Origin of the sequence: Elioraea sp., assembly GCF_022842375.1 — a bacterium.
Taxonomy (GTDB): Bacteria; Pseudomonadota; Alphaproteobacteria; order Acetobacterales; family Acetobacteraceae; genus Elioraea_A.
In genome coordinates this window covers 1-53,112 of sequence record NZ_JALHPR010000027.1, presented here as the reverse complement: position 1 = coordinate 53,112, position 53,112 = coordinate 1, and the positions used below count along the sequence as shown (strand labels likewise).

The 53,112-nt window shown below is 70.4% G+C and carries 59 protein-coding genes (1 of these 59 only partly in view); 27 read left to right on the top strand and 32 right to left on the bottom strand.

What is annotated here, in order from left to right; genetic code table 11:
* Positions 1 to 318 carry the 3' end of a GTP cyclohydrolase I FolE gene (folE, locus tag Q0C38_RS18835; protein ID WP_291298668.1) on the top strand. 330 nt of this gene lie to the left of the window's left edge, so only the last 318 of its 648 coding nucleotides appear in the window; the start codon falls outside the window, past its left edge; it ends in the stop codon at positions 316 to 318.
* A gap of 20 nt (positions 319 to 338) precedes the next feature.
* Here the strand turns inward: folE and Q0C38_RS18830 are convergent, their stop codons facing one another.
* From Q0C38_RS18830 to Q0C38_RS18800, 7 genes are all read right to left on the bottom strand, one after another.
* Complete coding sequence (locus Q0C38_RS18830) at positions 339 to 554, bottom strand: hypothetical protein (protein WP_291298667.1); 216 nt, start codon at positions 552 to 554, stop codon at positions 339 to 341.
* A gap of 222 nt (positions 555 to 776) precedes the next feature.
* Entirely contained in the window at positions 777 to 1,166 is a 390-nt protein-coding gene (locus tag Q0C38_RS18825) for a RidA family protein (protein WP_291298666.1), read from the bottom strand.
* Between the two features lie 42 nt (positions 1,167 to 1,208).
* Positions 1,209 to 1,706 (bottom strand): hypothetical protein, encoded by a 498-nt coding sequence (locus tag Q0C38_RS18820; protein ID WP_291298665.1) that lies wholly within the window; start codon positions 1,704 to 1,706, stop codon positions 1,209 to 1,211.
* Positions 1,707 to 1,708: 2 nt separating this feature from the next.
* A complete protein-coding gene (locus Q0C38_RS18815; protein ID WP_291298664.1) occupies positions 1,709 to 2,206 on the bottom strand; it encodes a hypothetical protein in 498 nt (165 codons plus the stop codon).
* A gap of 105 nt (positions 2,207 to 2,311) precedes the next feature.
* The gene (locus Q0C38_RS18810; RefSeq protein WP_291298663.1) at positions 2,312 to 2,578 is read right to left on the bottom strand and encodes a DUF3253 domain-containing protein; all 267 of its coding nucleotides are present in this window, start codon (positions 2,576 to 2,578) and stop codon (positions 2,312 to 2,314) included.
* Positions 2,575 to 4,065: a cryptochrome/deoxyribodipyrimidine photo-lyase family protein gene (locus Q0C38_RS18805; protein ID WP_291298662.1), complete on the bottom strand. Its 1,491-nt coding sequence runs from the start codon at positions 4,063 to 4,065 to the stop codon at positions 2,575 to 2,577. Before Q0C38_RS18805 ends, Q0C38_RS18810 begins: the two co-directional genes overlap by 4 nt.
* On the bottom strand, positions 4,065 to 4,736 hold the full coding sequence (locus tag Q0C38_RS18800) for a hypothetical protein (protein WP_291298661.1): 672 nt from the start codon (positions 4,734 to 4,736) through the stop codon (positions 4,065 to 4,067). The genes Q0C38_RS18805 and Q0C38_RS18800 overlap by 1 nt, the downstream gene beginning before the upstream one ends.
* A gap of 66 nt (positions 4,737 to 4,802) precedes the next feature.
* Here Q0C38_RS18800 and Q0C38_RS18795 point away from each other — a divergent pair, with 66 nt between their 5' ends.
* Entirely contained in the window at positions 4,803 to 5,639 is an 837-nt protein-coding gene (locus tag Q0C38_RS18795; RefSeq protein WP_291298660.1) for an aldo/keto reductase, read from the top strand.
* A 48-nt stretch (positions 5,640 to 5,687) separates the two neighbouring features.
* Here Q0C38_RS18795 and Q0C38_RS18790 read toward each other — a convergent pair whose 3' ends face one another.
* The 5 genes from Q0C38_RS18790 to Q0C38_RS18770 form a co-directional block, all read right to left on the bottom strand.
* Positions 5,688 to 6,686, bottom strand: coding sequence for a hypothetical protein (locus Q0C38_RS18790; RefSeq protein WP_291298659.1), 999 nt, complete (start codon positions 6,684 to 6,686; stop codon positions 5,688 to 5,690).
* Between the two features lie 32 nt (positions 6,687 to 6,718).
* Complete coding sequence (locus tag Q0C38_RS18785; protein WP_291298658.1) at positions 6,719 to 7,621, bottom strand: hypothetical protein; 903 nt, start codon at positions 7,619 to 7,621, stop codon at positions 6,719 to 6,721.
* 204 nt (positions 7,622 to 7,825) lie between these two features.
* Positions 7,826 to 8,461, bottom strand: a complete 636-nt coding sequence (locus Q0C38_RS18780) for a redoxin domain-containing protein (protein ID WP_291298657.1) — start codon at positions 8,459 to 8,461, stop codon at positions 7,826 to 7,828.
* 24 nt (positions 8,462 to 8,485) lie between these two features.
* The gene (locus tag Q0C38_RS18775) at positions 8,486 to 10,603 is read right to left on the bottom strand and encodes a protein-disulfide reductase DsbD (protein WP_291298656.1); all 2,118 of its coding nucleotides are present in this window, start codon (positions 10,601 to 10,603) and stop codon (positions 8,486 to 8,488) included.
* Between the two features lie 49 nt (positions 10,604 to 10,652).
* The gene (locus Q0C38_RS18770; protein ID WP_291298655.1) at positions 10,653 to 11,963 is read right to left on the bottom strand and encodes an RsmB/NOP family class I SAM-dependent RNA methyltransferase; all 1,311 of its coding nucleotides are present in this window, start codon (positions 11,961 to 11,963) and stop codon (positions 10,653 to 10,655) included.
* Between the two features lie 48 nt (positions 11,964 to 12,011).
* On the opposite strand from Q0C38_RS18770, the gene Q0C38_RS18765 reads away from it, so the two are divergent.
* Positions 12,012 to 13,724, top strand: coding sequence for a glycosyltransferase family 39 protein (locus tag Q0C38_RS18765; protein ID WP_291298654.1), 1,713 nt, complete (start codon positions 12,012 to 12,014; stop codon positions 13,722 to 13,724).
* Here Q0C38_RS18765 and htpX read toward each other — a convergent pair.
* Entirely contained in the window at positions 13,721 to 14,641 is a 921-nt protein-coding gene (gene htpX / locus Q0C38_RS18760) for a zinc metalloprotease HtpX (protein WP_291298653.1), read from the bottom strand. The genes Q0C38_RS18765 and htpX overlap by 4 nt on opposite strands.
* On the opposite strand from htpX, the gene Q0C38_RS23340 reads away from it, so the two are divergent.
* Together Q0C38_RS23340 and Q0C38_RS18750 are read left to right on the top strand one after the other, a co-directional pair.
* A complete protein-coding gene (locus tag Q0C38_RS23340) occupies positions 14,640 to 14,903 on the top strand; it encodes a DUF1674 domain-containing protein (RefSeq protein WP_408870048.1) in 264 nt (87 codons plus the stop codon). The two genes, htpX and Q0C38_RS23340, sit on opposite strands and share 2 nt — an antisense overlap.
* 192 nt (positions 14,904 to 15,095) lie before the next feature.
* On the top strand, positions 15,096 to 15,581 hold the full coding sequence (locus tag Q0C38_RS18750; RefSeq protein WP_291298651.1) for a thermonuclease family protein: 486 nt from the start codon (positions 15,096 to 15,098) through the stop codon (positions 15,579 to 15,581).
* A gap of 149 nt (positions 15,582 to 15,730) precedes the next feature.
* On the opposite strand, the gene Q0C38_RS18745 is transcribed toward Q0C38_RS18750, so the two are convergent.
* On the bottom strand, positions 15,731 to 16,645 hold the full coding sequence (locus Q0C38_RS18745; RefSeq protein ID WP_291298650.1) for a LysR family transcriptional regulator: 915 nt from the start codon (positions 16,643 to 16,645) through the stop codon (positions 15,731 to 15,733).
* A 106-nt stretch (positions 16,646 to 16,751) separates the two neighbouring features.
* Here Q0C38_RS18745 and Q0C38_RS18740 point away from each other — a divergent pair, with 106 nt between their 5' ends.
* Positions 16,752 to 17,669, top strand: coding sequence for an MBL fold metallo-hydrolase (locus tag Q0C38_RS18740; RefSeq protein ID WP_291298649.1), 918 nt, complete (start codon positions 16,752 to 16,754; stop codon positions 17,667 to 17,669).
* Positions 17,666 to 18,322: an SDR family NAD(P)-dependent oxidoreductase gene (locus tag Q0C38_RS18735; protein ID WP_291298648.1), complete on the top strand. Its 657-nt coding sequence runs from the start codon at positions 17,666 to 17,668 to the stop codon at positions 18,320 to 18,322. The genes Q0C38_RS18740 and Q0C38_RS18735 overlap by 4 nt, the downstream gene beginning before the upstream one ends.
* Positions 18,323 to 18,325: 3 nt before the next feature.
* On the opposite strand, the gene Q0C38_RS18730 is transcribed toward Q0C38_RS18735, so the two are convergent.
* Positions 18,326 to 19,069: a ZIP family metal transporter gene (locus Q0C38_RS18730; protein ID WP_291298647.1), complete on the bottom strand. Its 744-nt coding sequence runs from the start codon at positions 19,067 to 19,069 to the stop codon at positions 18,326 to 18,328.
* 96 nt (positions 19,070 to 19,165) lie between these two features.
* Here Q0C38_RS18730 and Q0C38_RS18725 point away from each other — a divergent pair, with 96 nt between their 5' ends.
* Positions 19,166 to 19,873, top strand: a complete 708-nt coding sequence (locus Q0C38_RS18725; RefSeq protein WP_291298646.1) for an NAD-dependent deacylase — start codon at positions 19,166 to 19,168, stop codon at positions 19,871 to 19,873.
* The gene (locus tag Q0C38_RS18720; protein WP_291298645.1) at positions 19,863 to 20,447 is read left to right on the top strand and encodes a uracil-DNA glycosylase family protein; all 585 of its coding nucleotides are present in this window, start codon (positions 19,863 to 19,865) and stop codon (positions 20,445 to 20,447) included. The genes Q0C38_RS18725 and Q0C38_RS18720 overlap by 11 nt, the downstream gene beginning before the upstream one ends.
* On the opposite strand, the gene Q0C38_RS18715 is transcribed toward Q0C38_RS18720, so the two are convergent.
* A complete protein-coding gene (locus Q0C38_RS18715; protein ID WP_291298644.1) occupies positions 20,413 to 21,093 on the bottom strand; it encodes a heme-binding protein in 681 nt (226 codons plus the stop codon). The genes Q0C38_RS18720 and Q0C38_RS18715 overlap by 35 nt on opposite strands.
* 1 nt (position 21,094) lies before the next feature.
* On the bottom strand, positions 21,095 to 21,502 hold the full coding sequence (locus tag Q0C38_RS18710; protein ID WP_291298643.1) for a metallopeptidase family protein: 408 nt from the start codon (positions 21,500 to 21,502) through the stop codon (positions 21,095 to 21,097).
* A gap of 39 nt (positions 21,503 to 21,541) precedes the next feature.
* On the opposite strand from Q0C38_RS18710, the gene Q0C38_RS18705 reads away from it, so the two are divergent.
* The 4 genes from Q0C38_RS18705 (at position 21,542) to Q0C38_RS18690 (ending at position 23,428) form a co-directional block, all read left to right on the top strand.
* Positions 21,542 to 21,835, top strand: coding sequence for a 4a-hydroxytetrahydrobiopterin dehydratase (locus Q0C38_RS18705; protein WP_291298642.1), 294 nt, complete (start codon positions 21,542 to 21,544; stop codon positions 21,833 to 21,835).
* 104 nt (positions 21,836 to 21,939) lie between these two features.
* Positions 21,940 to 22,317 carry a hypothetical protein gene (locus tag Q0C38_RS18700; RefSeq protein ID WP_291298641.1) on the top strand — a complete coding sequence of 126 codons (378 nt, stop codon included), beginning with the start codon at positions 21,940 to 21,942 and terminating at the stop codon, positions 22,315 to 22,317.
* A gap of 94 nt (positions 22,318 to 22,411) precedes the next feature.
* Positions 22,412 to 23,062, top strand: a complete 651-nt coding sequence (locus Q0C38_RS18695; protein ID WP_291298640.1) for a hypothetical protein — start codon at positions 22,412 to 22,414, stop codon at positions 23,060 to 23,062.
* Between the two features lie 18 nt (positions 23,063 to 23,080).
* Positions 23,081 to 23,428 carry an I78 family peptidase inhibitor gene (locus Q0C38_RS18690; RefSeq protein ID WP_291298639.1) on the top strand — a complete coding sequence of 116 codons (348 nt, stop codon included), beginning with the start codon at positions 23,081 to 23,083 and terminating at the stop codon, positions 23,426 to 23,428.
* Here Q0C38_RS18690 and Q0C38_RS18685 read toward each other — a convergent pair.
* Positions 23,425 to 23,706 (bottom strand): hypothetical protein, encoded by a 282-nt coding sequence (locus Q0C38_RS18685; protein ID WP_291298638.1) that lies wholly within the window; start codon positions 23,704 to 23,706, stop codon positions 23,425 to 23,427. The genes Q0C38_RS18690 and Q0C38_RS18685 overlap by 4 nt on opposite strands.
* A 158-nt stretch (positions 23,707 to 23,864) precedes the next feature.
* Between Q0C38_RS18685 and Q0C38_RS18680 the strand changes: the two genes are divergently transcribed.
* Together Q0C38_RS18680 and Q0C38_RS18675 are read left to right on the top strand one after the other, a co-directional pair.
* Positions 23,865 to 25,661 carry a hypothetical protein gene (locus Q0C38_RS18680; RefSeq protein WP_291298637.1) on the top strand — a complete coding sequence of 599 codons (1,797 nt, stop codon included), beginning with the start codon at positions 23,865 to 23,867 and terminating at the stop codon, positions 25,659 to 25,661.
* Positions 25,662 to 25,788: 127 nt separating this feature from the next.
* Entirely contained in the window at positions 25,789 to 26,898 is a 1,110-nt protein-coding gene (locus tag Q0C38_RS18675; RefSeq protein WP_291298636.1) for a tetratricopeptide repeat protein, read from the top strand.
* 3 nt (positions 26,899 to 26,901) lie between these two features.
* Here the strand turns inward: Q0C38_RS18675 and acs are convergent, their stop codons facing one another.
* Entirely contained in the window at positions 26,902 to 28,857 is a 1,956-nt protein-coding gene (acs, locus tag Q0C38_RS18670; RefSeq protein ID WP_291298635.1) for an acetate--CoA ligase, read from the bottom strand.
* Positions 28,858 to 29,147: 290 nt separating this feature from the next.
* Here acs and Q0C38_RS18665 point away from each other — a divergent pair, with 290 nt between their 5' ends.
* Positions 29,148 to 31,712, top strand: coding sequence for a PEP-CTERM sorting domain-containing protein (locus Q0C38_RS18665; protein WP_291298634.1), 2,565 nt, complete (start codon positions 29,148 to 29,150; stop codon positions 31,710 to 31,712).
* A 14-nt stretch (positions 31,713 to 31,726) separates the two neighbouring features.
* Here Q0C38_RS18665 and Q0C38_RS18660 read toward each other — a convergent pair whose 3' ends face one another.
* From Q0C38_RS18660 to Q0C38_RS18645, 4 genes are all read right to left on the bottom strand, one after another.
* On the bottom strand, positions 31,727 to 32,017 hold the full coding sequence (locus Q0C38_RS18660) for a hypothetical protein (protein WP_291298633.1): 291 nt from the start codon (positions 32,015 to 32,017) through the stop codon (positions 31,727 to 31,729).
* A gap of 13 nt (positions 32,018 to 32,030) precedes the next feature.
* On the bottom strand, positions 32,031 to 32,387 hold the full coding sequence (locus Q0C38_RS18655) for a Rieske (2Fe-2S) protein (protein WP_291298632.1): 357 nt from the start codon (positions 32,385 to 32,387) through the stop codon (positions 32,031 to 32,033).
* On the bottom strand, positions 32,384 to 32,803 hold the full coding sequence (locus Q0C38_RS18650; protein WP_291298631.1) for an EVE domain-containing protein: 420 nt from the start codon (positions 32,801 to 32,803) through the stop codon (positions 32,384 to 32,386). Before Q0C38_RS18650 ends, Q0C38_RS18655 begins: the two co-directional genes overlap by 4 nt.
* Positions 32,804 to 32,979: 176 nt before the next feature.
* Positions 32,980 to 33,276 (bottom strand): YciI family protein, encoded by a 297-nt coding sequence (locus Q0C38_RS18645; RefSeq protein ID WP_291298630.1) that lies wholly within the window; start codon positions 33,274 to 33,276, stop codon positions 32,980 to 32,982.
* Between the two features lie 110 nt (positions 33,277 to 33,386).
* Here Q0C38_RS18645 and Q0C38_RS18640 point away from each other — a divergent pair, with 110 nt between their 5' ends.
* From Q0C38_RS18640 to ccmI, 7 genes are read left to right on the top strand one after another with little or no spacing between them, the layout of a single operon-like run.
* Positions 33,387 to 34,178, top strand: a complete 792-nt coding sequence (locus Q0C38_RS18640; protein ID WP_291298629.1) for a heme ABC transporter permease — start codon at positions 33,387 to 33,389, stop codon at positions 34,176 to 34,178.
* Entirely contained in the window at positions 34,175 to 34,363 is a 189-nt protein-coding gene (gene ccmD / locus Q0C38_RS18635; protein ID WP_291298628.1) for a heme exporter protein CcmD, read from the top strand. The genes Q0C38_RS18640 and ccmD overlap by 4 nt, the downstream gene beginning before the upstream one ends.
* Positions 34,360 to 34,893 carry a cytochrome c maturation protein CcmE gene (gene ccmE, locus Q0C38_RS18630; RefSeq protein ID WP_291298627.1) on the top strand — a complete coding sequence of 178 codons (534 nt, stop codon included), beginning with the start codon at positions 34,360 to 34,362 and terminating at the stop codon, positions 34,891 to 34,893. Before ccmD ends, ccmE begins: the two co-directional genes overlap by 4 nt.
* A gap of 1 nt (position 34,894) precedes the next feature.
* Positions 34,895 to 36,883: a heme lyase CcmF/NrfE family subunit gene (locus Q0C38_RS18625; protein ID WP_291298626.1), complete on the top strand. Its 1,989-nt coding sequence runs from the start codon at positions 34,895 to 34,897 to the stop codon at positions 36,881 to 36,883.
* Between the two features lie 24 nt (positions 36,884 to 36,907).
* Positions 36,908 to 37,462 (top strand): DsbE family thiol:disulfide interchange protein, encoded by a 555-nt coding sequence (locus Q0C38_RS18620; RefSeq protein WP_291298625.1) that lies wholly within the window; start codon positions 36,908 to 36,910, stop codon positions 37,460 to 37,462.
* Positions 37,462 to 37,938 (top strand): cytochrome c-type biogenesis protein, encoded by a 477-nt coding sequence (locus Q0C38_RS18615; RefSeq protein WP_291298624.1) that lies wholly within the window; start codon positions 37,462 to 37,464, stop codon positions 37,936 to 37,938. The genes Q0C38_RS18620 and Q0C38_RS18615 overlap by 1 nt, the downstream gene beginning before the upstream one ends.
* A complete protein-coding gene (gene ccmI / locus Q0C38_RS18610; RefSeq protein ID WP_291298623.1) occupies positions 37,938 to 39,056 on the top strand; it encodes a c-type cytochrome biogenesis protein CcmI in 1,119 nt (372 codons plus the stop codon). Before Q0C38_RS18615 ends, ccmI begins: the two co-directional genes overlap by 1 nt.
* 58 nt (positions 39,057 to 39,114) lie before the next feature.
* On the opposite strand, the gene Q0C38_RS18605 is transcribed toward ccmI, so the two are convergent.
* The 6 genes from Q0C38_RS18605 to Q0C38_RS18580 form a co-directional block, all read right to left on the bottom strand.
* The gene (locus Q0C38_RS18605; protein WP_291298622.1) at positions 39,115 to 40,080 is read right to left on the bottom strand and encodes a sterol desaturase family protein; all 966 of its coding nucleotides are present in this window, start codon (positions 40,078 to 40,080) and stop codon (positions 39,115 to 39,117) included.
* Positions 40,077 to 40,838, bottom strand: coding sequence for a polysaccharide deacetylase family protein (locus Q0C38_RS18600; protein WP_291298621.1), 762 nt, complete (start codon positions 40,836 to 40,838; stop codon positions 40,077 to 40,079). The genes Q0C38_RS18605 and Q0C38_RS18600 overlap by 4 nt, the downstream gene beginning before the upstream one ends.
* Positions 40,825 to 41,823, bottom strand: a complete 999-nt coding sequence (locus Q0C38_RS18595; RefSeq protein ID WP_291298620.1) for a YncE family protein — start codon at positions 41,821 to 41,823, stop codon at positions 40,825 to 40,827. Before Q0C38_RS18595 ends, Q0C38_RS18600 begins: the two co-directional genes overlap by 14 nt.
* Before the next feature lie 94 nt (positions 41,824 to 41,917).
* Positions 41,918 to 42,616: an ABC transporter ATP-binding protein gene (locus Q0C38_RS18590; protein ID WP_291298619.1), complete on the bottom strand. Its 699-nt coding sequence runs from the start codon at positions 42,614 to 42,616 to the stop codon at positions 41,918 to 41,920.
* Positions 42,609 to 43,742, bottom strand: a complete 1,134-nt coding sequence (locus Q0C38_RS18585; RefSeq protein ID WP_291298618.1) for an FtsX-like permease family protein — start codon at positions 43,740 to 43,742, stop codon at positions 42,609 to 42,611. Before Q0C38_RS18585 ends, Q0C38_RS18590 begins: the two co-directional genes overlap by 8 nt.
* The gene (locus Q0C38_RS18580; RefSeq protein WP_291298617.1) at positions 43,739 to 44,887 is read right to left on the bottom strand and encodes an efflux RND transporter periplasmic adaptor subunit; all 1,149 of its coding nucleotides are present in this window, start codon (positions 44,885 to 44,887) and stop codon (positions 43,739 to 43,741) included. The genes Q0C38_RS18585 and Q0C38_RS18580 overlap by 4 nt, the downstream gene beginning before the upstream one ends.
* A 167-nt stretch (positions 44,888 to 45,054) precedes the next feature.
* Here Q0C38_RS18580 and Q0C38_RS18575 point away from each other — a divergent pair, with 167 nt between their 5' ends.
* Entirely contained in the window at positions 45,055 to 45,636 is a 582-nt protein-coding gene (locus tag Q0C38_RS18575) for an NUDIX domain-containing protein (protein WP_291298616.1), read from the top strand.
* Here the strand turns inward: Q0C38_RS18575 and Q0C38_RS18570 are convergent.
* The 3 genes from Q0C38_RS18570 to Q0C38_RS18560 form a co-directional block, all read right to left on the bottom strand.
* Positions 45,600 to 46,427 carry an MBL fold metallo-hydrolase gene (locus Q0C38_RS18570; protein ID WP_291298615.1) on the bottom strand — a complete coding sequence of 276 codons (828 nt, stop codon included), beginning with the start codon at positions 46,425 to 46,427 and terminating at the stop codon, positions 45,600 to 45,602. The genes Q0C38_RS18575 and Q0C38_RS18570 overlap by 37 nt on opposite strands.
* Before the next feature lie 90 nt (positions 46,428 to 46,517).
* A complete protein-coding gene (locus tag Q0C38_RS18565; RefSeq protein ID WP_291298614.1) occupies positions 46,518 to 48,530 on the bottom strand; it encodes a TRAP transporter fused permease subunit in 2,013 nt (670 codons plus the stop codon).
* A gap of 70 nt (positions 48,531 to 48,600) precedes the next feature.
* A complete protein-coding gene (locus tag Q0C38_RS18560; protein ID WP_291298613.1) occupies positions 48,601 to 49,584 on the bottom strand; it encodes a TAXI family TRAP transporter solute-binding subunit in 984 nt (327 codons plus the stop codon).
* Between the two features lie 223 nt (positions 49,585 to 49,807).
* Here Q0C38_RS18560 and Q0C38_RS18555 point away from each other — a divergent pair, with 223 nt between their 5' ends.
* The 3 genes from Q0C38_RS18555 to Q0C38_RS18545 form a co-directional block, all read left to right on the top strand.
* Entirely contained in the window at positions 49,808 to 50,494 is a 687-nt protein-coding gene (locus tag Q0C38_RS18555; protein WP_291298612.1) for a CBS domain-containing protein, read from the top strand.
* A 4-nt stretch (positions 50,495 to 50,498) separates the two neighbouring features.
* On the top strand, positions 50,499 to 52,118 hold the full coding sequence (locus Q0C38_RS18550; RefSeq protein WP_291298611.1) for a GMC family oxidoreductase: 1,620 nt from the start codon (positions 50,499 to 50,501) through the stop codon (positions 52,116 to 52,118).
* A gap of 166 nt (positions 52,119 to 52,284) precedes the next feature.
* The coding region (locus tag Q0C38_RS18545; RefSeq protein ID WP_291298610.1) for a transglycosylase domain-containing protein at positions 52,285 to 53,112 on the top strand (828 nt) is incomplete at its 3' end.

Sequence of the window (53,112 nt, the reverse complement as noted above, 5' to 3'; positions counted from 1 at the left end):
CTGCCGCACAAGCGCGTCGTCGGCATCTCCAAGCTCGCCCGCGTCGTCGAGACCTACGCCAAGCGCCTCCAGATCCAGGAGAAGCTGACGGCGCAGATCGCCAACACGATCAACGAGGTGCTTCAGCCGAAGGGCGTCGCCGTGGTGATCGAGGCGGCACACCAGTGCATGACGACGCGCGGCATCCACAAGCCCGGCGTGTCGATGGTGACCTCGCGCATGCTCGGCGCATTCCGCGACGATGCGACGACGCGACGGGAATTCCTGACGATGATCAGCATGGGCGGCACCACCGCCAGGGCAGCCTCGGAAGCCTGATCCCGACGGGACCCTCGCCCTCAGCGAGTGGGGGCGCGCTGCGCGACGGCCGCAGCCGCCCTGCTTGCCTGCACGCCATCCTCGGCCCGACCTTGTGCCGTGGCGGCGGCATGGGACGCGGCGAGCAGTGCGATGAACGCATTCCCGTGTGTCGCGCGGTCATCCTCGAAGCTGTGCGTCGCGACCAGCGCGACGGCACCGACGAAGGCGAAGACGAAGGGGATGATCAGTCGCATCATGGCGTGCTTCACGGTCCGGTCAGGCGTTGTCGACAGCCAGCATGGTGAGCGTGTGTTTCCGCTTCGTGTCCGGGCTTCGCGGCGTTCCGGCATTGCTGCCATGCGCCCTTCGTCCCCGGCTCGGGTGCCGCTCACCGCGGCCTCCATCTCCACCACAAGATAGTCCTTCGCGACCCGCGCAGAAGTGACGCAGCGCATACGCCGGCCATACGCAAATGCCTATGCCACCGCGATCGCCTCGACCTCGATCGCGCAGCGCGCGTCGGCGAGGCCGGCGACCAGCACCTGCGTGCTCGCCGGCGGCGTGCCGGGGAACAGCGCATCGCGCCGCTCCTGCCAGGCCGCGCGCGCCGCACGCGTCGTGAGGTAGGTAGTGAGCTTCACCACGTTGCCCCAGCCGAGGCCGTGATGCGCCAGCGCCGCGGCGACATGCGCGATCACGAGGTCGGCCTGCGCGCCATAGTCGACGGGAACGGAGCCATCCGACGCGACCGGCAACTGGCCGCTGATCAGCACCCAGCGCGCCGGGCCGGCAACCTCCGCCGTCATCGAATAGCGTGCGGCAGGGGTGGGCATGCCGGGCGGGTTGGCGAAGGTGATGGTGGGCATCGGCAGCGCTCCTGAGGTTGCGCCGCCACTCTGCCAGCCCGATCAGTCGAGCCGCCAGCGTACCTCGCCGTGGAACATCCCCCAGGGAGTACGCGAGGCCGGGTCGGTGTGCATCGCGCGCGTCACCTGCCCCTCGCCGCGCACGCGGGCGTAGGGCCCGGTGCCGTCTGCGAAGGTGAGCGTCAGCCTGTGCCAGCCCCAGGTGTCGGCCCCACTCCTGATGTCGAGCCAGAGCCCCTCGCCGAAGCGGTCAGTGACGCGGCAGCTCGCTTCATCCGACAGCAGGAAGCCCTGGCCGAACTGCATGACGCCGACGCAGCGGATATCGAAGCCCGACAGCAGCGCTTCCTCCCCGCCGAGCGCGCCATCGCCATCGATGCCGCCGCGCAAGCGATAGCGGCCGGTGACCACCCCGTCAGCCCCAGGCTCGATGGCGATCCACTCGATGGCCATCGCGCCGCTGAACGGCATGGTGCCCAGGTCACGGCCGCTGGCCGGCAGCGCGGCAAGGGCTGCAACGAGGATGGCCAGCGCGCGCATGGCTACTCTCCCTCCGCGACCGAGGGGGCCAGCACCAGGCGCACCGCCATGCTGCCCTTGCCCGTCGGTCGTTCGCCGCTGAAATCCATCGCGCGAAGGGCACTGCCGGTCCCGCCATAGCCGGCGAACAGGCCGCGGCCGGCGCTGAGCTGGAAGCCAAGCTGCGTCTCGCCTGCCGTTCCCGCGGCGGAGACGACACGGGCGAAGAGCGCCGCGGCCTGCCCATTGGCGAAGCGGCACATCGCCTCCTCGCCGCCGAGGACACTTCCCGCACCCCAGGCGGCGCCGAGGCAGCTGAGCGTGAACGTGGGCAGCGAACGGTCATTGGGGAAGGCGTGGCCCTTGATCTCGTAGGTTGCGAACCAGAACCCGTCGCGATCCTCGATCCGGTTGCGCAACGCGTAGTCGAACTCCCCGGTCATGCGCACGACGGCAGGCTCCGCCGCCGTCGCATTTCCAATGCCGAGTGCTAAAAGGATCATCGCGGCGCCGCGGCGCATCGTTCGTCCCCCGTCCTAATACAGGGAAAGGCTACGGCCCGCTGTGCCTGCAAGCGTGTGACGGATGTCACACGCCACATGGTTGCTTTATTGGAACGTGATCACTCAGCCGCGCGGCAGGGCGAGGCGGATGACGCCGCGCACCGGGTCATCCACCGGCACGGGCTTGCCCTTCCGCAGGACCGCGATGCGCCCCTCGCGTGCGAGCGCCATCGCTGCCTCGCGGATCGGGTGCATGAGAAGCCGCCAGATTTTCTCGTCATTGCCCGCGAGCGCGCGCGCGACCTCGGAGGGGCAGATGCTCTTCTCCGCCCCACGCTCCGCACACAGGCGGAGGATGGTGTCGGCAAGCGTCGCGCGATCGGTACTCATTCCGTGAGCGGAAGCGTTGGCTGGGCCGGCCGCGTGTGCTGGCGGACCTGCTTCAGCCCGCTGCGGCGGCTGCCGTGCCGTTTCTGGATCGCATCGGCTGCCTGGTGATAGGCAGGGCCGCGGCGAACGCCCCAGAGGCGGCTGCGGGCCTCGCGCGCCAGCGCCTCATGGTCGCCGATCGGCGGTGGGTAGCCTGTGGCACCGCCATGCGCCCAGGGCGTGTGAACGCCAGCCCCCGTGATGGAGCGGAGCTCGGGAATCCAGCGGCGAACGAACACCCCGTCCGGGTCCTGGTCGAGCCCCTGCTTGATGGGGTTGTACATGCGGATCGTGTTCACCCCCGTCACGCCGGATTGCATCTGCACCTGGCTCCAGTGGATGCCAGGCTCGTAGTCGGTGAACAGCCGCGCGAGATGCAGGCCGACCCCGCGCCAGTCAAGCCCGAGATGCATCGCGGCCGCCGAGACGAGCATCGCGCGGGCGCGGAAGTTGAGCCAGCCCGTCTCGGTGAGGCAGCGCATGCAGGCATCGAGGAAGGGCCAGCCGGTGCGCCCGGCAGCCCAGGCCTCGAACGCCGCATCGCCAGGGCCGGCGCCCTCCAGCCCAGTATAGGCCGGGTGCAGCGCGCGCCGCTCGAGCGCGGCATCGGTCTCGATCTTCTGGATGAAGTGGCAATGCCAGGCAAGCCGTGTCAGGAAGCTGTCGATCCCCTCGCGTAACGGGCCCGTCGCGCCAGCACGTGCCGTGCGCGCGGCCTGCGCCGCCTCGCGCACCGAGATCGTTCCCCACGCGAGATGGGGTGAGAGGCGTGAGCATGCCTTCCACCCATCGAGGGGGGAGGACATCGCACGGCGATAGGGAAGCGCCCTCTGCGTGAGGAAGCTTCGGAGCAGCACGTCAGCCGCCGGCCTGCCGCCGCGCTGCCGGCCCGGACAATGATCGGGCGCGAGGCCGAGTGCGACGGGTGCCGGGATCGTTCCGGGATCGATCGCAAGAGCTGTCAGTGTCGCAGGCGGCGTTACCAGGGCAGCACGCGTGAACCGCTCCCACCGCGCGGCCCAGCCGTCACGGCTGGCGAGCGCACGGATCGCGCCGTTCTGCCGTGGCTCGTGCACGGCAATTCCCACCGCGCGAGCCCAGGCGCGCACGGCGCGGTCACGAGAGAAGTCACGCTCGCCCGTGCTCTCCTGGTGCGCGTGGATGGCAGCGACCGGGTGCGCATCGGCGATCGATCGCAGCACCTCCACCGCCTCGCCGACACGCACGACGAGAGGCTGGCCGCGTGCTGCAAGCGACGCCGAAAGATCGGCCGCACACTCGGCCTGGAACAGGAACTGCCGCGCCGAGGCCTCCGGTGCCGACCAGGCTGACGGCTCGACGATCCAGAGTGGCAGGACCGGCCCGGCGGCGGCGGCGTCCGCAAGCGCGGCGTGGTCGGATTGCCTGAGGTCGCGCTTGAACCAGACGATGGAGAGCGGCGCAGCCATCAGCGGCGAAGCATCCGCTCCAGCTGCTCAAGAAAGCTCGACGGCGAGGTCCCCTGCGGCTGGCGCGGCGGCTGGCCGGCGGCACGCTCGCGCAGCAGTGCCACGGCGCGGCCGGTCTCTGACAGGTCAAGCGCGAGCACGTCGTCCGGTGCCCCGCCCGTCACGGCGCGCGCCGGCGCCTTCAGCCGAACGAGCACACGCCGCGCCTCGACCAGTGCGGCGGCAGCGCGGCCGGCGTCCTCACTCCCCGGCAGGCATACGGCATCGCGCCCGTCGAGGACGCAGGAGAGCAGCATGGAGGGTTCGCCGTCGAAGCGGATCTCGGCGGCACCGCCGACGGCGAGCGCGCCGCGCTGTGGGTCCGACAGGGAGAGGCCGCGGGCGGTGACGGCCGGCAGCGCGGCGCCATCGCGCAGCACGACCTCGAGCGCGACGCCGATCGCCCCGGCGCGCTGCAGGTCGGGCATCTCAAGCCAGAGGCGGTGGCGCAGACCGCACTCGCCGCGGTCGGTCATCGGGTCCGCCTTGCAGGTGAGCACCCAGGTGCCGACCTGATCCTCGCTCACCGCGGGGGTGACCACCCTCGCCTGGCCGAAGGCGGGGCCAGGGGCGGCACCGGCCCCTGCGAGCATCACCGACACCAGGACCCCGAGCACAATGTTCACGCGCATGGCACTCCACCCTTCCCGCGAGGCGAGACTTACGCGCACCATATAGGCGATCGGACGGAGGATGGCATGCACAGGGTCAGCCTGCCTGATGGAACGGTGGTGCCTGCCCTTGGCCAGGGCACGTGGAAGATGGGCGAGGAACGGCAGGCCCGCCGCGCCGAGGCCGATGCGCTCCGGCTCGGCATCTCGCTCGGCCTCACCCTGATCGACACGGCCGAGATGTACGCCGAGGGCGGCGCCGAGGAGGTCGTGGCCGACGCGATCGACGGCCAGCGCGACACCGTGTTCCTCGTCTCGAAGGTCTACCCCCACAACGCCTCTCGCCGCGGGGTCGCTGCCGCCGCCGAACGCTCGCTCGGCCGTTTGCGCACCGACAGGATCGACCTCTACCTCCTGCACTGGCGCGGCGGCGTGCCGCTCGAGGAGACGGTGGCGGGGTTCGAGGACCTGGTCGATGCCGGCAAGATCCTCCGCTGGGGCGTGTCCAACCTCGACACCGAGGACATGGAGGAGCTCACAGGCTTCAAGGCCGGGCGCGGCTGCGCCACCAACCAGGTGCTCTACAACCCCGAGGCGCGGGGCATCGAGTTCGACCTGCTGCCCTGGTGTGCCGCGCGGAAGATGCCGGTGATGGCCTATTCGCCGATCGGCCAGGGCGGGCGGCTCCTGCGCAGCGCCGCCCTGCGAAGCGTGGCGGAGCGGCACGGGGCGGCGCCAGCCCAGGTCGCGATCGCCTGGGCGATGCGGCACCCTGGTCTGATCGCCATCCCCAAGGCCTCGACGCCCGCGCATGTGCGCGAGAACGCGGCGGCAGCGTCGCTCACCCTGACCGCGGAGGACCTCGCCGCGATCGACGCTGCCTTCCCGCCGCCCCAGCGGAAGCGGCCGCTGGCGATGATCTGAGCCGGGCTACGGCCAAAGCGCCAGGACCAGAGCGCTACGCGCACAGCGCTAGGGCCAGAGTCCCCTTTCCTCGAGCACCTTGAGCACCAGCGCGGAGCCGACCTGCTTCGACACGCTCTCAGGGTCATACACATGGTCGGCCACGAACCGGCCCTTGGTGTAGAGGTTCGAGAAGCTCCAGAGATACGGCGAGCGCACCCCCCTCGGGCGATAACCGAAGCCATTGAAGCTCTCGAGGGCGAGGAGCGTCTGAGGCAACGACCACGCGGTGATGCCCTTGAACTTCAACCGCACGGCATCGACGGCGCTGTCCTCCCAGCTTCCCGTGCCGTTCCAGCCCGGCGGGCGGCCGGGCGGCACGCGCGTCGTCGGGCCGGCGAGGCTGTCACCGTTGTGCAGGTGCTTGAAGAAGCTGTAGCCGCATTCGAGCCCGTGCATGATGCCGATCACCTGCCACGGCACGGTACCGCTCCGCGCGCTCACCACCTCGTAGCGCTTGCGGCCCCGGAGCATGCTGTCGGCTGCCTTCTCCACATCCGCCCGCTTTTCCGGGCGGATGCGGCACGCTGCCCAGCAGAGCGTGTAGTCCTCCGCCAACTGCGCGAGCGTGTTGCCCCTGGCGATGGGCGGCAGCCCGTCATCGCCAGGAACCGGCGGCGCCGCGGCTTGCGGTGGCGCAGCAGGGGCGGGCGCGGCGGGAGCAGGCGTTGCCTCGGGCAGTGCGGGGGCGGGCGCGGCTTCCGGCTCCACTGCCTCGAACTCCTCCACGGCAAATGCCTTGCTCGCCGCATCCGCTCGCTGCACCACCCTGTCGGCCGCGCCCTTGAACGCCTTCTGGATCAGCGGATCGAACGGGTTCACCCGCGCGGTGGCCAGCAGCGCCTCGAGCCGCATGCTCGCGGCACTGATCGCCTGCGCCGTCGCTTGCGCGTTCAGCACCGCGAGCGCGTCGAGCTGGTCCTCGATCGCCACGATCTGCTGGGCGAGCTCCTGACGGACCGCGGGGTCGGTAGCTGCCTTCCGCTGCGCGACGAGGGCCTCGCTCATCGCGTTCAGGGTCCTGCGTGCATCCTCTCCGCTCATGGTGCCCTCCCCGCCTTGAGGATCGCGATGGCGCCCGCGGCGGCGCGGGCCTGGATCAGGGCGCTGTCGGCAGACGCCGAGAGCGAGGCGAGTGCGGGCGGCGAGCCTGGGCTGCGCACCGCGGCAGCGAGCGCCGTCAGCGTGTCGGCGAGCTTGTCGAGCAGCACGACATAGTCGGCCACCAGCACCTGCGCCTCGGCCATCTGGACGAACGCACCACGCCGCGCGGCATCGTTGTCGGCAAGCGTCGTGCGCGCCGCACGCATCGGCTCGCGCGTCAAGGTTTCGTAGACGGTGGTGGATGCCGCCTGCATCACCTTGATCTGCTCGCGCACGATCGGCTCGCCTTCGAGCACGAGGCGGCGCAGCTCCTCGGCGTTCTGTGCCTGGCCCCACCGGTCGAGCAGGGGCCCGAGCTGCCTGGCGAGAGCGGCGAGCGGCAGGGCCGCGCCGCCCGTGGCCACCGTGATCAGCCCGGCGACGGAGGCCGAGAGCGTGTTGATCTGTCCCTTCGCCTCATCGACGTTCCTGCCCTCGGCCAGGATGACGAGAAGCTTGAAGTAGTCACCGACGAGCCCCATGCCGCGGCGCAGCGAGGCGGTGAGGACCGGATCGCCGACGGAGGAGAAATAGGCGGCGTTCGTCGGGTCGAACACCGTGGGCACCACGATATCGCCCTCGCGCGCCGCACCGGTGGCGACAAGCGTGCGCATGTAGGTCCGGCGTTCCGCCACCGAGAGGGTGGCGAGCATCGCATCGCTCCGTTCCGCGACCGCATCGTACGCGGCGTTGGCACGGCTCACCTGCTCCCGCGGGATGGAGGGGCCGCATGCCGCAAGTGCGAGCAGGAACCAGAGCGCGCAGCGGAGAGGCGACAGGGACTTTGGCAACGCGAACATCTCGGATCTCGGCCCTCTAGGGGCGGCCCGGTCTGACCGTCACGATCGCAGGATAGTCTCGCGATATCTGTTTTGCAAGTGCAATGTTTTGCAGGCGCGGAATGATCCGGCGGCAACAACGGCAAAGGGCGGCAGGGTTACCCCCGCCGCCCTTGCAGGCAAACAGCCTGAGCCCCTCGCGGGACCGGCCTCGGAGAGATCGTTTCAGGCGCCGTAGTACTTCACCACGCACCCATAGGGCTGCGTCACGGCCTGGGCAGGGGTGCGGCCCTCGGCAACGGCGATCATCGCATCACGGAGCCATGGCTCGGCACGCGCCACGTCCTCGACGCGCGAGGAGCGGACACTGTCGATCGCGCCCATGTAGCGAAGCATGCCCTGGCCATCGATGACGAACATGTGCGGCGTCACCGTCGCGTTGTAGGCGCGCGAGGCGACCGAGCGGGGGTCGAGCAGGACGGCCGTCGGGTTGGCTTTCCGGCTCTCCGTGAGTTCGCGGGCCTGGCCGCCGGTCACGAAGCCCTGCTCGCCCTCGGGCGAGGAGGCCATCGAGAGCCACACGATGCCGCGCTCCTTCGCAAGCGTCTGCAGCGCCTGCATGTTGCCGCTGTTGTAGTGCTTCCGCACGAACGGGCAGTCATGGTTCGTCCACTCCAGCACGACCGTCTTGCCGCGGAACTCGGAGAGGCGGCGGAGGGTGCCGTCCTGGTCAGGCAGGGCGAAGTCAGGGGCCGCCGCGCCGATGGCGGGGCCAGAACCAGAGGCGGCAAAGCCTGCGCGCGGCGCTGCGGCAAGCGCGAGGCAGGCGGCCAGCGTCGCGCGTCGTGTCAGAAGGCGCATGGTCGTCACTCCTCGGATGAAGGGTTAGGTGGACGATCCGCGTGTGGCGCCCGCGACGGGGCTGGTGGAGGCGCCGATCGCCTCGAGAACGATGCCCTCGGTCAGGATCTGCGGCAGCAGGGCCGGGGCGCCGCCGCCAGCCGGGTAATACAGGTAGAGTGGCACGCCATCGCGCTGGTGCTGCTGCAGGAGTGCGCTGATCGCCGCGTCGCCGCGCGTCCAGTCACCCACCAGCACCGCGACGTTGCGTGCGGCGAAGGCACGCTGCACAGCATCGGTCCCCAGCGCCACGCGCTCGTTCACCTTGCAGGTGATGCACCACGCCGCCGTCATGTTCACGAACACCGGCCGTCCTTCCGCCCTGAGTGCGGCGACGCGCTCGGGCGACCAGGGCTCTGCGTCGGGCAGCGAGGAGACGGATGCGACCGTCGTCGCGGGCCGCGGCACATCGACCCTGGGCAGAAGGGCGATAGCCGCGATCACGGCCGCAGCGGCGAGGCCCTGGCCGATGCGCCGGCCACGCCCGGCCACGCCCTGCGCCTGGCCGAGCGCCCAGAGGCCGAAGCCGAGCAGCACCGCGCCGCCCAGAACGAACAGCACCGCATCCGCCCCGCCCTGCTGCGCCAGCACCCAGACGAGCCAGACGCCAGCCGCATACATCGGGAAGGCAAGCCCCTGGCGCAGCCGCTGCATCCACGCGCCGGGGCGTGGCAGGTGGCGCGCCAGCCCGGGGGCGATGCCGAGCAGCGTGTAGGGCAGCGCCATGCCGACGCCGAGGGCGGCGAACACCGCAAGCGTGGCGGCGGCCGGCATCGCGAAGGCAGCGCCGATCGCCGCTGCCATGAACGGCGCGGTGCAGGGCGTGGCGACCAGCACGGCAAGCGTGCCGGTGAAGAACGCCCCGGCCTTGCCGCCCTGCGAGGCCGCCCCATGGCCGATCCCGATCGGACCGCCGACGGCGTAGACGCCCGAGAGGTTGAGGCCGACCGCGAGCATCAGCCACGCAAGCGCCGCGACGAACACGGGCGAGGTGAACTGGAACCCCCAGCCGACCGCAAGGCCTGCACCCTTAAGCGCGACGAGGCCGCCGCCGAGGGCCAGGAACGACAGCACGACGCCGGCCGTGTAGGCAGCGGCATGGCCGCGCACCTCGCCCTTCTCCGCCCCCGAGAGGCGGGCGATCGCCATCGCCTTCATCGCCAGGATCGGGAAGACGCAGGGCATCAGGTTCAGGATCAGCCCGCCCAGCACGGCGAACAGGATCGCCTGCCAAAGCGGCAGCGCAGGTGCTACCGGGACCGCCGGCATGCTCGGCACGGCCCCGGGGGCCGCAGCGACGAGGTAGGCGCTGCGCACGCCCGCCGCATCGGTGATCGCGACCAGCCCCTCGACCGAGGCGGGCACCGCTGCATGCCCGCGGGCCAGGGCAAGGGTGAGCACACCGCCGCGCACCGCCATCGCCTGCGGCGCGGCATGGTCGAGAACGCCCCAGTCGGCGGGGAAGAAGAAGGCCTCGCGCACGGCTCCGGGCACGAACGCATCGCCCGCGACCGCGATCGCCCCGCGCGCGCCATCGAAGCCCAGCGACACCTGGAACGGCGAGGGTCGCGGCAACGCAGCCTCGGCTGCCCGCATCATCTCCACCGTCGCCGCGGCAGGACGGGCGACGTCAGCGACCGGCAGGTCGAGGCGGAACACGCCTTCCTCGGGAATGCAGATCTTCTCGCAGACGAGCCAGGCGCCGCTGGCCTCGACCGTGAAGGTGTCGCCGGGGCGGAGCGTTGCCGGCGGCGTCACCGTCACGGGGAACAGGACCTCGTTCTCGTAGCCGAAATTCACCAGCGGGCCGTAGGGGATGCGGTCAGGCGTCGGGAAGGCGAGCGGGGAGGCCGCCGCACCCTCGGGCAGGGTGAACGACACCTCCGGCGGCTGGCCGGCGTCACCTGGGTTGGTCCAGTAGGTATGCCAGCCGGGGGCGAGGCGCTGGCGGAGTGCGATGCGGAAGGGCTGGCCCGGCGCCACGGCCTCGACACCGGAGACGACGGTCACGGTCGCGCGCGGCGATGTCACGGGTGCCGTCTCGACCGCCGCAGCGAGTGCGGGGGCGAGGAGCAGCGCGAGCAGGGTGAGCGACCGCAGCATCAAGGGGACAGTTAGCGCACGCGCCCTGGGGATCAACCTGACGATCGCGTCAAATCGTTGTCCGAACGAGCCGGCAGGCGAAAAACCCGTCCATCCCGCCGCGCTCGGGCCAGAAGGCAGGCGTGGTGCGCAGCGACCCATCTGCCGTCAGCGCCTGCGATAGGCCATCGAGCTCCGCCGCCGTGAAGGGCTCGCGCCGGAGCGCCACCCCAGAGGCCAGCGCGCGGGCGACCGCGCCTTCGCCTTCCGCCGCCTCGAGGCTGCATACGGCATAGATCAGCCGCCCCCCCGGCCGGAGCATGCGCGCGGCGGCGGCGAGCAGCGCATCCTGCGCCGGGGCGAGGGCGGCCACATCCTGCACGCGCTTGACGCGTGCGATGTCGGGGTGGCGGCGGATCGTTCCCGTCGCGGTGCAGGGGGCGTCGAGCAGCACGGCGTCGAACGGGGCTGGTGGTTCCCAGGCGGCGGCATCGGCGACGACGATCTCGGCGCTGAGCCCGAGTCGGGCGAGGTTCTCGCCGATGCGCCCAGCGCGGTCAGGCGCGCGCTCGACGGCCGTCACCTCCGCCCCCGCGGCGGCAAGCTGCGCGGTCTTGCCACCGGGGGCTGCGCAGAGATCAGCGACGCGCTCGCCCGGCCGCACCGCCAGCAGGCGCGCGGGAAGTGCGGCGGCAGCGTCCTGCACCCACCAGGCGCCCTCGGCGAAGCCGGGAAGGTCGGGCACCGGTGGGTGATCGGCCGCCAGGCGCAGCGTTCCGGTCGGCAGCAGCGAGGCGCCAAGGCGTGCGGACCAGCCGGCGCCATCGAGGCCTGGCTTGAGGGTTACGTCGAGCGGCGCCTCCGCCACGTGGGCGGCCGCGATCGCCCGCGCCCCGGCCGCACCATAGGCTGCGTGCCAGGACTGCCACAGCCAGTCGGGCGTATCGAGGCGAGGGCCATCGAGGCCGGCAAGCGCCGCCTGCCCGGCTTCCGCCACCCGCCGCAACACGGCATTGGCAAGCCCCGCGAAACTGTCGCCCTTCGGCAGGGTGCGCACGGCGGCCACCGTCTCGCCCACCGCCGCATGCGGCTGTGTTCCGAGGAACAGGATCTGCGCCGCCCCTGCCCTGAGCGCGTGGCGCACGGCATCGGGCGGAGCGCGACGGAGATAGGGTTCCAGCACGGCATCGAGGGTGCCGAGGCGCCGCAGCACGGTGGCGGCGATCAGGTGCGCGAAGCCACGGTCGCGGCCCGGCATCGCGGCCATCGCGCCGAGGGCTTCGTCGAGCGTCCGCCGCCGGCCGAGAACGGCCTCGAGCAGCAGGATGGCCTCGCGGCGCGCGCCGGCGCCGGGTGAGTTCTTGTCCACGGGGGTCTTCATGCGGCCATTCATGGCGCGGCGGGACGATCGCGGCTAGAAGGCCCGCGCATGGCCGCCACCCACCCCGCCCAGCACGACCTGCTCGCCCCAGACCTGCTTGACCGCATCCTCGGCACGCGACGGCCGACGCTGCTCGTGCTGCTGGTGTGCCTCGCCGCCTTCCTTCCGGGGTTCTTCTCGCTTCCCCCGTCCGACCGTGACGAGAGCCGCTTCGCCCAGGCGAGCAAGCAGATGCTCGAGACGGGCGATTTCGTCGCAATCCGCTTCGGCGACGTGGCACGGAACAAGAAGCCCGTCGGCATTCACTGGGCGCAGGCGGCATCGGTGACGGCGGCGACCTCCCTCGGCCTCGCCACGCCGACGACGATCTGGCCCTACCGCCTCCCGTCCCTCCTCGGCGGCATCGCGGCTGCGCTAGGCACGCTCTGGCTCGGAGCCGCCATCGTCGGGCAGCGTGCCGCGCTGCTGGCTGCTCTCGCCCTGCCGCTGGCCGTCGTCGTGGTGGTCGAGACGCACATCGCCAAGACCGATGCGGCACTGCTAGGCGTCATCGCGGTGATGATGGGGCTGTTCGCCCGCGCCTACCTCTCACCGGCGACGTTCACGCCAGCGTCTGCCGCCGGCTTCTGGATCGCGCTTGGCGTGGGCGGGCTGCTGAAGGGACCGGTTGCGCCGATGGTCGCGGGGCTGGCGGCGCTCGCGCTCTGGGTGGCCGACCGCCGCGCCGGCCGGCCGCGCGGCTGGGCCGGGGCGCTGCGCGCCGCCTGGGGGCTGCCACTCGCGCTCCTGATCGTCACGCCCTGGGCGGTGCTGATCTGGATCGCGACCGACGGCGCCTTCTTCACCGACGCCATCACCGGCGACCTCGGCGGCAAGGTGGCGGGGGCAGACGAAGCCCATGGCGGGCCGCCCGGCTATCACCTGCTGCTCGCCTCGCTCACGCTATTCCCCTTGGGCATCGTCGTGCTGCGGGCGATCCCTGGCACATGGGCCACCCGCACCGCGCCAGCGGTACGCGTGCTGCTCGCCTGGATCATCCCGACCTGGATCGTGTTCGAGTTGCTGCCGACAAAGCTGCCGCACTACGTCTCGGTCACCTTCCCAGCAGTGCTGATGCTGGCCTCCGCCTGGCTGCTCGACCCAGCCCGGCGCGAGCCGCCGCGCTGGCTTGCGCGCGCCTCGGCCGTGCTCTGGTTCGTCGCACTCGCGGTGCTCGCGGCACTCGCCATCGCCGTGCCGATCGCTGCGCGCAGCTTCACCTGGGGAAGCCCGATCGTGCTCGCCGCCGCCGCCGTGCTTGCCTGGGCGGGGTGGACGGCGCTCAGAAGCTGCGACCTCCGTCGCCTCGTCGCCGCCGGCCTGGTCCTCTCACCTGTGGTGACGGGTGCGCTGCTGCAAGGCGTTCTGCCGCGGGCGGAGGCGTTCTGGATCGCCCCGCGCGTGGCAGCGGCGCTGGAGGCGCATTGGCAGGGCAACCGCCCGCCAGCGTCGGAGCGGCCCTTCGCGACCGCAGGGTTTCACGAACCCTCGCTCGTGTTCCTCGCCGGCACCGACACGCGGCTGATTGCGAACGGCCAGGCGGCGGCGCAGCATCTGGCCGAGCGGCCACGCGGCCTCGTGCTGGTGCGTGAACGCTACCAGGCGGCATTCATGGCGGAAGCGGCGCGGCTCGGCGTCACGCCGCGGGCGGTCACGACCATCAGCGGCCTCAACTACAGCCGCGGGCAGAGGCTGACGCTGGTGCTCTACGCGAGGGATTAGGCCCCCGAACGGGGCACCGAGCCGCCGACGCGGCGTGCGGTGGCCGGCGGCGGGGCGGGAGGCGCCATCGTTCCCCACTCGAGTGCGAGCTTCTCCAGCGCCGCGACCCGGTTCTCCGTCGCCGGATGAGTGGAGAACAGGTTGTCCATCCGCGCGCCGGAGAGGGGGTTCACGATCCAGAGATGCGCAGTCGCCGGGTTGGCCTCGGCGTGGTGGTTCTCGATCCGCTTGGCGTAGTTCTGCAGCGACAGCAGCGCCGAGGCGAGGCCGCGCGGGTCACCGGCGATCTGCGCGCCGATCTTGTCGGCCTCGTACTCGCGCGAGCGGCTGATTGCCATCTGCACGATCATCGCGGCCATCGGCGCGATGATGAGCATCGCCAGCATCACGATCGGGTTCGGCCGGTTCTCGCCCGATCCGCCGCGGAAGAAGAAGCCGAACTGCGCGAGCATCGAGATCGCGCCCGCGATCGTCGCCGTCACGGTCATGATCAGCGTATCGCGGTTGCGGATATGGGCGAGCTCATGCGCCACCACGCCGGCCACCTCCTCCTCCGACAGCCGCGTCAGCAGGCCGGTGTTGACCGCCACCGCCGCGTTCTGCGGATTGCGGCCGGTGGCGAAGGCGTTCGGCTGGTCCTCCTCGATCACGTAGAGCTTGGGCATCGGGATGCCGGCGCGCTGCGACAGCGCCTCCGTCATCGCGAACAGCCTTGGCGCGTCCTGCGGCCCGATCTGCCGCGCGTTGTGCATCCGCAGCACGATCTTGTCGCTGTTCCAGTAGGCGAAGATGTTCATGCCGCCGGCGACGACCAGCGCGATGATCATCCCCTGCTCACCGCCGATCGCGAGGCCGGCGACGCCGAACAGCGCGGTGAGGCCGGCAAGCAGGATGGCTGTCTTGACGTAGCCCGACATGCGGCAGATCCCCCGAACCGATGACGCGATGGTCGTGTCCCGTTGCGGGTATATCAGGCCTGCGACCGCTTGGCACAAAGCCGGCACGCATCACATCTGCCCCATGAGCACCGACGAGAAGGCCACCCCGAAGCCAGCCCCAACCCTCCCGGCGGCCGACGCGCCGAGGCCGCCGCCAGCGAAGGAGGTCGGCGGCCCCAAGGGGCCGGAGCCTACCCGCTACGGCGATTGGGAGCAGAAGGGCCGCTGCACGGACTTCTGAACCTATTGATTTCGTAGAGTTTTTTGGCTGCGAACTTGGGGTGGTCGCGGAATGAGAACACGCTTGTGGATGCCCGTCCGATTCGCACACAGCATCTTGTGGTCGGGATGCCTGGCAGGAACGGTCCCGATTCGTTCGTGCGACTCGGGTCAGGTCATTCTTTGTTAAGCATTTGCACGCTAGCGTCCTCGCATGTCGTTCATCGTTCGTTCCTTCCGCTTCCGTAATCGTGCCGGGTTGGGCCTTTCCGGGCTGTTCGCAGCGCTGCTCTGGCTCGCCCCGGGCCACCTCCGCGCCGAGGAGGCCTCACCCGGCGCGCTTCTCGCAGGCCCTGTCCCCGCCACCCTCGTGCGGGTGATCGATGGCGACACGCTGGTGGTCCGCGCCCGGGTCTGGCTTGACCTTGAGGTGGTGACACGCGTCAGGCTCCGTGGCGTGAACGCGCCGGAACTCCGCTCACGCGACGAGGGCGAGCGCGAGCGCGCCCAGGCCGCCCGCGCCTTCATCGCCACCCTGGTCGACGGTGCGCCGCTTGTTCTCACGGCGATCGGGCAGGACAAGTATGGCGGTCGCGTCGTCGCCACCGTCACCGTCGCGGGCGAGGACCTCGCCGCCGCCCTGCTGTCCGAGGGCCACGGCCGACCGATGGGCCCCCGCGGACGCCGCGCGCCCGGCTGACCGCCCTTTCTGAACGGTGCGCGGCCGCGCTGCCGGCCCGAAACGATCCGCAACCGACGCATCATTCGAGCCTTGCTGTCGCACCGCAGCGCTGCGCCATTGCAGCAGCCCCGCACGCCCCCGCTGCGGCAGCCACACTGATGCGGCCGTCACCTTCCCGGGCGTGGCGGGGCAGCGGCGCGGCGAACGAGATCGCGCAGCCATAAGCCCGCCTTGTCGCGGCGCATTGCCGGCGACGACAGCATCAGCACCCGCCACTCCTCCACCGCGATCGGCAGCGGAAACTCCCCAACGCCTTGCCCCGCGAGCAGCGGTGCAAGCCGCGAGGGAACGGCGGCGACGAGGTCCGTCGCAGCGAGCAGAGCGGGCAGCGTCAGAAGGTGCGAGACGGAGAGGGCGACGCGCCGCTCACGCCCGCGTCTGGCCAGCACCTCGTCGATCTCGCCCCGCATGTCGCGCTGGAGGGTGAACAGCGCATGCGGGAAACCAAGCCAGGCATCGAGCGTGATCGGCGCGGCAAGCAGCGGGTGGCGCTGCCGCGCGATGCCGATGAACCGCTCGCGATAAAGGGTGGTGCTGACGAGGCGCGGCGCCGGGCGCTGGAATGTGCCGATCACGAGATCGGCCTCGCCACGATCCAGCAGCGTCGCCGCCTCGCGCTTGTCCGGCCCGACGATGCGGAGGTCGACGCCAGGCGCCTTGCGCCGGACGAGCGCGAGAATCGCGGGGCCGACGGCGAGGGTGACGCTGTCGGAGGCGGCGATCGTGAAGATGCGCGTCGCCGTGCGCGGATCGAAGGCGGCATCGCTGCCGAGCGTGGTGCGCAGCAATCCCAGCGCCTCGGCGATGCGGGGGCCCAACGCCTCTGCCCGCGGCGTCGGCTGCATCGCGGCCCCGACACGGACGAAGAGCTCATCGTCGAACAGCCGACGCAGGCGGGCGAGTGCGGCGCTCATCGCCGGCTGACCGATGCCCTGGCGCCGCGCCGCCGCCGTCACGCTGCGCTCGACGTAGACCGCCTCGAACGCGGCGAGCAGGTTGAGGTCAGGCAGGGTGTCAGGCATCGACTGTGTGCATGTTCTACATCGATTGCATCGATTGGTGTTCGCCGGACGGCGGGCAATGTGATGGTGGCGGCAGAGGGCCGTGCCATGCAAGGACAACCACACGATGACGATCTCGCGTCGCTCGCTCGCCGCAATCCCGTTCGCTGCCGCTGCCGTCTCGGCCTTCTCGTTCAGTGCACGTGCTCAAGGGCCGGCACCATCGGTGCGCCCGCTGCATACGCCAGGCGAGGGGGCGGTGAACACATGGCTGCTGATCGGCGGCGATGCGCTCACGATCGTCGATTGCCAGCGCACCGTGCCGGAAGCCGAGGCCCTGGTGACGGCCGTGCGCGGCCTCGGCCGCCGCGTCGAGGCGATCGTGCTGACGCATGAGCATCCGGATCATTCCGCTGGCCTGCAGGCCGTCTCGCGCGCCTTTCCAGGGGCACCCATCCTCGCCTCGGCGGCGACGGCGCGTGCGCTCGACGCCTCGAAGCCCGTGATGCTGCCGCTCATGCAGCGCATCTTCGGCGCCGCGGCGCCGACAGACTTTCCCGCGCCCACGCGCATCATCGCAGACGGCGAGAGCATCACGCTCGGCGGCCGCAGCTGGCGCATCGACGAGCATGGCGCAGGCGAGGCGCAGAGCATGACGGCGCTCTACGCCGCGGACGCGAACCTCCTGGTGGCGTCCGACATCGTCGGCAATCGCGTCACGCCCTACCTGCTTGACGGGCTGACAGGGCAATGGCTGACGCAGATCGAGCGCGTGCGGGCGCGCTACGGCCGCGGAACGATCGCGCTGCCGGGCCACGGCACGCCAGCCGCGCTCGCGCAGCTGGCCGCCGAGCAGGCGGACTATCTCTCCGCCTTCCGGGGCATGGTGCGCGACAGGCTGCGTGAGGGGGCGTGGACCGAGGCCGCACGCGCGCGAGTCGTCGCCGACGCAGAGGCTGCGTGGCCAGGCTGGCCCGTCGTCGTGCCCATCCCGACGCTGATTGCGCAGAACGCAGACGCGGTGGCACGGGAACTTGCGCGATGAGCGGCGTTGCGATCATCGCGGGCGCAGGCCCCGGCGTCGGGCTCGCCGTCGCCCGGCGCTTCGCGCGCGAAGGCTTCTCCCTCGGCCTGATCGCCCGGCGCGAGGGGCCGCTGCATGACGCGGCCGCTTCACTCGGCGTCCCCGTCACGGTCGTCGGCGCAGACCTCGCCGACCCCGATGCCGTGACGGCGGCGATCGCTGCGATCACCGCCGCGCAGGACCCAGCAACTGTGCTGGTCTACAACGCAGCCGGCGTCACCATGGGCCCGGCGATGGACATGGAACCGGCCGCCTTCGCCCGCGACCTCTCCGCCTCCGTCACCGGGGCCTTCGCCGCTTCGCGCAGCGTGTACCCCGCGATGCGCGCGGCAGGTCAAGGAACGATGCTATTCACCGGCGGCGGGCTCGCGCTGAACCCGCGCTACGGCGCGGGCGTCGCCTCGCTCACGGCGGGGAAGTCGGGGCTTCGCGGCCTTGTGCATGCGCTTGCCGAGGAGCTTCGGCCGGACGGCATCCATATCGCGACCGTGACGATCGCGGGAACGGTCGCCCCCGGCACCGCCTTCGATCCCGATACGATCGCGGAACGCTTCTGGGCAGTGCACCAGGAGCCGCAAGGAGAATGGACAGTCGAGACGGTGTTCACGGGCTGAGCGTCAGCCGCCAGGCAGCAGCGCGAACACCCCGAGCATCACGGCGACGGAGGCAGCGAGAACCGCGAGCACGCGCCAGAGCGGCGCGCCCGCGGTCGCTTCCGGCAGCATGTCGGCCAGCGCCATCCAGGCCATCGCGCCGGCGGCGAAGCCGAGCCCCGCGGGCAGGACCGGCTCGAACATGCGCACCGAGAGATAGGCCGGCACGGCCAGCAGCGGCTGCGGCAGGGAGGAGAACACGCTCCACCCCGCCGCGGCCCGCCACGACACGCCGCGCGGCACGAGAACGAGGCTGATGGCCAGCCCTTCGGGGATGTTGTGGATCGCCATCGCGATGGTGACGAACCAGCCGAGCGGCGCGCCGTCACCGAACGCGACGCCGACGCCGATCCCCTCGGCGGCGGAATGCAGCGTCATGATGCCGACGATCAGCAGCGCACGTTTCGCATCCGCACCGGAAAGCGCGCCGATGTCGAGATGCTCGAAGCGCGACAGGATCGCGTCGGAGAGGCGGATGAACAGCACGCCGCCCGTGCCGCCGAGCAAAGCCGCGAGCGGCCCGAGCCTGACACCTTCGAGCGCGAGCATGCCGGCCGCAGCGAGCATCAGCCCAGCGGCCGATGCATTGCCGAGGGCGATCCGCTGCGCGCTGATCCCACCCGGCCCGGCGAAGGCGAAGGGCACAGCGCCAAGCCCCGTGGCGAGCGCGGTCACGAATGCCGCGGCAAGGACGAGGGTGATTTCCATCACCGCCCAGACATCACGGCGTGGGGAAAAAGTCCAATTATATCAGATATTTGTGTCTGATACGCAGTCGCATCCCGACACTGCTATGATGAAGCGATGAGCGCCTTCCCCATCGTCATTCTCACCGGTGCTGGAATCAGCCGCGAGAGCGGGCTGGCCACCTTCCGCGACGCCGACGGCATCTGGGCCAGCGTGCGCATCGAGGATGTCGCCACACCCGAGGCCTTCGCGCGTGACCCCGCCCGCGTGCACGGGTTCTACAACGCCCGCCGCCGCGCCATCGCCGACCCTGCAATGGCGCCGAACGCGGCGCATCACGCTCTTGTGACGCTTGCGCGCGCCTGGCCAGCACCGGTGCTGGTGGTGACGCAGAACGTCGATGACCTGCACGACCGCGCGGGGCAGCCAGCGCTGATCCACATGCATGGTGAGCTCGCGAAGGTGCGCTGCACCGCCTGCGGCGCGGTGCATGCCTGGACCGATGATCTCTCGACCGACACGCCATGCCCTGCCTGCGGCGTGCGTGGCGGCATGCGGCCCCACATCGTCTGGTTCGGCGAGATGCCGATGGCGATGGACGACATCGGCGCTGCGCTGGACGCGTGCGGCCTGTTCGTCTCGATCGGCACGTCGGGCAATGTCTATCCCGCCGCGGGCTTCGTCGCCGAAGTGCGGGGCCGGGCGCGGACGGTCGAGCTCAACCTCGAACCGTCATCCGGAACGCGCCTGTTCGACGAGGCGATCCACGGACCCGCCACGGTCATCGTTCCCGCCTTCGTGCAGAGGCTGCTCGATGGCCTCTGATGCCTTCCTCGCGATGATCGCCGCGCTCAGGACCTGCCGCGCGTGCGATGACCTGCCGCTCGGGCCACGGCCGGTGTTCCAGCTCTCGCCCACCGCGCGGCTGCTGATCACCAGCCAGGCGCCGGGCACCAAGGCGCATCTCTCAGGCCTGCCGTTCGACGATCCGTCCGGCGAGCGGCTGCGCGACTGGCTCGGCCTCGACCGCGAGCGGTTCTATGACGGATCGCGCGTGGCGATCCTGCCCACCGGCCTCTGCTATCCCGGGCGCCAGCCGAAGGGGGGCGATGCACCACCGCGGCCACACTGCGCACCACTCTGGCACCCGCGCGTGCTGCCGCAGATGCCGGCGGTGAGGCTCAGGCTTCTCGTCGGCGGCTATGCGGTGCGCCTGGTGCTCGGGCGAGCCACGCGGCTCGAGGAGGCGGTGCGCAACCACGCGCGCCACCAGCCGCGGCACTTCCCGCTGCCGCACCCGTCCTGGCGGACACTGGTGTGGGAGAAGCGGAACCCCTGGTTCGCGGCGGAAGTGCTGCCCGCCCTCAAGCTGGCGGTGGCGCAAGCGCTGACGGAGTGACCGCCTCGCGCGGTGTGACGCGGACGACGACCTCGTTGCGGCGCAGGTTCGGGATCGTCCAGGGCGGGTCGTAGAACCACGCCTCGGGCTCGGACACAGGCGCCCAGGGGCCGGTGGCGAGCGCCGACATCAGGCGCGTCTTCTGCGCCGATACGGCATCGGGGCCGGTGGAGCCGCTGAAGCGCAGCACGGCGAAGGTCTCCTCCGGCACCATGACGATGCGTACCGACCCGTCACGCGGGCGCGGCAGCGTCTCGGCGGTGTATTCGGCCGGCATGAAGAAGCGGATGGTCCACGTGTCCGCCTCCTGGCGTGACTGGACCACCGGAACCGTCATCGCGATCTTCTCCGTCGGCGCCTGGGAAACCGGTGCCGTCATGGCGATCTTCGCGGCCGGTTCGTTGGCGCCGAAGATGTAGGAGGCCAGCGGGCGGAAGCCGTTGCTTCGCGCGGCCACCTCGTCGCCACCCACCGTCACCTCGGCGGCAAGGCGGGGGGCGTAGCGCCGCACCTCGGCCCCGTTGACGAGGCCGACCACGTCGTAGCGCGGCTCCTCCGTCCCGTCCCTCACGCCGACCACCGTGCAGGCGGAGGTGACGGCGGCGGCGGCAATCGCGGCAAGCCCGCCGAATGCGCGACGCAGCATCTCACTCCTCCCCCTCGAGTTTCGCGATCTCGTCATCGGAGAAGCCCACCTGGTGGGCGATCTCATGGATCAGCACGTTGCGCACCAGGGCGGGCAACGACACCTCCGTCTCGATCCACTCGGCCAGGATCGGCAGGCGATAGAGCAGGATGGCGGGCGGCACGGCGGAGGGGTGGCTCACGCTGCGCTCGGTCATCGGCACACCGCGCCACAGGCCGGTCAGGTCCCACGGGCTCTCGAGGCCAAGGTCGTCGAGCGTCTCGTCATCGGGCATGTCCTCGACGAGGATGTGAACACCGTCGAGGATGCCGGCGAGGTGGCGCGGCAGGCGCGCTGCCGCCCAGGCCAGCGCCTCGTCGGCCAGTGCAATGATCTCGCCCGTGCTGGGGGCCGTGGTGAATCGACGCATCCTCACCACATGGGCGGGGGAACGAGGGAGGACAAGCACATGGCGATCGCACGAGTGACCGAGGCTGAGCGCGCTGGCCTGGCGGCAGACCACCCGGCCTGGCGGATGGTCGAGGGAAGGGACGCGATCGCGCGCAGCTTCAGGTTCAAGGATTTCTCCGAGGCCTGGGGGTTCATGAGCCGCGTCGCGCTGCTGGCGGAAGCGCACGACCATCACCCCGAATGGTCGAATGTCTGGAACCGCGTGGAGATCGTCCTGACGACACATGACGCGGGCGGGCTTTCGGCGCGTGACCTCAGGCTTGCCGCGGCGATCGATGCGCTGATGACCTGACCATGATGGCTTGACGCGCATCCAGCCGTTCACGCTCGCGCAACCATCCTCCCGCATGCTCAGGCTGGCGCATCAGTCTGCGCAGCATTGGTCGAGGCGTTGACGTGAGCATCCAGGAGCATCGTCGGATCATTTTCGGCCTGCCCGCCCTGCGCGAGGCGATACAGAACCACATGCCGGACATTGCTCCTGCCATCGTCCCGCGAGGCGCTCAGGTGAAGAGCGTCGTGGTGTTCGCCGACCCCCTGCTCGCACGCATCCGGGTGATGCCGGAGGGAGCGAAGGACTTTACCGAGGCCGAGCTCAGCGCGCTGCATCTCGGAGCCGTGCTGATCCGCCGTTGCAGGGCAGTCGGCGTTCCGTTGCCGCGCCATGCCGGCAAGGCCCTCGAAGGCGACGCCAGCGGCGTCACCCTGCTCGTCAGGATCATTCACGAGGCGAAGGGGCATTCGCAGCTCTCGCCGCACCGTGTCGGCGCCTGAGGGCGAAGTCTCCGAAGCGTAAACCCTCGCTTAAGCCGAGCTTGCTCAGATGCATCGCCGGGCATGATCCGTGACCCGAGAGAGGCGTGCCATGATGTCACAAACCACCATCATCCTCGGCTTCCAGCCCGGCGGCCGCGCCGGCAACCAGGGGCGGGGGCGGTCCGGCGTCGCGCTGATGCTGGGCGACGGGGCGGTGGAGAGCGACGTGGTGCGCGGGGTCGACGAGGCCTTTGCCTGGTTCCGCGCACGCATCCCCGATGGCGCGGCGCCTGTTGGCGCCGGCATCGCCGCACCATTGTTCTGGGAAACCTCGGCGGGCGGGGCACGGCGGGCCGATACCTGGCTTCGTCGTGCGAGGCCCGAATTCGCCCGTGCCATCCGACCGCTCAACGCCGTGATGGGGGCGACGGTGATGCAGGGCATGGCGATGGCGCTCCGCCTCCGCGCCGCCTGGCCAGCCATCGGCCTGAACGAGACGCGCCCCGGGCCGCTGATGGCGACCTTCAGGGCCGATCCCGGCTTCGTCGGCTCAGCGCTCGCGGTGAGCGTCGCGCAATGGAGCGCGCTGAACGAGGGGGCGGAGGATCGCTCGGCCGCGCTGCTGTCGGCCTGGTGGACCGCCCGCTGCCTCGACGGCCCTGCGCCGCATGACCTGGCACTGCTGGCGCCCAAGGCGCTGATGCCGGCGGGGCAGGCGACGAGCTTCTGGCCGCTCGAACCCGCGCGCTGGCTGGCTGCGTGATGCTATAGTGCCGGGGCCATGATGTTGCCCCGGCCCGACGAGTGCTTCTGCCCGACGCCCACCCCGCTCCGCCCCGTGCGGTGGAACCGGCTTGCGGCCTCGCTCGTGGTGCTGCTCGCGATCATGCTTCTCATGATGTGGCTTGCACCCTCGGCGCGCGGCAGCGAGGCGGCCTGCGCCGCGGCGGCCGAAGCCGTGCTGCGCGACCATGGCGGGCGGGTGCTGCCGGAGGGATGGCGGGCGGACGGCGTGCGGACGGTCCGCGTGCTCGGCCCGCGCGATGCGGCCACGATGGACCATGACCCGGCCCGGCTGACAGTCCTGATCGATGACGCCCGCCGCGTGACGGGCGCGCGCTGCGGCTAGCGCCGCTTGAGCCTCAGCCGGGCTTCCGACCGCCCTGCCTTGTCTGGCGAGAAGCGCGCATGCGCGGTCTCGTTGGCGAGCGCCCGATCGGCCTGTGCCACGCCTTCCCGCCAGCGTGCGAAGGCTTCCTCATGATCGGTTTCCGGCTGTGCCTCGCCGCGCGCGACGGCGACGAACCGACGCTGCGCCGGCGTGGCAGGCGGTCGCGCGCCGGAGGCGAGCGCCTGGTAGAACGGCAGGTGGCGGCGGATCAGCGCCGCAAAGCGGGCCTCGTCCATGAGCGGGAGGATAACATGGGGCGAGCCGGGGGTGGCACAGTCGTCTGCATTCCTGGGGCGCGCATGGAGGCACCATTTGCAGCCCAAGAACCGTGGCAGCTATGGGGCGGCCTGGCGCTGCAATACGGTAGCGCATGACCGGCCCCTTGCCTTGCGTCGTGGATGAACCGTGGGCCGGCCTGGCCGCGCCTGACAGGCTGCGCGTGCTGCTTGCTCCCATCGATGGCGACGCGTCCGGTGACGTGCTGCGGCTGATCGCGCGTGCCCTCGAAGGGCAGGCGGGGTTCGACCTTCGCCAGGGCAGCACGCGCCTGCCGATGCGTACCGCGGTGATGACACCTGAGGCAGAGGCGCTCCTGACCGAGAGTGGCGCCGACCTCGTCATCTGGGGCCAACTCGCGGAGGGCGGCGCGGCGGTGATGCTCCGCTTTGCAGCCGGGCACGCGTCGTTCGACCTCACCGGCCACGCATGGCGGTTCGGACGCGAGGAGGCTCAGGCGGGCGACAGGGCGGAATTCGCTGCACAACTCCGGGCGCTGGCGGTGAGTATAGCGACCCCCGGACTGCTACGGCGCAACTCGCTCGCCGCGACCCTGCTGCCGCCCGTACTGCCCGTCCTTCGCGCCCTTGCCTCGGCTCCAGCGAGAGGTCGAGAGGTCGGGTCCATCACAGTGCTGCTTTGGATCACAGGGGTGACATTGACCGTTGCCGGGGATGCCATGCGCGACAAGGCACTGAATCAGGAGGCAGTGGACGTTCTCCGCCTCGCGATCGACGAGGTATCGCGAACCGGCGCGCCGGAGACCTGGGGCGCGCTGATGAATCATCTCGGCAACGCACTGCGCCGTCTCGCGCAAGCCGGCGATGCCACGGCGCTCAATGCCGCCATCGATGCCTATCGCCTGGCACTGTCGGTGCGCACGCGCGAGAGCGCGCCGCATGCCTGGGCGGCGACGCGCGCCAGCCTCGGGCGCGCGCTGGACCTGCTGGGGGAGAGCGGCGACGACCAGGCGTTGCGCGAGGCGGTGGATGCCTTCCGCGATGCGCTGGCCATCCGCACGCGCGACAGATCCGAGATCGACTGGGCGACCACGCAAATCGATCTGAGCAGAACGCTCCTGCTGCTCGCCGCAATGGGTGATGACCTGCTTTGGGATGATGCGCTCGAGACAGCACGCGCTGCGCGGAGCGTGCTTCCGCGCATGCGCGCGCCGCTGCTGTGGGCCATGGCCTCGTTGGCAGAGGGCAACGTTCTGTCGCTGATCGCGACCCCCGATGCGTATCGCGATGCGGTGGCTGCCTATCGCGGTGCACTGGAGGAACTCACCGCGGAGAGTGAGCCGCTGGAGTGGGCCGCGGCGCAGTACTCGCTCGCGCAGGCCCTGCGCGCCCTCGCCCGGCAGGGAGATGCCGACGCACTGGCGGATGCCGTGGCTGCCCATCGCTCCGCCCTTCTCGGATATACGCGTGAACACACACCCTCGGACTGGGCGCTGACACAAGAGCAGCTTGGCGACACCCTCGCCGAGCAGGGTCGGCGGGGAGAGGTCAACGCATTGCGGGCTGCCGCCGCTGCCTATCGCGAGGCCCTTGCGGTGTTAACGCGCGAGCAGTCGATCGATGAATGGCTGGCGCTGCAGGAAAAGCTTGGGGACGTTCTGCATCTGATCGGCACGCATGGAGACAGTGAAGCACTTGTGGGCGCGGCAACTGCGTATCGGGAGATGCTGCAGGCGTACGAACCCGATGGGCTCGGCTGGGCGATGATTCAGTACACGCTCGGAACCGTGCTTCTGACGCTTGGCCACCACGGCGACCTGGAGGCCCTTCGCAACGCCATCGACACGTTCGAGCGAGCGGTCTCTGTCTTCGTCCGTGATCCGGAGGAGGACGAGAGCGTCGCGCGGACCGAGCGCAAGCTCGCAGAGGCACGGCAGCTCATCCGTCGGCACTGACGAGGCCCGGGCATCATCCCGACAATCGCCACCGCACTACTGACGATGCGGCGCTCCTGGGCTTATCCTGGGAACGCAGTCGTCATCGTGATCGCAGCATTGGAGGGTGACCATGCGTCCTTCCGCATTGACCACGGACATTGCCCTCCGGCGCGTTGCCGAGCGTTATCGAACGGCGCTGGTAAGGACTGCCCGGATCGAGAACCCTGACGCATGGGCCGCCCTGCAGGATGATCTCGGCGCAGCGTTGACAATCCTCGGCGAGCGCGGCGACGACGTCGCCCTCCGTGAGGCCGTCGCCGCGTTTCGAGATGCACTGAAGGTCCGTACGCGCAAGCGTGACCCGTGCGAATGGGCCACGACACAAAACAACCTCGGTAATGCGCTCCTGACGCTAGGCCAGCGCGGCGACGATGCGGCAATCCGCGACGCCATCGCGGCGTACCGCAACGCGGCGATGGAGAACAACCGGAAGCGCAACCCGCTCGACTGGGCCAACACACAGAACAACATTGGCAACGCGCTCCTCACCCTCGCGAAACGCGGCGACGACGCGGCTCTGCATGATGCCATCACGGCATACCGCCGGGCGCTGAAAGAGCACACCCGCGGGCGCGCCGCGCGCGCCTGGGCGATGACGCAGACCAACCTCGGCAACGCCCTCCTGACCCTCGGCCAACGCGGCGACAACGCAGCCCTGCGAGATGCCATCACCGCCTATTGCGAGGCGGCGAAGGAGCTTACGCGCGAGCGTGCGCCGCTCGACTGGGCCGCAATTCAGAACAACCTCGGTGTCGCATACCAAGCGCTCGCCAAACGCGGCGACAACGCACCCCTCCTCGACGCCATCACGGCGTTTCGCGCCGCCCTTGAGGAGCGCACCCGCAGGCGGGCTCCGCTCTACTGGGCCGCAACACAGCACAACCTCGGCAACGCCCTCCGGGTGCTCGGCGAACGGGGTAACGTCGCGGCTCTTCACGACGCTGTCACCACCTATCGCGCTGCATTGGAGGAGCGCACCCGAGAGCGGACACCGCTTGGCTATGCCCAGACCCAGTGCGAGCTTGGCAACGCTCTCCAAGCGCTCGGCGAGCGAGGGCACGACGAGGCGCTCCCCGCTTCCATCGCCGCCTATACGAACGCGCTGGCCGCACTCCGGGCATGCGGCGTACCGGCCTACGTCGCGGAAGCCAAGCGCAGCCTTGCCCGTGCCCGAAGACTACTCCGCGGGCGCTGAGCCCTACCCCGCCCGGTTCGCCACCAGGTCCTGCACCACGGTCGGATCAGCGAGCGTTGACGTATCGCCCAGCGCGTCCGTCTCGTTCGCGGCGATCTTGCGCAGGATGCGACGCATGATCTTGCCAGACCGCGTCTTGGGCAGGCCGGGCGCCCACTGGATCACGTCGGGCGAGGCGATGGGCCCGATCTCCTTCCGCACCCAGGCAACGAGCTCCTTGCGCAGCTCCTCTGTCGGCTCGATGCCCGTCTTCAGCGTCACGTAGCAGTAGATGCCCTGGCCCTTCAGGTCATGCGGCATGCCCACCACGGCGGCCTCGGCCACTTTCGGGTTGGCGACCAGCGCGCTCTCGATCTCGGCCGTGCCCATGCGGTGGCCCGAGACGTTCAGCACATCATCGACGCGGCCGGTGATCCACCAATACCCATCCGCATCGCGGCGGGCGCCGTCACCGGTGAAGTACATGCCGGGATAGGTGGAGAAGTAGGTCTGGATGAACCGCTCATGGTCGCCGAACACGGTGCGCATCTGGCCGGGCCAGCTGTCGGTGATGCAAAGATTGCCCTCCGTCGCGCCCTCGAGCAGTGCGCCGTTGGCATCGACGAGCACGGGCTTCACGCCAGGCAGCGGCAGGGTGGCGGAGCCGGGCTTCTGGTCCACCGCGCCAGGCAACGGCGAGATGAGGATGCCGCCCGTCTCGGTCTGCCACCACGTGTCGACCACCGGGCAACGCTCATCACCCACCGTGCGGTAGTACCAGAGCCAGGCTTCGGGGTTGATCGGCTCGCCCACGCTGCCGAGGATGCGGAGGGAGGCGCGCGAGGCCTTCCGCACCGGCGCCTCGCCCTCGCGCATCAGCGCGCGGATCGCCGTGGGTGCGGTGTAGAAGATGTTCACCTGGTGCTTGTCCACCACCTCCCAGAAGCGCGAGACGGTGGGGTAGTTCGGCACGCCCTCGAACATCAGCGTGATCGCGCCGTTCGCGAGAGGTCCGTACACGATGTAGGTGTGGCCGGTGACCCAGCCGACATCGGCCGTGCACCAGTAGACCTCGCCCGGCTTGTAGTCGAACACGAGCTCATGGGTGAGCGAGGCCCACACCATGTAGCCGCCGGTGGTGTGCAGCACGCCCTTGGGCTTTCCGGTCGAGCCCGAGGTGTAGAGGATGAACAGCGGATCCTCGGCCCCCATCGGCGCCGGCTCATGCTTCGGCGAAGCTGCGGCGCAGACCTCGTGGTACCAATGGTCGCGGCCAGCCTGCATCGGCACGTCGCTGCCAGTCCGCTTGACGACGATGACGTCCTTGATCGTCGGGCAGTGCTTCAGCGCTGCATCGGCATTGGTCTTCAGCGCCACCTTGCGGCCGCCGCGCAACCCCTCGTCGGCGGTGATCAGCAGCGTCGAGGCGCAATCCTCGATCCGCCCGTGCAGGCTTTCGGGCGAGAACCCGCCGAACACGACGGAGTGGATCGCGCCCACCCGCGCGCAGGCGAGCATCGCCACGGCGGCCTCGGGGATCATCGGCAGGTAGATCGTGACCCGGTCGCCCTTCTTCACGCCGAGCGACGTCATGGCGTTGGCCAGCCGGCACACGCGCTCGTGCAGGTCACCGTAGGTGATGTGTGCGCTCTCGGCCGGGTTGTCGCCTTCCCAGATGATCGCGGTCTGGTTCGCGCGTGCGGGCAGGTGACGGTCGAGGCACTGGGCGGAGGCGTTCAGCACCCCATCCTCGTACCAGCGGATCGTGACGTCGCCGGTGAAGGAGACGTTCTTGATCTTCGTCGGCGGCGTCATCCAGGCGAGGCGCTTCGCCTCGTTCGCCCAGAACGCGTCCGGATCGGCGGCCTCGGCAGCGACCATGGCCTTGTAGCCAGCGGCATCGACATGCGCCCCAGCCGCGATCGCGGACTTGATGGGGATGAGCGTCTCGCCCTGCTTGGCGGTCGCTGTGTCTGGCATGGTCGTCCCTTCCCTCCTGGCCCTTTGCGGCGCGGCATCGATCAGCCGCAGGCTTTCCGCCGCACTCGGCGCCGTCCCGCGATTCTGCGGAACGATGGCCCCGCGTCCCTTCAAAGAGCAAGGGGTGCGTGCACGGCGCATGATGCCCGCCATCCACAACCGCGATACCGGCTCACACGCAAAGGTTGAAATGTTCCGAAGGCGGGACAAATTTCTTGACCGTGTTCACCATAATGACAAGGCTCGGACAGAGCCGGCGTGGACCGGTTCCATCCGTCGGGGGACGATCGATGATCGAGACGAATGTTGTGGCGCGCGCGGCATTCCGTGTTGTGCTGGTTGCCAGTACGGCATTGCTGCCGGTTCCGGCGCTGGCCGCCGCCGTCACCTGGAACAACACGGCCCTCGGCGACTGGTTTAACCCCGCGAACTGGCTCGGCGGCGTGCCGACGACAGCCGATGACGCCACCGTCAACAACGGCGGCACGGCGGCGGCGAGCGGCCTGGTCACGCCCTCGGCACGGTCGCTGTTCATCGGTTCGGGGAACGCGGCGGTGCAAACCGGCGCCGTGACCGTGACCGGGCTCGATCTCCAGATCGGCAATGTTTTCAACGCACTGCGCGTCGGCGCGGCGGGTTCAGGGGCCACCGCCACAGGCACGCTCAACGTCAGCGGCTCCGTGCTCGGCTTGTCGGCGGGGTCGGCGTTCAGTGCCTTCGTCGTCGGCTCCGCGGCCGGTGCTGGCGCTGTTGGGACCGGTACCATGGCCGTCAGCGGCGATGTCATCGCCGCGAACGGCGCTGTCGGCATCGCGTCCACGGCTGCCGCGGGCGGCAGCAGCGCCTCCGGCACGCTCACGGTCGGCGGCAACGTGACCGGGCTTGCCAATGTCGGCACGGTCTTCGGACAGCCTGGCGACGCCGCCTCGACGGCGGCCGGCAGCGTCACCATTGGCGGCAATGCAACAGTTGGGCAAAGCGGCTTCCTGGTCGTCGGCCAGGGTCTTCAAGCGGCATCGGCGGCCACCGGAACCGTCAGCATCGGCGGCACCCTGGCCACGACCAGCAGTGGTTCGTGGGCGATTGGCAACGGAGCTGCCGCAACCGGCACTGGAAGCGTCTCGGCAGGGGCGGTGGACACGACCGCACAGGCCCTCAGCGCGCTTTTCGTCGGCACTGCGGCCAACGGCGGCACTGGCACGGGGGTGCTCACCCTCGGCACCGGCACGCTCACGGTTGCCGGGAACGCCAGCATCGGCACGGCGCAGATCGACCTGGGCGGGACGGCGAATGGCACCGTCACGCTCGGCGGTAGCCTCGCTGCTACCGGCTCGAACCGGGTGCTGCGTGTGGGTGAGGCGGCAAGCAGCAGCCTGTTCGCGCCGGGCACGGGGTCAGCCACCGGCGCGCTCACGGCCGCGGGCGTGTCCGGCTTCCGCATCATCGATATCGGCCGCGGGGCCGCCAACCAGGGCCAGGATGTCATCGCCTCCGGCACGGCGACGATCGGGGCCGGCGGCATCGTGAACGCCGGTGATCCCGGCGGCGTCCTGCGCATCGGCACCGCGGAGGGCCTGCTGAACAATGGCGGTGCGGTCGCCCCCGGCCCTGTCGTCACGGGCACGGCCACGGTGGCCGGCAACGTGCGGGGCTACAATGTCGTCGAGATCGGCACCGCCGAACTGACAGGCAGTGCGCGCGGCAACCTCGCGGTGACGGGTGGGACCATCGACACTGGCCTGCTGACCGTCGGCACGGTGCTGCGGTCGAACGTGGTCATCCCCAACGGCGCGGTGGATGCAGAGGGCAGCCTCACCGTCACCAACGGTGCGATCTCGGCGGAGATCGTGCGCATCGGAATTGGCTCATTCTCCGGCCCTCTGGTCGCAACCGACCAGGCCGTCGGCACCGCGACGCTGAGCGGGTCGAGCCTGACGACGTCGTTTCTCGAGATCGGCGTGCTCGGCGGCCAGGGCAGCCTGCTGGTGAGCGGGGCCCCCGTTCCCCCCAATGGCCAGCCCGTCAACGGCATCACTGCCAACAGCGTCCTCGTCGGGTCGGATGGGCTGTCGGGCAACGGCAGCGGCGTGCTGACACTGCAGAACGCCGCCCTCACGGTCAGTGCCGCACCGGGGTTCGCCGGCTCGATGGCCGTCGGCCTCAATGGCGGCGACGGCACGGTGCTGGCGACGGCGAGCAGCATCGGCGTCGCGGGGGCGCTGTCGATCGGAACGTCGTCGTTCGACGCGACGTCCCGGGCGCGGATGGCGCTCGAGGCCAGCACGCTCACGGTCGGCGGCGGCCTCGGCATCGGCTCCTTCCAGCCCGGCAGCCGCGCCGAACTCGCGCTTGCCGACAGCACGGCCACGGTCGGGGGCAACATGCGCGTCGGGTTGAGCGCCAATGGCGGCCAGCTGTTCGGCGAGGCGCTGCTCTCGCTCGACCAGAGCCTGCTGGACATCGCCGGCAACCTCACGATGGATATCGGCGCCGAGACCTGGTTCGGCATCGGCGGCACGACGCGGGGCCTCGGCGGCTATGGCGCGATCGATGCGCTCTCGGCCGTGCTCGATGGGCTGATCACCGTCGATTTCGCCGGGCTCGCTGATTTCGACCTCGCGAGCTTCATGTTCGACCTGATCGTGACGGAGGAGGGGATCACCAGTGACTTTGACGCCGTCACCCTGCTCAACCTGCCCACCGGCTATCTCGCGAGCTTTGGCATCACCGGCGACGGCGACATCTGGCGGGTGACGCTGACGCAGGCGACGGCGGTGCCGGAGCCCGGTGCGATCGTCCTGCTGCTCGCCGGGCTGGCGGGGCTGACGCTGGTGATGCGCCGCCGCCAAACCTGATCAGCCCCACGTGATCAGTGCCGCGCGGCGAACCACCACACCGCGAGTGCTACCGGCACCCAGCCCAGCACCCAGGCATCGGCGAAGCGCAGGAGCGCCATCGCCGCCTCTGCCTGGGCGCGGAACTGGTCGGCGACCACGAGCACGAGATAGGCGAGCGCCGTGGCCGCCAGCGCTGCGGCGGGCCCGCGCATCGGCCGGCCCCGCGCGCGCTGCACGAGAACCGTGATGCCGAGCGCGAGCGCGATCCCGGCCATCAGCATCAGCGCCATGAAGCCTGTCGGAAGACCGTTGACGCTGCTCATGTCCTCGTCCCTGTCATGGTGCGTCGGGGTCGACCAGCACCACCCCATCCTCGATGCGGAACGGGATCGGCGCGATCGCCTCGCCGATGCAGGGACCCTTGATGCACATCCCGTCCTCGATGCGGAACACCGCGCCATGGGTGCCGCAGAGGATGTGCTCCCCCCTCGCGTCGAGGAACCTGTCGGGCGCCCAGTTCAGCGGCACGCCGATATGCGGGCAGGCATTCTCATAGACCACCACAGCCTCGCCGCGGCGGATCGCGAACAGTCCTGAGTAGGAGCCCGGCGAGGGCGGGAATTCCCGCGCACCGCCATCGGGGATGTCATCGAGCCGGCAGAGGGGGCGCCAGGCAGGTGGCTCGCCGCTCACGCCGCCTTCAGCCCTCCCATGCGGCAGATCGCCTTCCACTCAGCCGCCGAGACCGGCTGGACGGACAGCCGGCTCAGCCGCACGAGCGCGATCTCGGCGAGCGAGGCTTCCGCCTTGATGGCCGCCAGCGTCACGGGCTTGGGCATCGGGGCGACGGCCTTCATGTCGACCGACACCCAGGGCGAGCCTTCCTCGGCCGTCGGGTCTGGGAAGGCCTCGCGCACCACCTCGACGACGCCCACCACCTCCTTGCCGATGTTGGAGTGATAGAAGAACGCCCTGTCGCCGCGCTTCATGGCCAGGAGGTTCAACTTTGCGCTGTGGTTCCTGACGCCCGTCCATGGCGTCACGCCATCGGCGAGCTGCTGGTCCCAGGAATAGGCATCGGGTTCGGATTTCACGAGCCAGTAGGCCATCCGCGACGCTCCCCCATCCCTCTGAGCCCGTTCGAGAATTCGCTGCCGTGAGTCGGATGGCGATGCTCCCGAGAACCGGCGCGCAGCGGCCTTGAGGCCGTGAGAACCGGAAGCGCAGGAAGCAAAGCCAGACGGCCCCAAGATTCGTTCTGCGGCAGTAGAATTATCGGATGGGCTCAGCCGGCGATCTGCTGCCCGTCCTTGAACACGATCCGCATCGGGCGGACCACCACGCTCTCGAACAGCCCGGCCTTCGCATAGGGGTCGGCCATGATGAAGGCCTCCGCCGTGGCCCGGTCGGGCATGTCGATGACGTAGAGGCTGCCGCGCGGCTTGCCCTCGCCGTCGAGCACCGGGCCGACGACGATGAACTTCTCCTGGTTCGCCTTGAGATACTCGAGATGCGTCGGCCGCGTGGCCATGCGCAGGTCGATGCTGTCGGGCTTGTCCACGCATTGGATGGTGAAGTGCATTCCATCTCTCCTTCGGGGGGGCAGGGTTGACGTCTGTGTGGGTCGCTTGTGCCACGCGTCCGGTTTCCCTTCAAACCCCAGGGAAGTGCCCATATGCTGTGTCACGACAGATGGACGGGACGCCAGCACCCATACCCGGTCGGGGGAATGCCCTGCACCGCTTCGCCAATCCTGGCCGCTTCATGCGGTTCTCGGGCGCGGTGCTGCCGTGGCTGGCGCTTGCCGGCCTCTCGCTCTCCGTCATCGGGCTCGGCTGGGGCCTCGTCCTCGCGCCGCGCGACTGGCAGCAGGGCGACACGGTGCGCATCATGTTCATCCACGTGCCGGCGGCCTGGATGGCGATGGGCGGCTATGTCGGGCTTGCCATCGCCTCATTCGTGGGCCTCGTCTGGCGACACCCGCTGGCCGACATTTCCGCCCGCGGCATCGCGCCGATCGGCGCTGTGTTCACCGCCATCTGCCTGATCACCGGCAGCCTCTGGGGCAAGCCGATGTGGGGTACCTGGTGGGTGTGGGATGCGCGCCTCACCTCGGTGCTCGTGCTGTTCTTCCTCTATCTCGGGCACATCGCGCTTTCCAATGCCTTCGACGACATCGAGCGTGCGGCCAGGCCGGCCGCGATCCTCGCGCTGATCGGGGCGGTGAACGTGCCGATCATCAAGTTCAGCGTCGACTGGTGGAACACACTGCACCAGCCAGCCTCCGTCACGCGCATCGGCGCGCCGGGCATTCATGTCGACATCCTCCAGCCGCTGCTCGTCACCGCAATGGGCTTCCTGTTCGTGTTTGCCGCGCTGGCGTTGCTGCGAACGCGCGCCGGCATCCTCGAGCGGCGCGCACGCGCGCTGATGGCCGCCCGGGCGGCCGAGCCCGCCGCAGCCGCGGCGACGGTGACGGCATGATCGACAGCGGATTCTGGGCCATGGGCGGGCATGCCGCCTATGTCTGGCCCTCCTATGCCATCGGCGTCGGGCTCATCGTCGCCCTCGCCGTCGCCTCATGGCGCGGCTACATCGCGGCGCGCGACGACGTCGCCAGGCTGGAGGCGGAGAGCCCGCGTCGCCGCAGGGGACAACAGGGGTCATGACGCGCAAGCGACGGCGGCTGTGGATCGTGATGCTCTGCGCGCTGGGCCTCGGCACGGCGACGGCGCTGACGCTGACGGCGTTCGAGGACAACCTTGTCTTCTTCCACTCGCCATCCGATCTGGCAGCGAAACAGATCCCGCCCGGCCGCAACATCCGCATCGGCGGGCTGGTCGAGACAGGCTCGGTCGACCGTGCGACGACCGGCGACGGTCAACTGCAGATCGGGTTCCGGGTGAGCGATGGCGCGGCCTCGCTCCGCGTCACCTATACGGGCATCCTGCCCGACCTGTTCCGGGAGGGGCAGGGCGTTGTGGCCGAGGGCGCGCTGACGCCCGAAGGAACGTTCCGCGCGCGCCAGGTCCTGGCCCGCCATGACGAGACCTACATGCCGCCGGAGGTGGCCGATGCGCTGAAGCGCAGCGGGCACTGGCAGCCCGGAGAACCGCCGCCGCCGGCGCGCGACTGGAACACCCTGCGCCCGAACGCAGCCACCCCGGCCGGCGCCGGCACAGCACGGATGACGAACTGACATGATTCCAGAACTGGGCCATTTCGCGCTCGTCCTCGCGCTGCTGCTCGCGGCCGCACAGTCGATCCTGCCACTCGTCGGGGCCGCGCGCGGCGAGGTCCGCGGCGCGCTGCTGATGGCGACGGGCCCCACCACCGCGATCGGCCATGCGGTGTTCGTCGCCACCGCCTTCGGGTGCCTGATGTGGTCGTTCGCCGTGTCGGATTTCTCGGTTGAGAACGTCTACCAGAACAGCCACTCGCTGAAGCCCATGCTCTACAAGATCACCGGCACGTGGGGGAACCACGAGGGGTCGATGGTGCTGTGGCTGCTCATCCTCGCCCTCTGCTCGGCGGCGGTGGCAGCCTTCGGGCAGAACCTGCCGGCAACGCTGAAGGCGCGCGTCCTCGCCGTGCTCGGCATGGTCGCGACCGGGTTCCTCCTCTTCACGATCCTGACGTCGAACCCCTTCAACCGCGTCTGGCCGCTGCCGGAGAACGGGCAGGACCTGAACCCGCTGCTGCAGGACCCGGGCCTCGCCTTCCATCCGCCCTTCCTCTACCTCGGCTATGTCGGCACCGCGGTCGCGTTCGCGTTTGCCTGCGCTGCCCTGATCGAGGGGCGTGTCGATGCCGCCTGGGGCCGCTGGGTGCGGCCATGGACGCTGGCTGCCTGGTGCTCGCTCACCCTCGGCATCGGGCTCGGCTCGTGGTGGGCCTATTACGAGCTTGGCTGGGGCGGATTCTGGTTCTGGGACCCGGTCGAGAACGCCTCCCTCATGCCCTGGCTGCTTGCCACCGCGCTGCTGCACAGCGCCATCGTGGTGGAGAAGCGCGAGGCGCTGAAGGTGTGGACGATCCTGCTCGCCCTGCTCACCTTCTCGCTGTCGCTGCTCGGCACGTTCCTGGTGCGCAGCGGCGTGCTGAACTCGGTGCACGCCTTCGCCAACGACCCGGAGCGCGGCGTGTTCATCCTGATCCTGCTCGCGATCACCGTGGGCGGATCTCTGTTGCTGTTCGCCTGGCGCGCGCCCTCGCTCGAACCGAAGGGCATCTTCTCGCCGATCTCGCGCGAGGGTTCGCTCGTGCTGAACAACCTTCTGTTCGCCACCGCCTGCGCGGTGGTGTTCGTCGGCACGCTCTATCCGCTCTTCGCCGACCTGATGTTCGACGCCAAGATCACCGTCGGGCCGCCCTTCTACAACGCGACCGTGTTTCCGGTGTTCGTGCCGCTGCTGGTGGCGATGGCGGTGGGGCCGCTGCTGCCCTGGAAGCGAGCCGATCTCTGGGCGGCACTGGCGCGGCTTCGGCTTGCCGCGGCCATCGTCCTCGCCTTCGCCGTCCTCTATATCGCCATGGTCGATCGCAGGCTTCTGCCGGCCCTCGGCTTCGCACTGGCGCTGTGGGTCGTGCTCGCGGCGGGAACGGACCTGGCCGAGCGGATCCGCCTCGGCCGCATCCCATTGCGCGAGAGCCTCGCGCGGGCCCGTGGCCTGCCGCGCGGCGCCGTCGGCGGCATCATCGCGCACGCGGCCATCGGCATCTGCCTCGCCGGCATCGCTGGCAAGGGCATCGCACCCGAGCGCATCACGCTGATGCGCCCGGGCGAGATCACAACGGTCGGGCCGCACACGCTGCGCTTCGATGGACAGCGCGACATCATCGGCCCGAACTGGCGCGGCACCGCGGGCGTGCTCACCCTGCTGCGCGATGGCGAGCCCGTCGCCATCCTCGAGCCGCAGCGCCGCTTCTACCCCGTGCAGCGCATGGCGACGACCGAGGCCGCCATCCGCACCTCCGGCATCGCCGATCTCTACGCGGTGATCGGCGAAACCTCGGCCGAGGGCGCGACGGTGGTGCGGCTGCACTGGAACCCGCTCGCGCCGTGGATCTGGGTCGGCACCGTGCTGATGGCGGTGGGCGGCCTCGTCTCGCTCACCGATCGCCGCCTGCGCGTCGGCGCGCCGGCGCGGCGGCGCCGCGAGGCTGCCGTGCCGGCAGCGGCCGAGTAGGAAACGATGACACGGCGGCAGGTCATGTTCGCGCTGCCAGCGCTCGCGACACTCGGTGCCGCGGGCGGGTTCTACGCGATGCTCTCGGGCATGCGCAGCGGCAGCTTCGACCCGCGCGGCGTTCCCTCCGCACTCATCGGCCGGTCTGTGCCCGGCTTCGACCTTGCCGCCCTCCCGGGCTCGAACAAGCCGGGGCTTGCCAGCCGCGACATCATCGCGGCGGCGGCCCAGCGGCCGGTGCTGGTGAACTTCTTCGCCTCCTGGTGCGTGCCCTGCCTCGTCGAGCATCCGCACCTGATGCGCCTCGCCGCGGAAGGCGTGCCGGTGTTCGGCATCAACTACCACTCCGGCTCGCAGACCGACCCTGGCGCTGTCGCCTGGCTGCGTCGGCATGGCGACCCGTTCCTGCGCATCGGCATCGACCTCACCGGCCGCGTGGCGGTCGATTTCGGCGTCTACGGCGTTCCCGAGACCTACATCATCGATCGCCAGGGCGTCGTGCGGTGGCGCATGGCAGGCCCGATCACGCCCGAGATCCTCGACGAGCAGGTCCGCCCGCTGCTGCGGAGGCTCGCCTGATGCGCGCGCTCGTGCTCGCACTCGTGCTGCTCGCGACGCCGGCCGCCGTCTCGCCCGTCGTCGCGCCAGCCTGGGCCGTGATCGATCCGCGCGAGATGCTGCCCGACCCGGAGCAGGAACAGCGCGCGCGCACCATCGGCAAGGAGCTGCGCTGCCTCGTCTGCCAGAACCAGTCGATCGACGACAGCAACGCCGGTCTCGCGCAGGACCTTCGGCGGATCGTGCGCGAACGCGTCACGGCCGGTGACAGCAACGACCAGGTGATCGCCTTCGTGACCGACCGGTACGGCGACTATGTGCGCCTGACCCCGCCCTTCAACGCGGCGACCGCGGCACTCTGGGTCTCGCCCGTCCTCGTGCTCGCGTTGGGCGGGCTTGCGGTGTTCGGCTTCTATCGCCGGCGCCAGGTCATCGACGCACCCGCACCACTGACGGAGGAGGAGCGCGCGCGGCTCGCGCGGCTCTCGGCAGAATAATGCTCACCTGGATCATCCTCGGCGTCGCGACCTTCGCGGCGCTGCTCACCCTCCTCTGGCCGGCCCTGCGTGGCGTGCGCGCCTACGCGCCCCGTGCCGCGCATGACACGGCCCTCTACCGCGCGCAGCTCACCGAGCTCGAGCGCGAGCGGGCGGAAGGCCGCCTCTCGGAGCAGGAGCATCGCGAGGCGACGCTCGAGGTGCAGCGCCGGCTGCTCGCCGCTGCATCCGAGGTGGGGGAGGCAGCGGCGCCGACGCCGCGGGCTGACCGCTGGCTCCTGCTCGGGACCGCGATCGCGCTGCCGTCACTCGCTCTCATGCTCTATTTGCCACGCGGCATGCCCGACATGCCGGCCTTCCCCTTCGCCGTGGTGGAGGCAGAGCGCCAGGCCGAGAACGCGGCAGCCGAGGTGCTGATCGCGCGCGTGCGCGAGCGCATCAACACCTTCCCTGCCGGCAGCGACGAGGCACGCCAGGGCTGGGTGCTGCTCGCTGGCGTCGAGCGCCGGCGCGGCAACATCTCGGCTGCGATCGGCGCCTATCGCCAGGCGCTGACCATCCGGTTCGAGCCAGAACTCGCGGCCGATCTTGCCGAGGTCCTCTCCATCGCCGCCGATGGCAGCGTGACGGACGAGGCGCTCGCCCTCCTCCGCCGCGCCGCGGCCGCCGACCCCGGCGATCTCCGCATCCGCTACTACCTCTCCGCCGCCGCGCTGGAGCGCGGCAATGCGCAGCTGGCGCTGGACGGGTTCCGCGCGGTCAAGGCAGCGACGCCGCCCGACAGCCCCGTTCGCGCGATGGTGGCCGAACGCATCGCGGAGGCCGAGACGCGGCTGCGCGCCGCCGGTGCCGCCGGCCCCTCGCCCGAGCAGATGGCGGCAGCCTCCGAGCTTCCGGCCGAGCAGAGGCAGCTGATGATCAGCGCCATGGTCGATCGGCTCGCGGATCGTTTGCGCTCCGAACCGAATGACGCGGAAGGCTGGCTCCGCCTTGCGCATGCATATCGCATCCTGGGGCGGGGGATGGAGGCGCGCGGTGCGCTCGATCGCGCCGCCGCTCTCCTGCCTGACGATCCGCGGGTGGTGGCGGAGAAGATGGCGCAGGGCCGGGGCGGCTGACGAGAGGTCAGGCCCGAAGATAGGTCAGATCCGAGGAAAGGTCAGATCCGAGGAAAGGTCAGGCCCGCCCCGTCAACACGCGTGCGAAGCGCTTGGCACCTTCCACCTGCGTGCCCCACCACGACCCCGTCGCAAGACGCTCGCTGCCGGAGCGGTCACCCGTCGGCGGATAGACGCCGCTATAGCGGGCCGTGCCGAACAGGATGTCCCACACCGGCAGCAGCACGGCGAAGTTGCAGCCATGCGCGCGCACGCCGATGCCTTCGTCATGGTCGAGCGCATGATGCACGCGGTGGAAATGCGGGCTGACGACAAGCCGCCCGCCAAGGCTGCCGAAATCGAGCCGCACATTGGCGTGGCTGAGGCTTTCGGCCACGCGCATCACCAGCAGCAGCAGCGGGAACTGCCCAGGCGGAACGCCGATCAGCACCGCGACGCCGGCGAACCAGAACCCGCCGATCAGGTCGTCGATCAGGTGGTTGCGATCATCGGTCCAGAACGTCATCTGCCGCTGCGCGTGATGCACCGAATGCAGCGCCCACCACCAGCCGAAGCGGTGCTGGAACCGGTGCCGCCAGTACTCGGCGAAATCGATGATCACCACGTAGAGCGCGAAGGTCAGCAGCGGCCAGTCACGCAGCGCGGGGATCGCCGTCTCGAGCGTCGGCGGGATGACGCCGGCATCGGCGAGCAGCGCCGCCCACGCGATCTCGAGCGGCTGGAGGGCGACGAACGCGAACAGCGGCACGAGGCCGAGGCGGTTCAGCAGCGTGTAGGCGACATCGGTGCCGACGGTGCTCGGCTCATCCGCCCCACGCCGCTCGACCGGCAATGCCGCCTCGAGCGGGCGACAGATGATGTAGGCGACGAGAACGGTGACGGCGCCGAGCAGCGCGAAGTCGAGCCACTCGAACGCGTCCTCCTCCCAGTGCATCCAGCCTGCGCCGTAGAGCAGGGGCAGCAGCAGCGTCTCGAACAGCCAGACCTTCACCGAGAGATACGCATCACCGATCCAGTCGATCATCGGCGCGCTTCCGCGACGAGGCGCGGCGGCGGGGCGGTGAGTGTCGCGAAGCAGAAGCCGCGCGCCTTGAGCCCGACCACGAGCTCCTCGAACACATCGGCGTATTTCTGCTCGCGCGAGCGGATGCCCCAGTGCATCACCAGCACCTCGCCATCGCGGATGGCGGCGAGCGAGCGCGAGAGCAGCGTGGCGTTCGGGTGCTTGTCGGACGGCAGCTCGTCACCGAGGAAGCCGTTGCCGGTCCAGCCGACATGGGCGAAGCCGCAGGCTTGCGCGAAGCGAAGCGCGTTCGGCGTCGTGCGCCCGCCAGGCGCGCGCCAGACCGGGTCGAGGCCGCGGCCGGTCATGGCCTTCAGCCGATCCTCCGGCGCGCGGAGCTCCGCGCACATCGCGGCACGGTCGAGCAGCACGCCCTCGCGCGCGCCCCAGGGAATGAACCGCACCTGCTCCCCCACATCGCCGCGGAAGTACCAGTGCCGCAGCGTGTGAGAGCCGAAGGCGTGCCCCTCGGCCACGCGGGCGCGCCAGAACGGGGCCCAGGCGTCGCCGAGCGAGGTGTCGCCGCGATACGTCCTCTCATCGGCGATGAACAGCGTCGCCTTCACGCCGTGGCGCGCCATCACGGCGGCGATGTCCTCCGCGCGGTCCATCCAGCCCGTGTCGACGGTGAGGTAGACGGTCTTGCCGCATTGGGCGGCGGCCGCGGGCGAGGCGAGGGCGGCGAGCGCGGCCGCGCCGAAGCCCCTACGCGAGAGCATGGAACAGGATGCCGTGCGGGCTTCGCCCCACGGGGATGTTTGCCGTGAGCGCACCCGTCTCGATGTCGATCACGCCGACGCGGTTGGCCACGCGCTGGGTGAACCAGATCTGCCGGCCGTCGGCGGAGAAATCGAGGCAGTCGGGTGCGCCTGGCGCGCGCAGGGTGCGCACTGCCGCGAGCGAGGGGGCGTCGAGGGCGGTGATCGTGTTCGCCACGCGGTTCGAGACGTAGTGGAACAGCCCGTCCGGCGAGGGGAAGACGTTGTGCGCACCCGCACCCGTGCGCACCGTGCGCAGGATGCGGCCATCTTCCGGCGCCTGCACCGTCACGTTGTCCTCGCCCATGTTGGCGACGAGAAGGCCGTGGCGCGCATCGAACACGATGCCGGCCGGTGTCTTGCCCGTCCGCGCCTTCCACAGCAGCCGGCCCGTCGCCGCCTCGACCGCCGCGAGGCTGTTGTTGCCCTGAAGCGTGAAGAACGCGACGCGGCTGTCCGGCGTCCAGGCGATGTGGCTGGGCATGTCCGGCACCGCCAGGCGATGGCGGAGCTCGAAGCTGGCCGCATCGTAGATGTCGATCTGGTCCCGCCTCAGGGACGCGACGGCGAGCATCGTGCGGTCGGGGCTGTAGAGCAGATGGTAGGGGTTGGAGATGCGAAGCCGGCGCGTCACCGCGCCGGTGGCGGGTTCGAGGAACTGGAACTCGTTGCCGGCACTGTCGCCGAGCACGATCTCGCGCCGGTCGGGCGTGTACACGAGGTGGTGCGGCTCACGCAGCGTCGGCACCTTCGCACGCTCGGCACCGGTGACGGCGTCGAGCACGCTCACCGTCGCGTCGCGGCTGTTCAGCACGTAGACGAGGCCCCTGCTTTCCGAGAGGGGTCTGGCGGAGAGCGGAACGGCTGGGGCTTGTGCGCCGGCGGGCAGGGCCGCGAGCGCCGCAGAGCCACCCAGGAACGACCGCCGTGGAAACGACTGAACCATGTTCAACTCCCTCGCGACGCCACCTGCTGTAGCACCAAGCGGCCCCGCCGTGGAACGGGCAGGTTGTGCCCGGCCGCGATGACAGGGATGTGCGTCACGCGACGGCGTCGATCCGGCCGTCCCTCAACGTCACCATCCGGTCGAACCGGTCGAAGATCTTCTCGTCGTGGGTCACGACGAGGACCGCCGCCTCGCGCTCCGCCGCGACACGGCGCAGCAGGTCGAGCACCGAGCGGGCGCGTTCGCTGTCCAGCGCCGCTGTCGGCTCGTCGGCGAGGATGATCGGCGGGTCGTTGGCGAGCGCGCGGGCGATCGCCACGCGCTGCGCCTCGCCGCCGGAGAGCCGCGCCGGCATCGCGCCGGCCCGCTTCTCGACGCCGAGGAAGGCGAGCAGCGCCTTCGCCCGCGCCCGCGCCGCCCCGAGCTCCTTGCCGGCGAGCGTCATGGCGAGCGCGACATTGTCCGTCGCATCGAGGAAGGGGAGCAGGTTGTGGAACTGGAAGATGAACCCGATCCGGGTTCGGCGAAGGGCGCGGAGATCGGGGTCGGTATAGTGCCCCCCCTCCCAGACCGGCCCGTCGCCGAGGGCGAGGATGCCGGCATCGGGCGCGGTGATGCAGGCGACGACGTTGAGCAGCGTCGACTTGCCGCTGCCCGAGGGGCCGCGCAGGCCGACCACCTCGCCGGCAGCGACGCTGAGCGAGACGCCATCGAGCGCGCGGACCGCCTGCTCGCCCTCGCCGAAGCGCTTGGTGATCCCGGACAACCCGATCAGCGTGCGCCGCTCAGCCACCGAGGGCTGCCTGCGCGTCGATCCTGAGTGCGGCGCGGATCGAGACCGCGCTGCCGAGGATGCAGATGACGGCCACCACCCCCGCCATGACCGCGATCTCCTCTGGGCCGAGGGCGACGGTGCGGGGAAACCGGTCACGCACAGCGAGCAGGAGCGACAACCCTGCGACGAAGCCGACGGAGCCGAGGAGAAGGGCCTGTTGCAGCACGAGCCCGACGATCGTGCGGTCAGGCGCGCCGATCAGCTTGAGGGTCGCGATCTCACGCAGCTTGTCCATCGTCATCGTGTAGATGATCAGCGCGATGATCACGGCGGTGACGAACAGCAGCACCACCGTGAACATGCCGAGCTGCACCCGTGCCCGCGCGACGACGGAGCGCAGCAGAAGGCTCGACTGCTCGGCGTCGGTCAGCGCTGCGAGGTGCTTCCAGCGCCGCACGGCCTCGGCCACCGCATCCGCGTCGGCTGCCCGGTGGAGGCGGGCGACGATGGCGTTGACCGTGTCGGTGTTGCCAGCGCCCGCGCCGGCGGCGGCGGACCGCCGCGATGCCGGTGGCGAGAGCTTGAACTGGAGCTCCTGGCTGTCGCGCAGGTGAAGGAACACCAGGGGGTCGCCGCCAGAGGCGACGAGCCCGCGCGTGAGCCCGACGACGCGGTAGCGGTCACCGCCCATCGTCACGGTCGCGCCAAGGGGCAGGCCAGCGCGCGCATCGGCGACGATCTCGAACCGCGCGCCGCCGAGGCCGCGCCCCGCGGCGATGGCGGACGGCCCGCCAGGCCGGCCCGGCTCGTAGCCGAGCAGCTGGGCGCGGATGATGCGCCCGGGTGCTGCCATCTCGGCCGTGCGCAGCGTGACCGCGCCTGCAGCCGCAACCCCCGGCACGCGCGCGACGATCTCGCGCACATCGCCGGGAACACGGCTTGCCTCGGCGAAGGGGCCACGCGTGCCGGCCTCGACCACCCAGAGATCGGCGCCAAGGCTGCGCGTCAGCGTCAGCGCCTCCGCCACGACGCCCTGGTAGATGCCGACCATCGCGAGTGCGACCGAGAGCAGCAGGCCAACGCCGACGCAGGTGATGAGGAAGCGCCCGAGCCTGTGGCGGATGTCGCGGAGCGCCAGGTTCATGGCGGGACCGCCACGGCCCGCCGCCCCGGCGCGAAGCCGGGGCCGACCGAAACGGCGACAGCCACGCCTGCGGGAAGGGCCGGGTCGATCGCAAGCCGCGCATCGAGCGTACGCGCGACGAAACCCACCTGTCGCCGCGCAAGCCTGCCGCCCTCAACGACCCAGATGCTTCCCGCCGCACCATCGAACCCCTCGACGGCGGCCTCCGGAACCAGCAGTGCCTCGGCAAGCCGCGCGGTCTCGATCTCGGCCTCGATCTGCTCGCCGAGGAACACCTGGTCGGGGCATTGGCGGCAGCGGAGATAGACGCGGCGTTCCTCCGTCACCCGGTCACTCTCGAGGCCGATCCGCACGACCTCGGCCGCAAGGCTCACGCCTGGCTGGCTGCGTTGGCGCACGACGGCCGGCTGGCCCAGCCTGATCGCCCCGGCGCGCCCCTCATCGACATGGACGAGGCCCCAGATCGTTTCGGGCGCGACCAGCGTGAACACTGCCTCGCCCGGGTTCAGCGGCGCGCCGGCCTCGCGGTGGCGGGCGACGACGGTGCCGGCGAAGGGCGCGGTCAGCACGTGCCTGGCGAGCGTGGTCTGCTCGGCCAGCAGCGAGGCCCGCGCATCGGCGATCGCCGCGCGCGCAACGGCTGCGTCGGCGCGGTTGACCGCAAGATCCGCGATCGCGGTCGCGACCTCCGTCTCGGCCTGCTCGGCGGCCTCGGCGCTGCCGGAGCCGCGGCTGGCGAGCTCGCGCCGCCGCCGCGCCGATGACTGCTTCTGCGCCAGCAGGGCTTCAGCGCGCTCGCGCGCTGCCTCGGCGCGTTGCGCGACCGCCTCGGCGCTCATCACCGCTGCCTCGGCGCGGGCCACGCGCGCGGCCTGCGTCGCGTCGGCGAGCTCTGCCAGCACCGCCCCCTCGGAGACGCTGTCGCCATGATCCGCATGGACGCCGCGCAGCGTGCCGGCAATGTCGAAGCCGATGCGCGAGAGCAGCTGCGCCTCGATCGTGCCGAGGCCGAACACGCGCACCGGCACGTCACGCGCAACGGCGGCGACGGGCACCTGCAACGGTCGCAGGCGCTGCCAGGCGACGCCGCCCGCAGCGGCTGCAACGAAGAGCACAACCGCGACCAGTTTCGAGGACATCCGCATGGCAGCACCCTAGCCCACGGTCCTCCCGCCGGCGTTGCGCTGCATCAAGTTCAGAGGGCGGGCGGGCGGGCACGTCACGACCGGCCCGCACTTGCGGCGCGATGGAAGAGGCTTACCCTTGCCTCATGCCGGACAGTCACGCAGCCCCCGCCACAAGCCCACGCCCCGTGAAGCCGGCCGATGCAGCGAGCCTCGTGATCCTGCGCGAGGGGGATGATGGGCCAGCGGTGCTGATGGGCCAGCGCTCGGCGAGGCACCGGTTCATGCCGCGCGCCCTGGTGTTCCCTGGCGGCAGGATCGACCGCGAGGACAGGATGGCCCCGGCCCCCTCCTGCCCCGGCCTCCCGCCCGCCTTCGCCGCCGCCGCGCTGCGCGAGACGGTGGAGGAAACCGGCCTCGTCCCCGCGCGCGACGTGCCGCTCGCCTATCTCTGCCGGCTCGTCACGCCCGCGCACCTGCCGATCCGCTTCGATGCGCGCTTCCTCGTGGCGGGGGCCGAGGCGTTCTCCGGCACGCTGGGCGGGTCGGGAGAGCTCGAGTTCCTGCGCTGGGTTGCGCTCACCGAAGCCGTCACACTCGAGCTGTCGCAGCCGACGCGGGTGGTGATGGAGGAACTCTCGTCCTGGCTCTCGCTCGGGCCGGGCGGGCGAGACACGCACGTCCCCGGCACCTGGCGGCACCGCGGCGGTGCGCTTCGCCGTTTCCCCGCCGGTCAGTTCACCGCGCGGAAGGCCTCCTCCGGGCCCTGAAGACGCTCCGCCACCCCATCGGCTTCGAGTTTGAGGAGATGGGCGAGGACAGAGCGCGCGGCCGCTCGCACCAGTGGCTCGGCAAGGCCTGGGTACAGGGTCGGCACGATTGCGGCGGCCGACGCATTGCCGGCGCGCAGCGCAGCGAGGATTGCTGCCTCGCGGGCGAGCCTGTGGGCGAGCAGCGCCTCGGTGTGGCCGCGCGGGTCGTTGATCGCCGGGCCATGACCCGGCAGGTAGACGGTCTCGCTTCGGCCAAGCAGGCGGCGGAGGGAGGCGATGTAGGCACCCATGTCGCCATCGGGCGGCGAGACCATGGAGGTCGACCAGCCCATCACATGGTCACCGGAGAACAACACGCCCTCGCCGTCCAGCGCGAAGCAGAGATGGTCCGACGCGTGGCCTGGCGTGTGGATGGCGGTGAGCGTCCAGCCGGGGCCAGCGATCGCCTCGCCGTCCGCCAATGACTGGTCGGGCAGGAAGGGCGGGTGGCCGGCTCCGACCGAGACGGTGCGCGCAGCCTCCGGCCTGCCGAAGCCGTACACCGCCGCGCCAACGGCAGCGGCAAAGCCGGCAGCACCCGCCGAATGATCATGGTGGCCGTGGGTGACAAGGACATGCGTCACCACCTCGCCGGCCAGGGCCGCGAGCAGGGCACGGCGATGCGCGGGATCGTCAGGCCCCGGGTCGATCACCGCGACGTGGCGCTCGCCGACGATCCAGGTCGAGGTGCCGTGGCAGGTCATCGGCCCCGGGTTGCGCGCGACGATGCGGCGCACGAGCCGGTGCATTCCGATTGCGGAACCATAATCGGGCACGGGTTCTGTCAGCAACGGCGGCGATGCCATGCCCCGCACCATAGCGCGCGGACGCGGCAGCGCCTATCGCGCGGGGCGTAATCGCTGGAAGGTGAGCAGGACGGCGCCGAGCACGATGCCCGCCCAGTGCGGCGCTGGAATTGACACGCCGCTGGCCCATTCCAGCAGCCCGTCGACCGCGGCGGGGAACACCAGCAGCGTACCGGCGAGCGCGAGCGCCCAGCGCTCCCACCCCGCCATGCGGCGGAAGCCCATGCCCTGCGCGGCGGCGGCGAGAAGCCCAAGGCCGAGCGTCGCGAGCGTGGTGATCCACGCGACATCACCCCAGGTCATGCCTGGCGCGCGCTGGAGCAGCAGCCCGACGCCGAGCGGATCAGTCACGAACATGAAGGGCAGCACGAAGGCGGGCAGCGTGTACTTCCACGCCATCAGCGTGGTGCGATAGGGCCCGGCGCCGGTGATCGCTGCGGCGGCGAAGGGCGAGAGTGCGGTCGGCGGCGACACCTCTGACAGCACGGCGTAGTAGAAGATGAACATGTGCGCGGCGAAATCGGGAACGCCGAGCTTGATCAGCGCCGGTGCGGCGATGACGGCCGAGATGATGTAGGAGGCGGTGACGGGAACGGCGAGGCCGATCACCCACACGATCAGCCCGGTATAGACCGCCGTCAGCGCCAGCGATCCGCCAGCGTAACGGATCGCGATCTCGGAGAACTTGAGCCCGAGCCCGGTGAGCGTGACGACGCCGACGATGATGCCGGCGCAGGCGCAGGTGGCGGCGACGTTCAGCACCTGCACCGCACCGCCCTCGAGGGCGGTGATCGCCTTCCGCGGCGTCATCGCGCATTCGCGGCGAAGCCAGGAGAGCGCCGCCGCGACGGCGGTCGCGTACACGACAGAGAGCGTCGCCGAATAGCCGACCAGCAGGAACGCGACGATGGAGACGAGCGAGGTGAGGTGGAACCAGTACTTGCGGAACAGCTCGCCCGCGCTCTCGGCGAAGCCCTCCTTCCCGGTCTCCTTCACGCCGAGGGCGCGCTGGTCGAGCTCCACCATGAAAAGCAGGCCGGCGTAGTAGAGCACGGTCGGGATGATCGCCATCTCGATGACCTGGAGATACGAGATCTTCAGGAACTCGGCGATCAGGAACGCGGCAGCCCCCAGCACCGGCGGTGAAATGATCGCGCCCAGCCCGCCCGCCGCGAGCAGCCCGCCGGCATCGTGCGGCGAATAGCCGACGCGCTTCATCATCGGCCAGGCGACGGAACCCAGCGTCACGGTCGTCGCGACCCCAGAGCCGGAGGGCCCGCCGAGGAGGAACGACGACAGCACCACGGTGCGACCGGCGGAGGAGGCCTTGCCGCCCATCAGCGCGAAGGAGAAATCGACGAAGAACTTCCCCGCCCCCGTCACCTGCAGCACCGCGCCGAAGATGGTGAACAGGATGATCAGCGAGGAGGAGACATCGACGGCGGTGCCGAAGATGCCCTCCAGCGTGATCGTCAGGTGCGGGATCAGCCGCTCGCTGTCATAGCCCTGGTGGGTCCAGGGGGCGGGCAGGTGGTTGCCGAAGAAGGCGTAGAGCAGGAAGGCGATGGAGATGCCGGGCATGATCGACCCGGTGGTGCGCCGCGCCGCCTCGAGCACGAGCACGAGCAGGCCCCAGCCGACGACGAGGTCCATCGGCTCGGGGAAGATCGCCCGATCGGTCAGCTCGTCGCCGCCGGTGATGATGTAGTGCATCACGAAGAGCGCGGCCGCGATCAGCGCGACATCCCACGGCATCAGCCGGTTGCGGAAGCGTCTGGCGGCGGGGAACAGCAGGAACGTCAGAACCAGCACGAAGCCGACATGGATGTAGCGCATGTACATCGTCGGCACGATGTCGACCGCGGCATAGAGGTGGAACGAACTCATCGCCAGCGCGAGGAGGGTGCCCACGATCGCGAGCGGGCCGCGGAAGCGGTTCTGCGCGCCCTCCTCCTGCTCGATCAGCGCCTCGACCTCGGCGGCCGTGCGATCGTCGAGTTCCGCCGCCTCTGGCGGCAGGTGGTGCTGTTCGTTGACGGTGCTCATGACGGTACTGGGCTGAGGCGATGGGGGCGGGGGCAGCGAAGCCCCCGCCCGTCACGTCCTTCCCGATCGCTCAGGCGAGCGAGGCGCCGCGGGCCTTCCAGAAGGTCTCGGCCGCGGGATGCCAGGGGATGCCGGCCGCAGCCGATTTCTGGTTCTCGATCCTGAAGTTCCGCGCCTCGGCGTGCACGAGGTGAAGATCGGGCAGGTTGTCCCAGATCGCGGCGAGAAGCTGGCCAACGAGCCCATCAGGCATGTCGGCGCGCACGGCGATCACGTTGGCCACCGACATCTGCTTGTTCGGCGCGGTCTGTCCCGGATAGGTGCCGGCCGCGATCTCCTCGGCGAAGTAGACCGGGCCGTGCTTCGCAACGATCGCCGGCACGAACTCGGCATGGTCGACGAGAACGAGGCGCTGGCCCGGCGAGGCGCCGAGGTCGGTGATCGCCGAGGTCGGCACGCCCGAGACGAAGAAGTAGGCGTCGAGCTTGCCGTCCTTGATGGCGTTCGTGCTCTCGGCCGGCGACAGGCGCTCGCGGGCGCGGAAATCCTTCTCGCGGTCGATGCCCGCCGCCTCGATCAGGCGGAAGGCCATCACCTCGGTGGCACTTCCCGGTGCGCCGGTCGACACGCGCTTGCCCTTGAGGTCCGCCATCTTGGTGATGCCGGTCGATGCCACCGTCACCACCTGCATGCGGTTCGTGTACATCACGAGGATGGCGCGCGCGGGCACCGGCCTGCCGGTGAAGCGCTCCTTGCCGGCCACGGCATCGACCGCGGCATCGACCTGCGTGAGGACCATGCCGACGCGGTTCGCACCGAGCAGCTGGAGGTTGGCGACCGAGCCGCCCGTCACCTCCACCGTGGCACTCATGCCCGGGATGGTCCGACTGAAGATCGACGCCATGCCACCGCCGAGCGGGTAGTAGACGCCGCCCGTCGTGCCGGTGGCGATGGCCAGTTGCTGCGCCTGGCCGAGGGCCGGGCCGGCGACCGAGGCGAGCCCGAGGCCAGCAGTGCCGGCCAGCACGGCGCGGCGGTTCAGTGATGTCGTCATTTTCTTGTCTCCTCCCCGGGCCTGACCGGTTCCAGATGCCCGAAAGGCCCTTCCGTCGACCATACGCAGCACGGGCGCGCGACGCAAACCGCGCGCATTCCATCCGGCCGTTGACGCACATCAAGGCAGCCGCAGGACATCTGCGCTGATATGCCCCCATGACAGACCGGATGGCGGATGTATGCTTCCGCCGCACACACAACGAGACCAGGAGGGGGATGCCATGAAGGCACGTGACCTGATGACGCCGGACGTGGTGACGGTGGCGCCGAACACACCCGTGATGGGCGTGGCCCGGCTGCTGGCCGAGCGCCACATCAGCGCGGTGCCGGTGACCGATGCCGACCGCAAGGTGCTCGGCCTCGTCTCGGAGAGCGACCTGCTGCGCCAGGTGGCCGGCCGAGAGGACGAGACGCCCGGCTTCTTCAAGAGCCTGTTCGCCGACCCGAGCCGGATGGCAGAGCAGTATGTGAAGTCGCACGGCCGCACGGCCAAGGACATCATGACCACGCACATGATCACGGTGACGGAGGACACCCCCGTCGGCGAGATCGCGGAGATGCTGGAGAAGGTGAATATCCGCCGCGTCGTGGTGCTGCGTGACGGCAGGCTCGCCGGCATCGTCAGCCGCGCCGATCTCCTGCGCGCGCTGGTCTCGCCGCCGACCACCGCACCGTCGGATACGTCGGACGAGGGCATCTATCGCACGGTCGTGAACGAGATGAAGAAGCAGTCCTGGGCCTCGACCTTCTACACCACGGTGGTGGTGAAGGACGGCGTGGTCGAGTTCTACGGCTATTGCGGCTCCGACGACTATCGCCGCGCGCTCCGCGTGCTGGCCGAGGGCGTGGCCGGCGTGAAGGGTGTCGAGGACCATCTCGTCGTCGGGCCGCTCTACGTCTATTCCTGATGGCGTGTCGCAGACCGACCTTCTGATCGTTGGGGCAGGCAGCGCAGGCTGCCTGCTCGCCAACCGCCTCTCGGCCGACCCCTCGCTGACCGTCACCCTCGTCGAGGCTGGCGGCGCGGGGGGCCACCCGTTGAGCCGCCTTCCCGCCGGCTATTCGCGGCTGATGGAACACAGCGACCTCACCTGGGGCTATCGCACCGCGCCCGATCCGGCGACGGCCGATCGCGCCATCCTGTTCCCGCGTGGGCGTGGGCTCGGCGGCTCCTCGGCGATCAACGGGCTGATGCAGGTGCGTGGCCAGGCGGCCGACTTTGACGGCTGGGCCCAGAAGGGCTGCCGTGGCTGGAGCTACGACGAGGTGGTGCCGTATTTCCAGCGCACCGAACGTTATGACGGGCCCGACGGCGATGCCTCGCGCGGGCGCGGTGCCAAGGCTGCCACGGGCGTCGCCGTCACGCAGGTGGTCGAGCGTGGGCCGCTTCTCGAAGGGTTCATGACGGCAGCGCAGCGTCTCGGCCTGCCCTACAACCCCGACTATAACGGCCCGGTCCAGGACGGCGTGGCCTGGACACAGCAGACACGGCAGGGGCGCTGGCGGTCGGGCGCGAAGGAAGCCTTCCTCGACCCCGCCTCCCGCCGGCCGAACCTCGCGATCATCACCGATGCGGTCGTCACCGCCGTGACGTTCGAGGACAGGCGGGCGAGCGGCATCGCGCTTCGCCGCGCGGGGCGCGAGGAGAGGATCACGGCCAGGCGCGCGGTGATCCTGTGCGCCGGCGCGATCGGCACGCCGCAGCTCCTGCAGCTCTCCGGCATCGGGCCGGCCGAGGTGCTCGCCCGCGCCGGCATTCCCGTGCTGCACGACAGCCCCGGCGTCGGCCGCAACCTGACCGACCACTACCTCATGCGCATGGCCTGGCGCGTGCGCGGCCTTCCCACCGCCAACGAGCGCAGCCACGGCTTGGCACTCGTGCGCGAGATCGCGCGCTGGGCCGTGAAGGGCGAGGGCATCCTCACCTGCTCCGCCGGCATGATCACGGCGTTCATCCGCTCGCGCGAGGGACTGGCGAGCCCCGACATCCAGGCCGTCGTCGCACCCGGCTCGTGGCGCGAGGGCCGGTTCGGCCATCTCGAGGATGAGCCCGGCGTCTCGATGGGCGTGTGGCAGCACAGGCCCGAGAGCCGCGGCGAGGTCGAAATCACCTCACCCGATCCGGCAGCAGCGCCGCGCATCCGCCCGGGATACCTGACGGCGGAGGAGGATCGCCGCGCGCTGGTCTGGGGCATGCGGTTCTGCCGGCGCTGGGCCGCCACGGCACCGCTCGACGCGCATGTCGGCCCCGAGGCGCTGCCAGGCCCCGCGGCGGAGAGCGACGAGGAGTTGCTTGCCGTCGCCCGCTCGCGCGGCTCGACCGTCTATCACCCGTGTTGCTCGGCGCGCATGGGCCCCGATGGCGACGCGATGGCGGTGCTCGACCCTGAGCTCCGCGTGCGTGGGCTTGACCGCCTCTACGTCGCCGATGCCTCCGCCTTTCCGGCGATGACCAGCGGCAACACGAACGCCACCGTCTACATGCTGGCGGAGAAGGCATCCGACCTGATCGCGGGGCACCTCGCGGCGTAACCGCTTCCGCGACACGGCGGCGATGGGCTAGCGAACACCGATGCCGAAGGCGAAGGTCCAGCCCGCTCCGCACGCCCGAACGCCGCTTGCGGCGCGGAGCGGCGCGCGCAAGGCGAAGCCGCGCCAGGATGCGAGCCGAAAGCCCCGCCCGAGGCGCCGCCGCTGGTTGCTGCGCGCCCTCGTGCTTGTCTCGCTCTGGTCGGTGATCGCGGGCGCGGGCGTCCTCACCTGGCTCGCCTGGGACCTGCCGCGCCCAGAAGCCGCGCTCGCGGCAACGCGGCGGCCGACCGTGACGTTGCTCGACGCATCCGGTGGTATCCTCGCGCAATCGGGCGACCTCTATGGCGAGACGGTGAACCCGCGCACCCTGCCACGCCACGTGGTGGATGCGATGCTGGCCACCGAGGACCGGCGGTTTCGCTCTCATTTCGGCCTCGACATCATCGGCCTGGCGCGCGCCGCGGTGGCCAATGTCGCGGCAGGACGCGTCGTGCAGGGTGGCTCGACGATCACGCAGCAGGTCGCGAAGAACCTCTTTCTCACGCCTGAGCGTTCGTTCCGCCGCAAGGGGCAGGAGGCGCTGCTCGCCCTCTGGCTCGAGCGCAGCTACGGCAAGGACGAGATCCTCGCCATCTGGCTCAACCGTATCTATCTCGGTGCCGGAACGTATGGCATCGATGCCGCTGCGCGCGCCTATTTCGGCGTTCCCGCGCGCAGCCTCTCGGTGTGGCAGTCCGCGGTGATCGCGGGGCTGCCGAAGGCACCGTCGCGGCTGAACCCGCGCGCCAACCCCGATGCCGCCGTCCTGCGCGGGCGCGAGGCCATCGACAACATGGTCGATGCCGGGTGGCTCTCTCAGGCAGAGGGCGCACGCGCAAAGGCAGAGGCCGCGCGCGGCTTCGCGGCAGGCCCGCCGCGCGGGCGCGGGGCGTTTGCGGAATGGGCCGAGGGGCGGCTGGGCGCGCTGCCCGCGACGGGCGGTGCAGTCACGCTG

What these genes read in the sequence shown, in the direction of transcription:
- Q0C38_RS18830 (WP_291298667.1), bottom strand. Translation starts at nt 554, where the DNA reads ATGCGACTGATCATCCCCTTCGTCTTCGCCTTCGTCGGTGCCGTCGCG.
- Q0C38_RS18825 (WP_291298666.1), bottom strand. Translation starts at nt 1,166, where the DNA reads ATGCCCACCATCACCTTCGCCAACCCGCCCGGCATGCCCACCCCTGCC.
- Q0C38_RS18820 (WP_291298665.1), bottom strand. Translation starts at nt 1,706, where the DNA reads ATGCGCGCGCTGGCCATCCTCGTTGCAGCCCTTGCCGCGCTGCCGGCC.
- Q0C38_RS18815 (WP_291298664.1), bottom strand. Translation starts at nt 2,206, where the DNA reads ATGCGCCGCGGCGCCGCGATGATCCTTTTAGCACTCGGCATTGGAAAT.
- Q0C38_RS18810 (WP_291298663.1), bottom strand. Translation starts at nt 2,578, where the DNA reads ATGAGTACCGATCGCGCGACGCTTGCCGACACCATCCTCCGCCTGTGT.
- Q0C38_RS18805 (WP_291298662.1), bottom strand. Translation starts at nt 4,065, where the DNA reads ATGGCTGCGCCGCTCTCCATCGTCTGGTTCAAGCGCGACCTCAGGCAA.
- Q0C38_RS18800 (WP_291298661.1), bottom strand. Translation starts at nt 4,736, where the DNA reads ATGCGCGTGAACATTGTGCTCGGGGTCCTGGTGTCGGTGATGCTCGCA.
- Q0C38_RS18795 (WP_291298660.1), top strand. Translation starts at nt 4,803, where the DNA reads ATGCACAGGGTCAGCCTGCCTGATGGAACGGTGGTGCCTGCCCTTGGC.
- Q0C38_RS18790 (WP_291298659.1), bottom strand. Translation starts at nt 6,686, where the DNA reads ATGAGCGAGGCCCTCGTCGCGCAGCGGAAGGCAGCTACCGACCCCGCG.
- Q0C38_RS18785 (WP_291298658.1), bottom strand. Translation starts at nt 7,621, where the DNA reads ATGTTCGCGTTGCCAAAGTCCCTGTCGCCTCTCCGCTGCGCGCTCTGG.
- Q0C38_RS18780 (WP_291298657.1), bottom strand. Translation starts at nt 8,461, where the DNA reads ATGCGCCTTCTGACACGACGCGCGACGCTGGCCGCCTGCCTCGCGCTT.
- Q0C38_RS18775 (WP_291298656.1), bottom strand. Translation starts at nt 10,603, where the DNA reads ATGCTGCGGTCGCTCACCCTGCTCGCGCTGCTCCTCGCCCCCGCACTC.
- Q0C38_RS18770 (WP_291298655.1), bottom strand. Translation starts at nt 11,963, where the DNA reads ATGAAGACCCCCGTGGACAAGAACTCACCCGGCGCCGGCGCGCGCCGC.
- Q0C38_RS18765 (WP_291298654.1), top strand. Translation starts at nt 12,012, where the DNA reads ATGGCCGCCACCCACCCCGCCCAGCACGACCTGCTCGCCCCAGACCTG.
- Q0C38_RS23340 (WP_408870048.1), top strand. Translation starts at nt 14,640, where the DNA reads ATGCGGCAGATCCCCCGAACCGATGACGCGATGGTCGTGTCCCGTTGC.
- htpX (WP_291298653.1), bottom strand. Translation starts at nt 14,641, where the DNA reads ATGTCGGGCTACGTCAAGACAGCCATCCTGCTTGCCGGCCTCACCGCG.
- Q0C38_RS18750 (WP_291298651.1), top strand. Translation starts at nt 15,096, where the DNA reads ATGTCGTTCATCGTTCGTTCCTTCCGCTTCCGTAATCGTGCCGGGTTG.
- Q0C38_RS18745 (WP_291298650.1), bottom strand. Translation starts at nt 16,645, where the DNA reads ATGCCTGACACCCTGCCTGACCTCAACCTGCTCGCCGCGTTCGAGGCG.
- Q0C38_RS18740 (WP_291298649.1), top strand. Translation starts at nt 16,752, where the DNA reads ATGACGATCTCGCGTCGCTCGCTCGCCGCAATCCCGTTCGCTGCCGCT.
- Q0C38_RS18735 (WP_291298648.1), top strand. Translation starts at nt 17,666, where the DNA reads ATGAGCGGCGTTGCGATCATCGCGGGCGCAGGCCCCGGCGTCGGGCTC.
- Q0C38_RS18730 (WP_291298647.1), bottom strand. Translation starts at nt 19,069, where the DNA reads ATGGAAATCACCCTCGTCCTTGCCGCGGCATTCGTGACCGCGCTCGCC.
- Q0C38_RS18725 (WP_291298646.1), top strand. Translation starts at nt 19,166, where the DNA reads ATGAGCGCCTTCCCCATCGTCATTCTCACCGGTGCTGGAATCAGCCGC.
- Q0C38_RS18720 (WP_291298645.1), top strand. Translation starts at nt 19,863, where the DNA reads ATGGCCTCTGATGCCTTCCTCGCGATGATCGCCGCGCTCAGGACCTGC.
- Q0C38_RS18715 (WP_291298644.1), bottom strand. Translation starts at nt 21,093, where the DNA reads ATGCTGCGTCGCGCATTCGGCGGGCTTGCCGCGATTGCCGCCGCCGCC.
- Q0C38_RS18710 (WP_291298643.1), bottom strand. Translation starts at nt 21,502, where the DNA reads ATGCGTCGATTCACCACGGCCCCCAGCACGGGCGAGATCATTGCACTG.
- Q0C38_RS18705 (WP_291298642.1), top strand. Translation starts at nt 21,542, where the DNA reads ATGGCGATCGCACGAGTGACCGAGGCTGAGCGCGCTGGCCTGGCGGCA.
- Q0C38_RS18695 (WP_291298640.1), top strand. Translation starts at nt 22,412, where the DNA reads ATGTCACAAACCACCATCATCCTCGGCTTCCAGCCCGGCGGCCGCGCC.
- Q0C38_RS18690 (WP_291298639.1), top strand. Translation starts at nt 23,081, where the DNA reads ATGATGTTGCCCCGGCCCGACGAGTGCTTCTGCCCGACGCCCACCCCG.
- Q0C38_RS18685 (WP_291298638.1), bottom strand. Translation starts at nt 23,706, where the DNA reads ATGGACGAGGCCCGCTTTGCGGCGCTGATCCGCCGCCACCTGCCGTTC.
- acs (WP_291298635.1), bottom strand. Translation starts at nt 28,857, where the DNA reads ATGCCAGACACAGCGACCGCCAAGCAGGGCGAGACGCTCATCCCCATC.
- Q0C38_RS18665 (WP_291298634.1), top strand. Translation starts at nt 29,148, where the DNA reads ATGATCGAGACGAATGTTGTGGCGCGCGCGGCATTCCGTGTTGTGCTG.
- Q0C38_RS18660 (WP_291298633.1), bottom strand. Translation starts at nt 32,017, where the DNA reads ATGAGCAGCGTCAACGGTCTTCCGACAGGCTTCATGGCGCTGATGCTG.
- Q0C38_RS18650 (WP_291298631.1), bottom strand. Translation starts at nt 32,803, where the DNA reads ATGGCCTACTGGCTCGTGAAATCCGAACCCGATGCCTATTCCTGGGAC.
- Q0C38_RS18645 (WP_291298630.1), bottom strand. Translation starts at nt 33,276, where the DNA reads ATGCACTTCACCATCCAATGCGTGGACAAGCCCGACAGCATCGACCTG.
- Q0C38_RS18640 (WP_291298629.1), top strand. Translation starts at nt 33,387, where the DNA reads ATGGACGGGACGCCAGCACCCATACCCGGTCGGGGGAATGCCCTGCAC.
- ccmD (WP_291298628.1), top strand. Translation starts at nt 34,175, where the DNA reads ATGATCGACAGCGGATTCTGGGCCATGGGCGGGCATGCCGCCTATGTC.
- ccmE (WP_291298627.1), top strand. Translation starts at nt 34,360, where the DNA reads ATGACGCGCAAGCGACGGCGGCTGTGGATCGTGATGCTCTGCGCGCTG.
- Q0C38_RS18625 (WP_291298626.1), top strand. Translation starts at nt 34,895, where the DNA reads ATGATTCCAGAACTGGGCCATTTCGCGCTCGTCCTCGCGCTGCTGCTC.
- Q0C38_RS18620 (WP_291298625.1), top strand. Translation starts at nt 36,908, where the DNA reads ATGTTCGCGCTGCCAGCGCTCGCGACACTCGGTGCCGCGGGCGGGTTC.
- Q0C38_RS18615 (WP_291298624.1), top strand. Translation starts at nt 37,462, where the DNA reads ATGCGCGCGCTCGTGCTCGCACTCGTGCTGCTCGCGACGCCGGCCGCC.
- ccmI (WP_291298623.1), top strand. Translation starts at nt 37,938, where the DNA reads ATGCTCACCTGGATCATCCTCGGCGTCGCGACCTTCGCGGCGCTGCTC.
- Q0C38_RS18605 (WP_291298622.1), bottom strand. Translation starts at nt 40,080, where the DNA reads ATGATCGACTGGATCGGTGATGCGTATCTCTCGGTGAAGGTCTGGCTG.
- Q0C38_RS18600 (WP_291298621.1), bottom strand. Translation starts at nt 40,838, where the DNA reads ATGCTCTCGCGTAGGGGCTTCGGCGCGGCCGCGCTCGCCGCCCTCGCC.
- Q0C38_RS18595 (WP_291298620.1), bottom strand. Translation starts at nt 41,823, where the DNA reads ATGGTTCAGTCGTTTCCACGGCGGTCGTTCCTGGGTGGCTCTGCGGCG.
- Q0C38_RS18585 (WP_291298618.1), bottom strand. Translation starts at nt 43,742, where the DNA reads ATGAACCTGGCGCTCCGCGACATCCGCCACAGGCTCGGGCGCTTCCTC.
- Q0C38_RS18580 (WP_291298617.1), bottom strand. Translation starts at nt 44,887, where the DNA reads ATGCGGATGTCCTCGAAACTGGTCGCGGTTGTGCTCTTCGTTGCAGCC.
- Q0C38_RS18570 (WP_291298615.1), bottom strand. Translation starts at nt 46,427, where the DNA reads ATGCACCGGCTCGTGCGCCGCATCGTCGCGCGCAACCCGGGGCCGATG.
- Q0C38_RS18565 (WP_291298614.1), bottom strand. Translation starts at nt 48,530, where the DNA reads ATGAGCACCGTCAACGAACAGCACCACCTGCCGCCAGAGGCGGCGGAA.
- Q0C38_RS18560 (WP_291298613.1), bottom strand. Translation starts at nt 49,584, where the DNA reads ATGACGACATCACTGAACCGCCGCGCCGTGCTGGCCGGCACTGCTGGC.
- Q0C38_RS18555 (WP_291298612.1), top strand. Translation starts at nt 49,808, where the DNA reads ATGAAGGCACGTGACCTGATGACGCCGGACGTGGTGACGGTGGCGCCG.